The organism is Methanobrevibacter sp. V74 (assembly GCF_963082495.1).
Taxonomy (GTDB): domain Archaea; phylum Methanobacteriota; class Methanobacteria; order Methanobacteriales; family Methanobacteriaceae; genus Methanocatella.
Genome location: NZ_CAUJAN010000002.1, coordinates 288,357 through 346,027, shown reverse-complemented (window position 1 = coordinate 346,027; position 57,671 = coordinate 288,357). Strand labels below are relative to the sequence as shown.

53 protein-coding genes, 1 pseudogene and 1 riboswitch (2 of these 55 cut by a window edge) are annotated in these 57,671 nt (G+C 30.5%); of the genes and pseudogenes, 24 read left to right on the top strand and 30 right to left on the bottom strand.

Annotated features, from left to right (window positions below; genetic code table 11):
* The 9 genes from Q9969_RS04335 to ilvD form a co-directional block, all read right to left on the bottom strand.
* On the bottom strand, window positions 1-305 hold the 5' portion of the coding sequence (locus Q9969_RS04335) for a hypothetical protein (RefSeq protein WP_305554859.1). Its footprint begins 292 nt before the window's first position; the window shows 305 of its 597 coding nt (coding positions 1-305); its start codon is at window positions 303-305; its stop codon lies off the left edge, out of view.
* Between the two features lie 40 nt (window positions 306-345).
* Complete coding sequence (locus Q9969_RS04330) at window positions 346-3,762, bottom strand: hypothetical protein (RefSeq protein WP_305554856.1); 3,417 nt, start codon at window positions 3,760-3,762, stop codon at window positions 346-348.
* Window positions 3,704-3,898 carry a hypothetical protein gene (locus Q9969_RS04325; RefSeq protein ID WP_305554853.1) on the bottom strand — a complete coding sequence of 65 codons (195 nt, stop codon included), beginning with the start codon at window positions 3,896-3,898 and terminating at the stop codon, window positions 3,704-3,706. Before Q9969_RS04325 ends, Q9969_RS04330 begins: the two co-directional genes overlap by 59 nt.
* Before the next feature lie 1,085 nt (window positions 3,899-4,983).
* Window positions 4,984-6,291 (bottom strand): DUF11 domain-containing protein, encoded by a 1,308-nt coding sequence (locus tag Q9969_RS04320; protein ID WP_305554850.1) that lies wholly within the window; start codon window positions 6,289-6,291, stop codon window positions 4,984-4,986.
* Complete coding sequence (locus Q9969_RS04315; protein ID WP_305554847.1) at window positions 6,284-7,192, bottom strand: hypothetical protein; 909 nt, start codon at window positions 7,190-7,192, stop codon at window positions 6,284-6,286. The genes Q9969_RS04320 and Q9969_RS04315 overlap by 8 nt, the downstream gene beginning before the upstream one ends.
* 155 nt (window positions 7,193-7,347) lie before the next feature.
* Window positions 7,348-7,770 carry a hypothetical protein gene (locus Q9969_RS04310; RefSeq protein WP_305554844.1) on the bottom strand — a complete coding sequence of 141 codons (423 nt, stop codon included), beginning with the start codon at window positions 7,768-7,770 and terminating at the stop codon, window positions 7,348-7,350.
* Window positions 7,771-8,712: 942 nt separating this feature from the next.
* Window positions 8,713-8,844, bottom strand: a complete 132-nt coding sequence (locus Q9969_RS04305; RefSeq protein WP_305554841.1) for a hypothetical protein — start codon at window positions 8,842-8,844, stop codon at window positions 8,713-8,715.
* A 96-nt stretch (window positions 8,845-8,940) separates the two neighbouring features.
* Window positions 8,941-10,218: a histidinol dehydrogenase gene (gene hisD, locus Q9969_RS04300; protein ID WP_305554838.1), complete on the bottom strand. Its 1,278-nt coding sequence runs from the start codon at window positions 10,216-10,218 to the stop codon at window positions 8,941-8,943.
* Window positions 10,219-10,225: 7 nt separating this feature from the next.
* Window positions 10,226-11,875: a dihydroxy-acid dehydratase gene (gene ilvD, locus Q9969_RS04295; protein WP_305554835.1), complete on the bottom strand. Its 1,650-nt coding sequence runs from the start codon at window positions 11,873-11,875 to the stop codon at window positions 10,226-10,228.
* A gap of 122 nt (window positions 11,876-11,997) precedes the next feature.
* Here ilvD and Q9969_RS04290 point away from each other — a divergent pair, with 122 nt between their 5' ends.
* Window positions 11,998-13,110 (top strand): radical SAM protein, encoded by a 1,113-nt coding sequence (locus Q9969_RS04290; RefSeq protein ID WP_342766053.1) that lies wholly within the window; start codon window positions 11,998-12,000, stop codon window positions 13,108-13,110.
* Window positions 13,111-13,263: 153 nt separating this feature from the next.
* Here Q9969_RS04290 and Q9969_RS04285 read toward each other — a convergent pair whose 3' ends face one another.
* From Q9969_RS04285 to Q9969_RS04275, 3 genes and pseudogenes are all read right to left on the bottom strand, one after another.
* Complete coding sequence (locus Q9969_RS04285; protein ID WP_305554829.1) at window positions 13,264-13,881, bottom strand: AAA family ATPase; 618 nt, start codon at window positions 13,879-13,881, stop codon at window positions 13,264-13,266.
* 101 nt (window positions 13,882-13,982) lie between these two features.
* Window positions 13,983-14,747, bottom strand: a pseudogene (locus Q9969_RS04280) (ParA family protein); the annotation flags it as partial.
* Window positions 14,748-15,165: 418 nt separating this feature from the next.
* On the bottom strand, window positions 15,166-16,467 hold the full coding sequence (locus Q9969_RS04275; RefSeq protein WP_305554826.1) for a TrpB-like pyridoxal phosphate-dependent enzyme: 1,302 nt from the start codon (window positions 16,465-16,467) through the stop codon (window positions 15,166-15,168).
* A 93-nt stretch (window positions 16,468-16,560) separates the two neighbouring features.
* Here Q9969_RS04275 and Q9969_RS04270 point away from each other — a divergent pair, with 93 nt between their 5' ends.
* Entirely contained in the window at window positions 16,561-17,589 is a 1,029-nt protein-coding gene (locus tag Q9969_RS04270) for a DUF1786 domain-containing protein (protein WP_305554823.1), read from the top strand.
* Window positions 17,590-17,594: 5 nt separating this feature from the next.
* Entirely contained in the window at window positions 17,595-18,251 is a 657-nt protein-coding gene (locus tag Q9969_RS04265; protein ID WP_305554820.1) for a PHP domain-containing protein, read from the top strand.
* Window positions 18,252-18,389: 138 nt separating this feature from the next.
* On the opposite strand, the gene Q9969_RS04260 is transcribed toward Q9969_RS04265, so the two are convergent.
* On the bottom strand, window positions 18,390-19,919 hold the full coding sequence (locus tag Q9969_RS04260) for a 2-isopropylmalate synthase (RefSeq protein ID WP_305554816.1): 1,530 nt from the start codon (window positions 19,917-19,919) through the stop codon (window positions 18,390-18,392).
* A 97-nt stretch (window positions 19,920-20,016) separates the two neighbouring features.
* Between Q9969_RS04260 and Q9969_RS04255 the strand changes: the two genes are divergently transcribed.
* Window positions 20,017-20,697, top strand: a complete 681-nt coding sequence (locus tag Q9969_RS04255) for a sugar phosphate isomerase/epimerase family protein (RefSeq protein ID WP_305554813.1) — start codon at window positions 20,017-20,019, stop codon at window positions 20,695-20,697.
* Window positions 20,698-20,760: 63 nt separating this feature from the next.
* Here the strand turns inward: Q9969_RS04255 and Q9969_RS04250 are convergent, their stop codons facing one another.
* Window positions 20,761-21,555, bottom strand: coding sequence for an HAD family hydrolase (locus Q9969_RS04250; protein ID WP_305514319.1), 795 nt, complete (start codon window positions 21,553-21,555; stop codon window positions 20,761-20,763).
* A gap of 268 nt (window positions 21,556-21,823) precedes the next feature.
* Here Q9969_RS04250 and gatA point away from each other — a divergent pair, with 268 nt between their 5' ends.
* The 3 genes from gatA to Q9969_RS04235 all read left to right on the top strand — a co-directional run bounded on the left by gatA (window position 21,824) and on the right by Q9969_RS04235 (window position 25,513).
* Complete coding sequence (gene gatA / locus Q9969_RS04245) at window positions 21,824-23,194, top strand: Asp-tRNA(Asn)/Glu-tRNA(Gln) amidotransferase subunit GatA (protein ID WP_305554810.1); 1,371 nt, start codon at window positions 21,824-21,826, stop codon at window positions 23,192-23,194.
* Window positions 23,195-23,618: 424 nt separating this feature from the next.
* Complete coding sequence (locus Q9969_RS04240) at window positions 23,619-25,112, top strand: cobyrinic acid a,c-diamide synthase (RefSeq protein ID WP_305554807.1); 1,494 nt, start codon at window positions 23,619-23,621, stop codon at window positions 25,110-25,112.
* Window positions 25,112-25,513, top strand: coding sequence for a hypothetical protein (locus Q9969_RS04235; RefSeq protein WP_305514313.1), 402 nt, complete (start codon window positions 25,112-25,114; stop codon window positions 25,511-25,513). The genes Q9969_RS04240 and Q9969_RS04235 overlap by 1 nt, the downstream gene beginning before the upstream one ends.
* Here Q9969_RS04235 and ribB read toward each other — a convergent pair whose 3' ends face one another.
* Together ribB and Q9969_RS04225 are read right to left on the bottom strand one after the other, a co-directional pair.
* Window positions 25,514-26,197 carry a 3,4-dihydroxy-2-butanone-4-phosphate synthase gene (gene ribB, locus Q9969_RS04230; protein ID WP_305554804.1) on the bottom strand — a complete coding sequence of 228 codons (684 nt, stop codon included), beginning with the start codon at window positions 26,195-26,197 and terminating at the stop codon, window positions 25,514-25,516.
* A 44-nt stretch (window positions 26,198-26,241) separates the two neighbouring features.
* Window positions 26,242-26,371: riboswitch (FMN riboswitch) on the bottom strand.
* A gap of 39 nt (window positions 26,372-26,410) precedes the next feature.
* Entirely contained in the window at window positions 26,411-26,791 is a 381-nt protein-coding gene (locus Q9969_RS04225) for a DUF120 domain-containing protein (RefSeq protein WP_305514308.1), read from the bottom strand.
* Window positions 26,792-27,017: 226 nt separating this feature from the next.
* Here Q9969_RS04225 and tfrA point away from each other — a divergent pair, with 226 nt between their 5' ends.
* Window positions 27,018-28,661 (top strand): fumarate reductase (CoM/CoB) subunit TfrA, encoded by a 1,644-nt coding sequence (gene tfrA / locus Q9969_RS04220; protein WP_305554801.1) that lies wholly within the window; start codon window positions 27,018-27,020, stop codon window positions 28,659-28,661.
* On the opposite strand, the gene Q9969_RS04215 is transcribed toward tfrA, so the two are convergent.
* Together Q9969_RS04215 and Q9969_RS04210 are read right to left on the bottom strand one after the other, a co-directional pair.
* The gene (locus Q9969_RS04215; protein WP_305555017.1) at window positions 28,654-29,958 is read right to left on the bottom strand and encodes an amidohydrolase family protein; all 1,305 of its coding nucleotides are present in this window, start codon (window positions 29,956-29,958) and stop codon (window positions 28,654-28,656) included. The two genes, tfrA and Q9969_RS04215, sit on opposite strands and share 8 nt — an antisense overlap.
* A gap of 42 nt (window positions 29,959-30,000) precedes the next feature.
* Complete coding sequence (locus Q9969_RS04210) at window positions 30,001-30,207, bottom strand: histone family protein (protein ID WP_305514306.1); 207 nt, start codon at window positions 30,205-30,207, stop codon at window positions 30,001-30,003.
* Window positions 30,208-30,436: 229 nt separating this feature from the next.
* Between Q9969_RS04210 and hisG the strand changes: the two genes are divergently transcribed.
* Window positions 30,437-31,297 carry an ATP phosphoribosyltransferase gene (hisG, locus tag Q9969_RS04205; protein WP_305554798.1) on the top strand — a complete coding sequence of 287 codons (861 nt, stop codon included), beginning with the start codon at window positions 30,437-30,439 and terminating at the stop codon, window positions 31,295-31,297.
* Window positions 31,298-31,354: 57 nt separating this feature from the next.
* The gene (gene pyrB, locus Q9969_RS04200; RefSeq protein WP_305554794.1) at window positions 31,355-32,281 is read left to right on the top strand and encodes an aspartate carbamoyltransferase; all 927 of its coding nucleotides are present in this window, start codon (window positions 31,355-31,357) and stop codon (window positions 32,279-32,281) included.
* On the opposite strand, the gene Q9969_RS04195 is transcribed toward pyrB, so the two are convergent.
* Entirely contained in the window at window positions 32,274-33,443 is a 1,170-nt protein-coding gene (locus tag Q9969_RS04195; RefSeq protein WP_305554791.1) for an orc1/cdc6 family replication initiation protein, read from the bottom strand. The two genes, pyrB and Q9969_RS04195, sit on opposite strands and share 8 nt — an antisense overlap.
* A gap of 640 nt (window positions 33,444-34,083) precedes the next feature.
* Window positions 34,084-34,566 (bottom strand): DUF2299 domain-containing protein, encoded by a 483-nt coding sequence (locus tag Q9969_RS04190; RefSeq protein ID WP_305554788.1) that lies wholly within the window; start codon window positions 34,564-34,566, stop codon window positions 34,084-34,086.
* Window positions 34,567-34,630: 64 nt separating this feature from the next.
* On the opposite strand from Q9969_RS04190, the gene Q9969_RS04185 reads away from it, so the two are divergent.
* Entirely contained in the window at window positions 34,631-35,668 is a 1,038-nt protein-coding gene (locus Q9969_RS04185; RefSeq protein ID WP_305554785.1) for a cobalamin biosynthesis protein, read from the top strand.
* Window positions 35,665-36,675 (top strand): cobalt-precorrin 5A hydrolase, encoded by a 1,011-nt coding sequence (locus Q9969_RS04180; RefSeq protein ID WP_305554782.1) that lies wholly within the window; start codon window positions 35,665-35,667, stop codon window positions 36,673-36,675. The genes Q9969_RS04185 and Q9969_RS04180 overlap by 4 nt, the downstream gene beginning before the upstream one ends.
* 31 nt (window positions 36,676-36,706) lie before the next feature.
* Here the strand turns inward: Q9969_RS04180 and Q9969_RS04175 are convergent, their stop codons facing one another.
* Entirely contained in the window at window positions 36,707-36,955 is a 249-nt protein-coding gene (locus Q9969_RS04175) for a UPF0147 family protein (protein WP_305554779.1), read from the bottom strand.
* A 147-nt stretch (window positions 36,956-37,102) separates the two neighbouring features.
* Here Q9969_RS04175 and Q9969_RS04170 point away from each other — a divergent pair, with 147 nt between their 5' ends.
* The gene (locus Q9969_RS04170; protein ID WP_305554776.1) at window positions 37,103-37,270 is read left to right on the top strand and encodes a ribbon-helix-helix protein, CopG family; all 168 of its coding nucleotides are present in this window, start codon (window positions 37,103-37,105) and stop codon (window positions 37,268-37,270) included.
* Here Q9969_RS04170 and Q9969_RS04165 read toward each other — a convergent pair whose 3' ends face one another.
* Together Q9969_RS04165 and Q9969_RS04160 are read right to left on the bottom strand one after the other, a co-directional pair.
* A complete protein-coding gene (locus Q9969_RS04165) occupies window positions 37,271-37,843 on the bottom strand; it encodes a class II aldolase/adducin family protein (protein WP_305554772.1) in 573 nt (190 codons plus the stop codon).
* A gap of 10 nt (window positions 37,844-37,853) precedes the next feature.
* On the bottom strand, window positions 37,854-39,515 hold the full coding sequence (locus Q9969_RS04160; protein WP_305554768.1) for a DNA-directed DNA polymerase II small subunit: 1,662 nt from the start codon (window positions 39,513-39,515) through the stop codon (window positions 37,854-37,856).
* Between the two features lie 158 nt (window positions 39,516-39,673).
* On the opposite strand from Q9969_RS04160, the gene Q9969_RS04155 reads away from it, so the two are divergent.
* From Q9969_RS04155 to Q9969_RS04140, 4 genes are read left to right on the top strand one after another with little or no spacing between them, the layout of a single operon-like run.
* The gene (locus Q9969_RS04155; RefSeq protein WP_305554765.1) at window positions 39,674-40,171 is read left to right on the top strand and encodes a hypothetical protein; all 498 of its coding nucleotides are present in this window, start codon (window positions 39,674-39,676) and stop codon (window positions 40,169-40,171) included.
* 7 nt (window positions 40,172-40,178) lie between these two features.
* Window positions 40,179-41,252, top strand: a complete 1,074-nt coding sequence (gene cobJ, locus Q9969_RS04150) for a precorrin-3B C(17)-methyltransferase (RefSeq protein ID WP_305554762.1) — start codon at window positions 40,179-40,181, stop codon at window positions 41,250-41,252.
* Window positions 41,253-41,263: 11 nt separating this feature from the next.
* Window positions 41,264-41,863, top strand: a complete 600-nt coding sequence (locus tag Q9969_RS04145; protein WP_305514290.1) for a potassium channel family protein — start codon at window positions 41,264-41,266, stop codon at window positions 41,861-41,863.
* Between the two features lie 32 nt (window positions 41,864-41,895).
* Complete coding sequence (locus tag Q9969_RS04140; RefSeq protein ID WP_305554759.1) at window positions 41,896-43,164, top strand: magnesium transporter; 1,269 nt, start codon at window positions 41,896-41,898, stop codon at window positions 43,162-43,164.
* A 2-nt stretch (window positions 43,165-43,166) separates the two neighbouring features.
* Here Q9969_RS04140 and Q9969_RS04135 read toward each other — a convergent pair whose 3' ends face one another.
* Both Q9969_RS04135 and Q9969_RS04130 read right to left on the bottom strand, forming a co-directional pair.
* A complete protein-coding gene (locus tag Q9969_RS04135) occupies window positions 43,167-44,018 on the bottom strand; it encodes a hypothetical protein (RefSeq protein ID WP_305554757.1) in 852 nt (283 codons plus the stop codon).
* A complete protein-coding gene (locus Q9969_RS04130; RefSeq protein WP_305554754.1) occupies window positions 44,005-44,958 on the bottom strand; it encodes a hypothetical protein in 954 nt (317 codons plus the stop codon). Before Q9969_RS04130 ends, Q9969_RS04135 begins: the two co-directional genes overlap by 14 nt.
* A 171-nt stretch (window positions 44,959-45,129) precedes the next feature.
* Here Q9969_RS04130 and Q9969_RS04125 point away from each other — a divergent pair, with 171 nt between their 5' ends.
* The 6 genes from Q9969_RS04125 (at window position 45,130) to Q9969_RS04100 (ending at window position 49,697) form a co-directional block, all read left to right on the top strand.
* Complete coding sequence (locus Q9969_RS04125) at window positions 45,130-45,528, top strand: Zn-ribbon domain-containing OB-fold protein (RefSeq protein WP_305514283.1); 399 nt, start codon at window positions 45,130-45,132, stop codon at window positions 45,526-45,528.
* Complete coding sequence (gene cfbA / locus Q9969_RS04120; RefSeq protein ID WP_305554752.1) at window positions 45,476-46,411, top strand: sirohydrochlorin nickelochelatase; 936 nt, start codon at window positions 45,476-45,478, stop codon at window positions 46,409-46,411. The genes Q9969_RS04125 and cfbA (Q9969_RS04120) overlap by 53 nt, the downstream gene beginning before the upstream one ends.
* A gap of 96 nt (window positions 46,412-46,507) precedes the next feature.
* Window positions 46,508-46,996, top strand: coding sequence for a sirohydrochlorin nickelochelatase (gene cfbA / locus Q9969_RS04115; RefSeq protein WP_305514279.1), 489 nt, complete (start codon window positions 46,508-46,510; stop codon window positions 46,994-46,996).
* 53 nt (window positions 46,997-47,049) lie between these two features.
* Window positions 47,050-47,973 (top strand): thiamine-phosphate kinase, encoded by a 924-nt coding sequence (thiL, locus tag Q9969_RS04110; RefSeq protein ID WP_305554749.1) that lies wholly within the window; start codon window positions 47,050-47,052, stop codon window positions 47,971-47,973.
* The gene (amrS, locus tag Q9969_RS04105; protein ID WP_305514275.1) at window positions 47,960-48,832 is read left to right on the top strand and encodes an AmmeMemoRadiSam system radical SAM enzyme; all 873 of its coding nucleotides are present in this window, start codon (window positions 47,960-47,962) and stop codon (window positions 48,830-48,832) included. Before thiL ends, amrS begins: the two co-directional genes overlap by 14 nt.
* 250 nt (window positions 48,833-49,082) lie before the next feature.
* Window positions 49,083-49,697: a hypothetical protein gene (locus tag Q9969_RS04100; RefSeq protein ID WP_305554743.1), complete on the top strand. Its 615-nt coding sequence runs from the start codon at window positions 49,083-49,085 to the stop codon at window positions 49,695-49,697.
* A gap of 480 nt (window positions 49,698-50,177) precedes the next feature.
* Here Q9969_RS04100 and Q9969_RS04095 read toward each other — a convergent pair whose 3' ends face one another.
* Genes Q9969_RS04095 through Q9969_RS04085 form a run of 3 tightly spaced genes read right to left on the bottom strand, consistent with a single transcriptional unit; the run spans window position 50,178 to window position 54,672 of the window.
* Window positions 50,178-51,434: a UbiD family decarboxylase gene (locus Q9969_RS04095; protein WP_305554740.1), complete on the bottom strand. Its 1,257-nt coding sequence runs from the start codon at window positions 51,432-51,434 to the stop codon at window positions 50,178-50,180.
* Window positions 51,435-51,441: 7 nt separating this feature from the next.
* The gene (gene purE, locus Q9969_RS04090) at window positions 51,442-52,467 is read right to left on the bottom strand and encodes a 5-(carboxyamino)imidazole ribonucleotide mutase (RefSeq protein ID WP_305514269.1); all 1,026 of its coding nucleotides are present in this window, start codon (window positions 52,465-52,467) and stop codon (window positions 51,442-51,444) included.
* Between the two features lie 57 nt (window positions 52,468-52,524).
* Window positions 52,525-54,672: a Tex family protein gene (locus tag Q9969_RS04085; RefSeq protein ID WP_305514267.1), complete on the bottom strand. Its 2,148-nt coding sequence runs from the start codon at window positions 54,670-54,672 to the stop codon at window positions 52,525-52,527.
* A gap of 147 nt (window positions 54,673-54,819) precedes the next feature.
* Between Q9969_RS04085 and Q9969_RS04080 the strand changes: the two genes are divergently transcribed.
* Entirely contained in the window at window positions 54,820-56,514 is a 1,695-nt protein-coding gene (locus Q9969_RS04080) for a glycosyltransferase (protein WP_305554737.1), read from the top strand.
* Between the two features lie 36 nt (window positions 56,515-56,550).
* On the opposite strand, the gene mmp11 is transcribed toward Q9969_RS04080, so the two are convergent.
* Together mmp11 and ribH are read right to left on the bottom strand one after the other, a co-directional pair.
* Window positions 56,551-57,489: a methanogenesis marker protein 11 gene (gene mmp11 / locus Q9969_RS04075; protein WP_305554734.1), complete on the bottom strand. Its 939-nt coding sequence runs from the start codon at window positions 57,487-57,489 to the stop codon at window positions 56,551-56,553.
* Window positions 57,490-57,496: 7 nt separating this feature from the next.
* Window positions 57,497-57,671, bottom strand: partial view of a 6,7-dimethyl-8-ribityllumazine synthase gene (gene ribH, locus Q9969_RS04070; RefSeq protein ID WP_305514262.1) — the 3' portion only. The gene runs 242 nt beyond the window's last position; only the last 175 of its 417 coding nucleotides appear in the window; the start codon falls outside the window, past its right edge; it ends in the stop codon at window positions 57,497-57,499.

Sequence of the window (57,671 nt, the reverse complement as noted above, 5' to 3'; positions counted from 1 at the left end):
TTAACAGTAATGATCATAGAACTACCAGGAGCAATATCACTAACAACCCAAATCAACTTATTACCAGATTGCGCGAACTTAACAACCTTACCACCAACAACACTATAATCACCAGCATAAACAAGACCATCAGGCAATGAATCAACCAAAGTAACATTATCAGAAATAACAACACTACCAGTATTATTAACAGTCAAATTATACTCAATAACCTCACCCACAACAGGATTAGAATTATTCACAGTCTTAATTGGATTAACAGTAGTAACAGTAGCATTAACAGTAAAATTACCATTCAAAGTCAAATTATTAGTCCAACTACCATCCCTAACAACCTTAACCTTATCAGTGAATGATCATAGAACTACCAGGAGCAATATCACTAACAACCCAAATCAACTTATTACCAGATTGCGCGAACTTAACAACCTTACCACCAACAACACTATAATCACCAGCATAAACAAGACCATCAGGCAATGAATCAACCAAAGTAACATTATCAGAAATAACAACACTACCAGTATTATTAACAGTCAAATTATACTCAATAACCTCACCCACAACAGGATTAGAATTATTCACAGTCTTAATTGGATTAACAGTAGTAACAGTAGCATTAACAGTAAAATTACCATTCAAAGTCAAATTATTAGTCCAACTACCATCCCTAACAACCTTAACCTTAACAGTAATGATCATAGAACTACCAGGAGCAATATCACTAACAACCCAAATCAACTTATTACCAGATTGCGCGAACTTAACAACCTTACCACCAACAACACTATAATCACCAGCATAAACAAGACCATCAGGCAATGAATCAACCAAAGTAACATTATCAGAAATAACAACACTACCAGTATTATTAACAGTCAAATTATACTCAATAACCTCACCCACAACAGGATTAGAATTATTCACAGTTTTCTCGATATCTACAACAGTAATATTAGCAGTATAATTGCGACCACCTAAAAGCATAGTATTGGTCCAAGTACCATTTTTATTAACTACAGCATTTATGGTAATAACAGCAGTAGTATTACCATTAATATCAGTTATAGTGAAATAATAATGATTACCTCCCCAATTATAATTAACAAGACTAGCGTTAGTAAAAGTGAAACTTTTGAAAGTAACACCATCAGGCAAGAAATCCTCAATCTCTATATCGTGTTGATATAGTGTATTACCAGTATTTCTAATAGTCAAGTTATATTGGATAGTTTCACTTAAAGTTGGATATGGATTATTAACAGTTTTACCACCATAAATAACAACATTAATAGTTTTATTAGCTTGGTTATTAGTTAAATTAGTATCATTTTCATAACTAGATACAGTTACAATATTGTTTACAGTTCCGAGAGTAGTTGTTTTTGCAGTAATTGTTAAAGTTACACTTGCTCCAACATTCATTGTTCCAATATACCAAACACCAGTACTGCTATCATAACCAACATTATTTAAGGATATTAAAGTAAGTGTGCTTGGCAAAACATCACACAAAGTAACATTATGAGCAATGTTTGGACCATTATTTGTAACTACAATAGTGTAGATTACGTTTTCACCTAATACATAAAGGTTTTTGTCACTGTTTTTAGTAACACTAACATCAACGACAGGTATTATTCTGAATTTAGTTGTATTGTTAATTGCTTTATATAACGAATCTTCAGGGTGAGAAGCATAAACAGTATAATTTTCTGGTTGTAAACCTTTAGGAATAATCACAGTAACATTACCATAAATATCAGTTTTCAAATTAATATTGTTATAAACAATCTGTCCTGTTTCATCATTAATCACCCGTAATATGATTGTCTGATAATCCTCACGACTATCCTGATACAATAGTCTTCCACCATTACTGTTTTCAGCACCCCATACAGGGTGAACTTCACTAAGAGTAGTAGTTTTGGTACCATATCTAGATGTTGAATAAGTTACAGTGTAAAATGAGATTTGGCTAGGTAATACATTATTATAAATTGCATTTGCAATATTATCACCACCAACAAGCACCATAGTAATATTCTCATCAGCAGTATTGTAAATGCTACTTGGAGGTGCAGCGACAGTAGTCAACAAGTAACTCCATGCCTGATTTTGAAGCAAAACAGTATCCTTAATAATAGCATTTATACCATTAGTATAAATAGCAGACCCATTACGAGCAGTATTATAGTTGAAAATAGATTTTAATATTTGGTTATTATTACCATCAATAAATAATCCTCCACCAAGACCATCAATACCATTCGGCATCATATCAGAAGGATTAGCATGATTACAAGTGAAATTATTACTATATAAAACAGCATTACTTCCTTTTATAAATACTCCACCACCACGATTAGAAGCATTATTACCTGTGAAATTGGAATTCCGAACCTGAGCAGAAGCACCATCAATATAAACACCACCCCCATCAACAGCAAGATTATCATTAAAATTACATGTATTAACAAGAGCATTACTTCCTTTTATAAATACTCCACCAGCAACATTAAATGCATTATTATCTGTGAAGTTTGAATTCAAAATTTTAGCATTAATACCTTGAACATAAACACCAGCACCACTTGTTGCAATATTCTCATTAAAAATAGAATTAGTTATTTCTGCACGATCCCCTCTAACATAGATACCTGCACCAAAATTACTTGCATTATTCCCAGTAAAGTTACAAGAATCAACTTTAACACCATTACCATTAATATATATAGCAGCACCTTCAGGAGAAGTATTATTAATAAACCTACAATCAACAATCTCTAAATTAACATCTTCAGTGGAAAGACCTGATATTGCTCCACCATGTTCGAGTGCAGTATTATTAATAAAAGTACAGTTGTAGGCTCCACCACCATAATGGAAAAGAATGCCTCCTCCCCCACAATGATTTAAATCTCCAAGACCAACAAAATTATTAGTAAAAACAGAATTATTAACATGAACTTTACTACTAGTTCCTACAAAACAAATTGATGCACCATGTCCTCTTTCATTGTAATTATTATCAAACTTACAATTATCAACATATACCTGTCCAAAATGAGATGCGGGTAAATTTATTTGGAATCCTGTACCTGCACCAGCCACTTGGTGATTATCTTTGAATGTGCAGTTTAACACATTACCATTACCCCTCGCATAAAATCCTCCACCAACATTATATACACTACAATTTTTAAACTCACAATTCTGAATTAAAAAATTATCAGATACAATATATGCCCCACCACCAGAATAATATTTATTAATCGGAATTGAGGAAGGCATAGACTTACAGTTTTGTATGATGCAATTTATTAACTTAAAATTATTTAAAGATGACAATTGTGAATTACCCCATACTCGCAACCCACCACCATTATAATAATTTTGATAACTATTTTTTAAAGAAAGACCATTTGTAATTGTTAAATATTTAAGACAAACATTGTTAGCAGTTACACGAATTACATGATCCCTAGATAAAGAATCTAACACTGCCATTGTTGGGTCTGACACACTACTACCACCATAAATATTCAAAATTTTATTAACAACAATAGGATGCCCAGAACCAATAGAATAAACCTTCCCATCTAGAAAAATATTATCTCCAGAACTAGCAGAATTAATTGCAGCTTGTATATCTGCAAAAGTAGTTCCTGTTACATGAATATTTGCCGCTCTTAGATTTTCATTATTTGAGGGAGCTTTTAAAATGCTCGCGCCCCCCCCCCCTCGAGGTATTTTGACCATTATTCGTTGTCAAACCATTGGAAGAGGGATCATCATTTTGAACACTTACAACACTATCAGTATTACTTGTTGTAAGATCCTCATTATTATTCGTCATGTTTGTATCTTGTGCTGCTACAGCTGATACTAAAAACAAAAGTAATAGCAAACACGACAAATACATGACACTCTTATTATTTATTAACATTATACTTAAAACCTCATTATTTAATAATTATAATGATTATTAATTAAACAAACATTATTCTAAACTAAAAATGATTAGTCAAATAAAATATTGTTATATAATAATTAGTTACAATAAGAAAACATGAAAAATCATATAACTCAAATAAAAAAAAAGAAACAATGAACATATAATAGTTTATATAAAAAACACTCTAAAAAATAAGAACAATATGATTATTTACAATTTCTATATTTATTAAATCATGATATAAAAAATCTCATCTTTATTTTTATATAATAGACAATTACTTAATAATATTTTTATTGTCACCTTTTCTTAGCAATCATTAAAACATATATTAAATGAGACAATTAGTAATCATATTATTTTTACTAGCCTAACCAGAATAATATCCTATATTAAAATAATAAAGATAATATAAAATTTTTTTGAAATTCAATCATCCGAATCTGAATACACATTAATAATATCGCTATAAAATATTGATTTATATTTATCTGTCCAATTCATATAAAAAAGCTCGACCAATTATAATTAATTCATATAATATACAAATCATAAAAAAGCAAAATGTTTAATTTTCAAAAGCATCCCTACAATTATATAATTCATATTAACTTTTTTTATATAAGTATACAAAATCCATAAAGATATTATAACTATTATAAACATCTATACTTTCATATATATAAATAAATCGATGCCTATTTCAAAACTTTGTTGATTTTTAAAATCATGTTTACGATTGTCATTCCAAATTAAATCTTTGAGGCCAATTCATTTTAAAACACCTCATGCTGTCTTAAATATTCCTTTTCTGGATTTTAGCGTGGTTTTTTAAAAGGCATTTCAATGTTTGCTTGTGTTCTTCAATTTTATCTTTTAAATTGTAAATAAAGCTTTTATATCTGAGAGTGATTGATTTTCTAATAATTTTATAACTTACAGGTGAAAGGAGAGTGTAAAATTGGCGAATATTGAAAGAATAAAAAATTAAGAGTTTTAAAAAAGATACTCTTAAAATTTATGTTTTATTTTTTAAATTTTCTAACAGAAGTCATACTAATCATTAATAGAACCAGGAATAATGCGAATAATGGATTACCTGTTGCTCTTGAAGTATGCACTTTAATATCATGGCCATTATCTGTTTTAGTATGATTCTCTTTAATTATTATAGTTTTATTATTTGGGTTATGAGGATTTTCTTTAATTACTTCGGTTTTATTTTCAGCGGTTTTATTAGCAGTAATGTTTGAACCAGCAGTAACAATGTTTGTGAAATTTCCAGGCGTTAAAGTAGTAAATGATACGATAAATGATGCTGACTCACCAGGGTTTAAAATCCCCTGATAATAGAAATTATCTCCTTTTTGTTTCCAGTTATTACCAAAGAAACTATGGAATTTTAAACCTTTATAGCTATCCTCATGTACAAAAACATTTCCAAGTTTACAATCCCCAGTATTAGTTACGATAATTTTAAATGAAGTAATTTCGCCAACATTCACTACTGGATTTAAAGTGATTTTTTCCACATTTAGGCCAGGTTTATAAACTTCAGTAGTATTATTAGCGGTTTTGTTACCTGTTCCATTTGAACCTGCAACAACAACATTGGTCCAATTACCTGGACTAACCGTGTCAAAGACTATATTAAAGCTAACAGACTTGCCAACTTTTAAAATTCCACCATATATAAATCGACTATTATTATAAGACCAATTAATACCTTTAAATGAATTGTAAACTAAACCTTTAGGAATTTTTTCAACAACAAAGACATTGCCCAAATCACAATCACCAGTATTGCGAACAATAATTGTAAACACAGTCTGATTACTAATATAAACAGTTTTATTCAAAGATAATTTCTCAACAGCAATATCAGGTTTGATTACTTGAACGGTATCATTATCCTCATTGTTTGTATAGTTAGTTTCTAGTGTGCTTGTAGTTACTTTCGCAATATTCGTCCAATTTCCTACTTTAATAGCTATGGTTTCTATAGTGAAAGATATACTATTACCTGCAAGTAAAGTTCCAATATTCCAAATAAGATTACTAGAACTATTTTTTAATATAAATCCTTCTGGCAATGTATCATTTACAATTACATCAAATGCATCAATACTGCCGTTGTTCCAGACAGTAATGTTCCAAGACACTAAAGAACCATTAAGAACACATGATTCATTAGCAACCTTGCTGATTATAAGATCAGTTGGATTAACATAACTACAATTATATGTTAAAATAGACTGTCCTAGCGGAGTTAATGCAATGGAAAAATTAAAGATTTTTAAGGTTCCATTATCTAAGATTTTAGTATTATTCACATCCCCAACTCTTATAAACTTTAGCATCATCAAATAAATTATTAATAGAATTTAATTGAGTTAATGCAATAATGTCTTTAGATAAATATCCTTGATTATTGGTAAAATTAGAATCAGAAATAATAGCGTTTATTGAAAGAACCGCACCAGCAAAATTTCCAATATTGTCTGTAAAAGTAGAATTAAAAATTGATATATTATCGGCAGTTACTCCTGCACTTTTTCCCGCAATATTATTTTTAAATTTTGAATTTGAAATTTGTCCTTTCTCAGTGTACAAAATACCATATCTGCCATGATTGTTTGAGATGCATGAATTTGTAACTGTACTATTAGTTGCTTTAATTATTGCACGATACTCTGCAATGTTTCCTTCAATAAAAGAATCTGACATGATTAATACAGTAGACTGTATAATTGATGAAGGACCACTATTATTTACAAAGGTTGAATTATTTAAACTTAAATAACTAGTCCAAATAACTCCTGAATAACTTGTGTTTGTTTTAGATTGGGCAGAGTTATTGGTAAATTCGGTGTTGGTAATATTAACATATTTCCCTCCAAAAATACACCCCCCATAACAATCTCGGTTACTTATTACAGAGTTATTGGTAAATTTAGAATTTGTAATATCTATTGATTGATTATAATATCCTTCTGCATAAATACAGCCCCCATAACTTATATTTTCTCCCCTTGAAAAATTATTATCAAACTCGGAGTTTGAAATATTAATAAATCCACTACTACTATAAACAACTCCTCCTCTTTCTGCGAAGTTGTTAATAAAAATAGAACTATTAATATTAATTGATCCTCCAAAGAAAATGTTTCCATAAGATTTTGCGGAATTATTGATAAATCTACTATTGTTAATTGTCAAATTACGTCCAGTCATAGTATAAATAACTCCTCCATCACGGTTTGCAAAATTATTAATAAAATAGCAATTACTAATTTTTAAATTATTATTTGCAATAATGACTCCTCCATATCCTCCATTAATGGGGAGAGGATTAACAGAATTATTATTGAAATATGAATTGATAAGGGTTACATCTGTACATGCTGGTGCATAAATAGCTCCAGCACAAATTTAGCGAAATTATTTGTAAAATTTACATTATTAAAAGTGATATTATTTTTTACACTAATAAAATTACATGCTCCTCCCCATACATTAGAATTAGCATTAATTAAAGACAAGTTATTAATAATTAAATAATTAATAGATCTTGAATTTTTAAATATAGTACTTTCATGATTACCGTCAATGACAAAGTTATTTCCATTTATAACCAAATTCTTATTAATTTCAATTCCATTACTCAAACTACTGTCAACATGACTATTAAATTTATAATTCCTATATAAATCTAAAGTACCATTAGTATTTTGATTAATTAATTCTTTTAAATCAGTAAAAGAACCTTCATTTCTAGATAAAAGGGGACTATGCTCATTTTTTTCATCCATAATTGGTGCATTCATAGTTGATATATCATCATTAGTTAAATTGTTAATATCTGTTGCAGATGCTGTAGATATGATACAAAAAACAAAAGAAAATATTACGATTAATATAATTAATTTTTTTAATCTAATTTTAAAATCCTCATATTTTGTTAATTTAATTAAACAATCTCAGTTTAATATATATAACAGGGAATGCACCGTTACAGTACAATCCTTTCTATTATAAATATTAAAAGTAAGGTTTTATAAAATATTATTTGATTATTGCAAAAAGTTTTTTAAAAATTCTATTTTTGTGAATGACTAACAATTTTTATTATTTTTTGATATTAATTTTTTTATTTTTACTCAATTTAATGAAAAGTATTTTTAAATTCAAGTGCCAATATTGTATTTGAAATTTCACATCGTATTAAAAAAACATGTGTTATATAATTTAAATGAAGAATAAATATTAATATGAATAATAAAAATACTTATTTTTCGATTATCCATATGTTTTCAAAGTAATTAAATCTTTCGGATTATAAAGCACTTTCAAAAATTTTGTGGATTTTTAAAATTAATTATTCGATTTTCATTCCAAATTAAATTTTTGGGATAAATTCGTTTTAAAATACCCTGTGTTATCTTGAAAATTTGTTTTCTTGATTTTGACATTGTTTTTTTAAAAAGGATTGTCAATTTTGTTAGTTTTTTGGTATACCAAAAATTATCATGATGTATTTTCATTTTTTGATTGATTTTTGGGTTTTTTATGGGGGGAATTTCTTTCAATACATCTGTTTCGTAGATTTATCCACCACATTATCCATTTATGGTTCTTAAATTCGTTTTATATTTTGGTAGTGTTATTTTGAAGTATTAAATATAGAATATAAATATTTAAATAAACAGTGCCATCATAGCAATAGACAGTGACAGTATATTTCCAACGGGTTTTCATTGGCTCTGCATTTTATGGAATGTGAATTTATAAAAGGCTGCACCAGCAGCATGTACCATAACAAAGGAATTTCCGCCAAGGTCAAATAACTCTTCAATGATTTCAATGCATTTATCTGATCTTGGCAAATGTGTAATTAAAATTGGAAATTAGTTCTGTTTCATATCGCTCCTAATTAAATCATCCTCACCCATATCTTCAATATCAATATGTTCAAAACCCAATTAATCGTCTCTTAATCTTGTTTTAAATGAATTTGCATGAGCAAAGAAACCCTCATACTCAGCAATAGGAACAGATGTTTTAGACAATTCTTTTAAACCATCTTTAGTTAATCTTTGAACAGTTGGTTTTTTAATAAAAGCTTCAGTTGAAAGACCTGAATACATTTTAGCTCCCCCTCCGGTTGGAAGAACATGGTTTGTACCGGACCCATAATCTCCAGCGGCAACAGGAGAATAAGCTCCTAAAAAGATAGAACCTGCATTGTTAATGCATGATAGGATTTCATCATCATTTTTAGTAGTTATGATTAAATGTTCGGGAGCATATTCATTTGTAACCTGAATAGCTTCATCAAAAGTATCTGTAATAATAATTTTTCCGCTTTTAGACAGTGATTCCTCTATAATTTCACGTCTAGGTGCAATTTCCGTTAGTTTTTTAACATGTTCATCAACTTCAAAAGCCAAATTTTCACTATCAGTTACTAAAAAGCAGGAAGCATTAGGGTCATGTTCTGCTTGAGCTAATATATCTGTGGCTAAAAATTCAGGATTTGCAGACTCATCAGCTAAAATTAAGACTTCTGATGGACCTGCTGGAAACTCGATATCTACTTGTCCATAAACTAATTTTTTAGCGGCAGTAACGAATATATTTCCTGGCCCTACAATTTTTTCTACTTGACAAACAGATTCGGTTCCATAAGCCAGTGCAGCAATAGCCTGTGCTCCACCAACCTTATAAATTTCATCAGCACCTGCAATATCAGCAGCCACTAAAATAGCATCTAATATTTTGCCATCTTTTTGAGGTGGAGTTACACATACCACCTTTTCAACTCCTGCGATTTTAGCAGGTATTACAGTCATCAATATTGAAGAAGGATAAGCAGCTCTACCGCCGGGTATGTAACAGCCGGCTGAGTTAATAGGCCTTACAATTTGCCCTGCAACAATTCCTGGATTTACTTTCATTTCCCATTCAGTTGGAATTTGCTTTTTGTGAAATTTTTCAATGTTTGATGCTGCATTTTTTAAGGCAGTCAATAATTCATCATCTAAAGTATCATAAGCCTCTTTAATTTCATCTTTTGATACTTTTAAATTTTCTATTAGTACGCCATCAAATTTTTCTGTATATTTGCGAATAGCTTGATCCTTATCTACACGAACATTTTCTAAAATTTCAGATACGGTGCCTAAAACATTGTTGACGTCTTGTTCCGACCTTTTAACAGTCTCTTGTAAATTGATTTCAGAGTATTTTAATATTTCCATTTTGACACTACCTTAAAATAGCTCCAGTGTCTGCTGAGTGAACTAATTTTTGATATAACGCTAACCAACCTGAAACATCACTTTCAGGGTGTTTTACATCTTTTAATCTTGCTTCAATTTCTTCATCAGATAATTCTACATTGATAGATCTGTTTTCAATATCAATTTCAATTATATCTCCATTTTGAATTGCTGCAATTGGTCCATTTTCTCTTGTTTCAGGAGATACATGGCCAATACATGGCCCACGAGTTCCTCCAGAAAATCTTCCATCAGTTATTAATCCTACATCTTTAATATTCATTCCTGCAAGGGCAGATGTTGGATTTAACATTTCACGCATGCCCGGACCTCCTTTTGGACCCTCATATCTAATAACTACAATGTCACCTTCACCGATTTCATGACCAAATATAGCTTTTGTAACCTCTTCTTCAGAGTCATAAACTTTAGCAGGTCCTTTAAGATGCATTAAATGGTCTGCAACAGCACCTTTTTTAACAACACTACCATTAGGTGCTAAATTACCTTTAAGAATTGCAATACCTCCATCAGCATGAACCGGATTATCTAATGTATGGATTACATCAGTGTTTTTATTTTCAACAGTTTTTAAGTTTTCTTTAATGGTTTTACCTGTTACGGTTAATTGATCTGTGTTAATTTTATCTCCAAGAGTTTTAAGAACAGCCTGAATACCACCAGCTAAGTGCAAATCCATCATTGAATCTTCACCAGCAGGGGAAATAAGAGTGATATGAGGTACGTTTCTTGAAATTTCATCAAATAAATCCAAATCAACACTTAAACCTTCAACTTCACTAGCAATAGCTGGAATATGTAAAGCAGTATTAGATGATCCGCCTAAGGCCATATCAACTGCAATAGCATTGTTGAAAGATTCTTGGGTTAAAATATCTGACGGTTTAATATCTTGTTTAACCAATTCAATTATTTGGCGACCGGAGTTGTAAGCAATTTGATTGTTTTCTTCAGTTCTTGCATGTGTTGTAGCGCAATTTGGAAGAGATAGGCCAAATGTTTCAGTTATGCAAGCCATCGTATTAGCTGTAAACAGTCCAGAACAACTTCCAGCTCCAGGACAAGCACATCTTTCAAGTTCAAGTACTTCTTCTTCAGACATTTTACCTGCAGCATGTGCACCAACAGCTTCAAATACAGTAATTAAATCTGCTGGTTTGCCATCATATTCTCCAGATTCCATAGGTCCTCCAGTTACAACAATTGACGGAACATTCACTCTTGCTGCACCCATAATCATTCCAGGAACAACCTTATCACAACTTGGAATTAAAACCAAACCATCAAAAGCATGGCCTTTAGTCATAGACTCTACCGTAGCTGCAATAATTTCACGTGAAGGAAGGGAATATTTCATTCCTTCATGGTTCATACTAATTCCATCACAAACTGCCATTGTGTCGAATTCAAATGGAATTCCTCCAGCAGCTTCAATTCCATCTTTTACAAATTCAACCAGTTCTCTTAAGTGAATATGTCCCGGTACAATATCAGTGAAACTATTAGCAATACCAATAAATGGTTTTTCAAAATCATCATCTTTTAAACCACACGCTCTTAATAAAGACCTATGTGGGGCTCTTTGAATTCCATTTTTTACACTATCACTTTTCATTTAATCACACAATTTAATCAATTCAGTATTATATATGGAATTAATATGTTTTAAAATATTTGCAAAAAAAACATGGCTCTTTCAAAAACATTAATTAAATATAAGAACACATATTATTACTTATGACCACACTAGAAAAAATGAAAATTCTAACAGATTCGGCACAATATGATTTATGTGACTATGTAAGTCATCATAAAAGCTCACAAGTAAATCTTCCAGGAATATATGAAGCTATTGGTCATAATGGATGTAAGATTCCTCTTTTCAAAACACTGCAAACTAATAAATGTAAAAATGATTGTAAATACTGCATTAACCAATCAAAAAGAAATTTTACCAGATTAGAACTTTCACCTGAAGAGCTTGCAAAAGCATTTCTTGGATATTATAACAGAGGATTAGTTAATGGATTGTTTTTAAGTTCGGGAATTTCAAGTGATGTAGAATCTACTATGGAAAACCAAATAGAAACTGTCCATCTTTTAAGGAAAAAATATGGATATGATGATTATATTCATTTAAAAATAGTACCTGGAGCAAGTAAAGACTCAATTAAAAGAGCAATGGCTCTAGCAAACAGAGTTAGTATAAATATTGAAGCTGCAACACCTTCAGGACTTGCAGAACTATCATCTACAAAGGATTATAATAAAGATATATTGAAAAGATTATCCTGGATAAATAATCTACAACATAAAAGCACCACATATCCAAATTCTACTCACACTACACAATTAATTATTGGAGCAAACAATGAAAGTGATAGGGAAATACTTAGTAGAATGGAAAAAATATACAAAAAATCAGAATTAAAAAGAACATATTTCTCAGCATTTACTCCTGTTCAAGAAACTGAATTTTCAAATAAAGAATCATGTTCAACTGATAGAACATCAAAACTTTATAATGCTGATAGTTTACTGAATGACTATCACTACGATGTTAAAGAGTTAGTTTTTGATGATAATGATAATTTATTATTAACCCAAGATCCGAAAATTCTAGCTGCAGAAAATATGAATATTTTCCCTGTAGAAATCAACAGAGCTCCACTTATAGAATTGATAAGAGTTCCAGGAATTGGTATGAAATCAGCTCGTGAAATCATATCTATTCGTAAAAAAATACCATTCTCCAATAAAGAACAGTTGAGAAAATTAGGTGTTGTAGTTGATAGAGCTGAACCTTATATAAAAATAAGTGGCGAATATCAAACAACTTTTGGTTTTTAGACTGTGGGTATTATTAAATGAGTTTTAGAGAAAAATGTTTTTAAAATAATTTATCATTAAATTAATGAAATAATAGAAAAAAAATTAGAAACAATAGATTATATTAAATCTATTGATAATGATTTCAAGTGTAAAACATATTATACGATACATTTAATTTTCATCGAATAATGCCCAAATTTCAGGATATTTTTTAGAAACAACTTCTTCAATTAAAACAGAAGCTTCTTTAGAAATGCTAAATTCCGGCTCAGTTTTTCTTAAATATCTAAATACCGCAGAAGATTTTGAAGACCATAAGGTAATCCTTGGATTTTTATCAACAATCTTTTTAACTTCTTCTACATGTTTTTGTTGGATTTCAAGTTCATGTGATGTTTGTAGAGAACCTTCACTGCTTTTATCACCAGATAAATTTTCAGATGATTCACTGCCCTCTTGAGTTTCTTCATCTGTTTTTTCCTCTGGACTCTCTTCTTTGACTCCTCCACTTCCTTCTGAAGTTGAATTATCTTTTTTATCATCACTATCGGCTACAATTTCTTCTTTATCCTCTTGTTTAGATTCTGTATTCTCGATATCGTCTTGTGTAGATTTTATATCCTTAACTTCTTCAACAGCATCTTGTTTATTTTCTATATCATCAACAGCATCATCATCATTTTCTTTAAGCATGTCTTCAAGAGATTGAGGTGAATTACTATCAAAATCTTCATTATAAAAATCTGGAATTAATGAATCTAAACCTTTTCCAAGTCCTTTTCTAACCATTATGCACCACTCTCACTCTTTTCTGAATTTTTTACAATTTTAGATTGAGACTTGTCATTAATATCTATTTTTGATTTAGCTTCATTCAAACTAAGGTTTTCATCTCTTTGAATAATTTCTTTAGCTAATCTAAGATACGCTTTTGTTCCAGTACTTTCTGGATCGTAAACTAAACAAGGTTTACCGAAACTAGGTGCTTCAGCTAATCTAATATTTCTTGGAATGATAGTTTTAAACAGCAGATCAGTTCCGCCAAAATAATTTTTAAGTTCTTTGTAAACGTCTTTACTAAGTCGAGTTCTTTTATCAAATAGAGTGAGGAGAATTCCTTTAATTGGAGTGGGACTTCTAAGTCTTTTTTCAACTAATTTTATTGTATTAATTAAATCTGCTACCCCTTCAAGTGCATAATACTCAGCTTGAATAGGGATTAATACACTATCGGAAGCTACTAATGCATTAACGGTTATTACACCTAATGAAGGAGGTAAATCGATGAATATATAGTCAAATAATGGTACAACCTCTTCAAGAGTTTCTTTTAAAATTATATGATAATTTTCACGTTGAGAAAGCTCCATTCCGGCACCACTAAGGGATATGTTACTTGGGATAATAAACAAATTTTTAATAAACGTAGGAATTGTTGCTTTTTTTACATTTATATCCCCAATGATAGCATCATATATTGTATTTTCTATTTTAGTTTTATCAATGCCAAAACTTGTAGTAGCATTAGCTTGAGGATCCATGTCCACAACTAAAACAGATTCACCCATTACCGCTAGGGATGTTGCAGTATTTACAACAGTTGTTGTCTTACCGCATCCTCCTTTTTGATTCATCACTGCAATTACTTCACTCATTAAAGAATTCTCCTAAATTTGATAAGTTTTAAGTTAATAGTTATGAGTTATAACTTAAAAATTCAAAATGCTAAAGAATAACATTTAAGTTATCCAGTATAAGTTAAAAGAAATAAGTCATATCTTTCAATTTAAAACTTAAATGAAATAACTTATCAGTTCTAACTTCTAAGGGATAGGAATTAAGTTTTAAGTTAAAACTTCTAAATTATAAAAAATAAGTTTTAAGAAATAACTTATCATAACTAACTTTTAACAAATAAGTTATATTTTATAACTTCTTCCTTATAAATTATTTGTTTTCACAAATAAGTTATTAGTTATTCGTTAACACTTATAAGTTATAACTAATGAATTAAAAGTAATAAGTTAAAAGTTATAAGTTATAACTAAAAAAATATAAAAAAATAAAAAAGGATTATTTAGCATCAGGCATATTACCTTCAAAATAGCTAGCATATCCTTTTAAATCTAACATTCCATGACCGGAGAAGTTTACAACAATAGTTTTTTCCTCACCAGTTTTTTTACATTTCAATGCCTCATCAATGGCTATTTTAATAGCATGAGTAGTTTCAGGAGCAGGTAGAACACCTTCATTGCGAGCAAAAGTAATTCCTGCTTCAAATACCTCTCTTTGATGGGCAGATCTAGGTTCAATATACCCTTCTTTAGTTAAAAGGGAAACCTGTGGAGACATTCCATGGTATCTTAATCCACCAGCATGAACTGCTGGAGCTACAAAGTCGTGGCCTAACGTGAACATCTTAAGCATTGGAGTAAATCCACTTACATCACCAAAATCATATTCATAACTACCTTTGGTTAATGTAGGGCAAGCACTTGGTTCAACAGCAATGAACTGGGTATCTGATTTGCCATCGATTTTATCTTTTATAAACGGGAATAAAAACCCAGAAAGATTACTTCCACCACCAGCACAAGCAATCATGACATCTGGAGTTTCATCTGCAATTTCCAATTGTTTTTTAAGTTCTTGACCAATGATTGATTGATGTAGCATTACATGGTTAAGAACACTGCCTAATGTGTATTTGACTTCTTCATTTTCCAGTGCTTCTTCCATAGCTTCTGAAATTGCAACACCAAGTGAACCTGGGTGATCAGGATTTTTGGCTAAAATTTCACGTCCAATCTTAGTATTTTCACTAGGGGATGCATAAACGTTACCGTTATAGATATTCATGATATTTTTTCTATCAGGCTTTTGATTAAAGGAAACTTTAACCATGTAAACTGTACAATCTAAATCTAAAAGGTTACATGCAAGAGATAAAGCGGTTCCCCATTGTCCTGCACCGGTTTCAGTAGTCAATCTTTCAACACCCTCTTTTTTGGCAAAGTATGCTTGAGGTATTGCTGAATTTAGCTTATGCGAACCCGTTGGAGAAGTATCTTCCCGTTTATAATAAATTTTAGCAGGAGTATTGAGGTACTCTTCCAATTTAGTAGCTCTAAATAAAGGAGAAGGCCTTCCCATTTGCATGTAAAGTTTTCTAACCTCTTTAGGTATTTTGATATATCTTTCTTGTGAAAACTCTTGTTCTAAACCTGCTCTGGTAAATGCTTTTTGAAGTGAAGCAATTTGATCTCTTCCTTCACTATTTTTAGGCATTGGAAGTTCAACAGGTAAGTCAGCATTAATATTGTACCATTCCTTAGGCACTTCATTTGAGTTTAAAGTTATTTTGTAATTCATACTAATAATTACATTAATGTACTATATAAAGGTTTGTTGTACAAATGTGTACACTTTAATTATTAATAATATAAACAACAATAATGTTTAACCATGAGAATTTTAGCTATTGATGTTGGAACTGGAACTCAAGATATGATGATTTATGATAGTGAAAAAGAATTAGAAAACGCTATTAAACTTGTTCTTCCATCCCCTCACCTATATATCTCTCAACAAATAAGAGAAATTGAAAATGACATTTACTTTGAAGGAGAAATAATGGGTGGAGGAAAAATTAAACGTTCTATTTTAGAGCACATGGATAAAGGTTATAATGTAGTAATGGAACCTGTGTGTGCTAAGACAATTCGTGACAACCTAGAACAGGTTAAATCATTTGGAATAGAACTATCAGATGATTCAAAAGATTATTCGACCTATTCAAAAATCTCCATGGGAGATATAAACATTACAAAATTATCCAAATTTTTACTTGGATATGATTTGGAATTTGATTTTGATGAAATTGCAATTGCAGTACAGGATCATGGTTATAATGAAAATATGGGAGACAGAGATTTTAGATTCGAAAAAATAAGAGAAAAAATCTCAGAACCTATTTCCCCATTGGAATTTGGATTTAGAGACAATTTACCTGAATATTTGACAAGAATGCAGGCTGTGCGAAGAATCTTGAAAAATGAAGGCATCACTAAAACACCATTATTAATGGATACAAAATTTGCTTCAATAGCTGGAATGTGTTTTGACGAAGTAGCTAAAAAATTAAATAGTTTTATTGTAATAGATATTGGAAATGGCCATACAACAGCAGCATCAATCGAAGATGGTAAAATTCAAGGAGTATTTGAACATCATACCTCCAGTTTAACAGACGAATCCCTTGAAAGATACATAAAACGTTTAGCTTCTGGTGAAATTACTAATGAAGAAGTTTATAATGACCATGGACATGGCGCACATGTATTAAATCCAATATCAAAAATTGAGAGAGTTATTGTTAGCGGACCTAAAAGAGAGCTAATAGAAAAAACAAATCTAGATTGGCATCATGCTGCTCCCGGTGGAGATGTTATGATGACCGGAACAATTGGCTTGATTAAAACAATTCAAGGATAGATAAAATGCTTAAGATGGACTCCCATATTCACAGTGAATACTCTCCCGATTCCAACTCAAAAATTGATGATATTTTAAAAACCGCACAAAAGGAAAATATTGACATAATAGCTATAAGTGATCACAATACCGTTGATGGAACTAGCGAAGTTTTGGCAAAAACTAGGAACACCGATATACTAGCAATTCCGTCAATAGAAATCTCTTCCACACTCGGCCATATTCTTGGTTTCGGGTGTGAGGAAAACATACCTAGAGACTTATCACCTGAAGAAACAATAGATAAAATTCATGATTTGGGAGGTCTTGCAATAATACCTCATCCATATTGTTTTTATAGACACGGCCTTTTATGTAAAATTGATTACAAGAACTTGAAAATTGATGCGATAGAAACTAAAAATGCAAGATTTATTATTGGATATTGCAACAATAAAGCAAAAAAATTAGCAAAAAAGGAAAACATTCCAACATTAGGTGCTAGTGATGCACACTACTGGAAATTTGTCGGTGATTGTTTTAGTTTAATTGATTGTGAAAAAGATATAGACAGTGTCTTAAAAGCTATATTAAAAAGTAATGTAGAGGCTCATGGAAAAGGAACTTCAAACATATTGCTTTCAAAATACCTCTTTGAAAGAAATGTATTAAAGAGATTTTGATAAAACTCTTTGTTTATCTTATAACCCTCATCAACACCATATAATACATTATTGCTTCATTCTATTTTTAAAATCAGAATTAAAATAACATTTAAACATATCCTGTTTGTTCTAAGTGCATGCATGAAAATATCTAAATTACGCTCTTTTAATTAACAATAATTTATTCATGGAATCAAGAACTGCTAAAATACTGGCCATAACAATGTCCTGATTAGTGGATCTGCCGGTTGATTTGTTGTCATCTGAATCTGAACTGATAACGAATACCTCAGCTAATGCATCAGTACCTCCGGTGATAGCTTCTAGATTATATTCTTCAAGTTTAATATCAACGGTGTCCTTAACCAATAAACGAATTGCATTTAAAGCGGCATCAACCGGACCTACACCAGTGCTTGAAGCCTCTTTTTCATTCCCATCAATTTCCAATTTAACTGTTGCAGTGGGAGAAACATTGCCTCCCATTGAAATGCTTAAACCTTTCATAATGATTGGAGTTTCACGAGCAGATCCAAGTTCAGTAATGGCAATAGCAACCAAATCATCATCAGTAACACATTTGCCACTATCCCCTAAAGATTTAATTTCACTGAAAACCTTTTCAAATTGCTTATCATTTAAATCAATGTGATATTTTTTTAATTTTGATTTTAAAGCATTGGCTCCAGTATGTTTTCCTAAAACGATTCTTCTAGAATGACCTACCATTTCAGGTGACATTGGTTCATAAGTAGAAGCATTATTTAAAATACCATGAACATGAATGCCAGATTCATGGGCAAAAGCATTGGCTCCAACAATAGGTTTGTTAACAGGCATTTTTACTCCGGTTAAACGTCCAACCAAATTAGATAAACTATATAATCTTGTTGTATCAAGTCCCAAATCAATATCATATGAAGCTTTAAGAGTCATGACTAACTCCTCTAAAGAGCAATTACCTGTTCTCTCACCTAAACCATTGACAGTGACATGTGCCTGATTAACACCGCATTCAATAGCTGTCAAAGTATTTGCAGTTGCTAAACCAAAATCATTGTGGAAATGGACACTTAAAGGGATTTTGAAACTATCCTTTAAATCTGTGATTAATTCATGAGTTAAAATTGGAGTTAAAATACCGACTGTGTCAGGAACATCTAAAAAGTCAGCTCCTGAACTTACAACCTCTCTGTAAACTTCAACTAAAAAATCCCTTTCTGTTCTTGTTGCATCTTCAGCTGAAAACTCAACAGTCAAACCATGGTCTTTTCCATATTCAACAGCCTCGCAAGCTTTTGCTATAATTTCTGATTTAGACATTTTCAATTTATAATCACGATGCAATGGGGAAGTACCTATAAAAGTATGAATATATTCTAAATCAGCATCAAGAACTGCATCAACATCACTTTTAAGAGACCTTGAAAGACCAACCAAAGTAGAATCCAAATCTAGAGATTTGATTTTTCTTGCAGATTCAATTTCGCCTTTTGAAGAAGCTGGAAACCCCACTTCTATTTTATCAACCCCTAAGTTATTGAGTTTTTGAGCGATTTGGATTTTCTCATCAACAGTTAGTGCAACACCGGGTGTCTGCTCACCGTCTCTTAAGGTTGTATCAAAAATATAAATTTTTTCAGACAAATTCATATTTTCTTTTTTTAATGTTTCTATATTTTTCATAAATACTCCACCTTTAAGAATATTATATAATAATTTAATATAAATACATTACAAATACATTAATATGAAACTTGGTTTTACAACACTAGCTGTGTTCATGGAAGATAACAATAAAATCATAGACCTGGCAAAAAAACACGGATTTGAAATAATTGAGATTTTAGGTGAAGATCCCTTTTATGAAAATGACAATGGTGAGTTTAAAGACTGCGGTCTTGATGTGAGAATTCATGCTGCAACAGTTGACATAAACATAGCAAGTCTAAACAAAGGGATAAGACTGGAAAGTGTTAAACAAATGATTGAATGTGGACACTATGCTGAAAGCATTAATGCGAATACAATAACTGTGCATCCTGGAATCATTGGAAGAAATGAGCCTCATCTTAGGAAATGGGCACTTGAATATGCTGTTGAAAGTATTGGGGAGATAATTGACAATACCAATGTTGAAATTTCGGTTGAAAACATGCCGGTCAATGGAAAATTTTTAGGCAATAAAGTTGAAGAAATTGAGATGATTCAAAAAGAAACTGGGTGCTGTTTGACAATTGACACCGGTCATGGAAACACATGCGGAAACCTTGAAGAAATGTTATCTTTAAAAAATATCAGCTATTGTCACTTAAATGATAATGATGGTAAAAAAGATCAACATATTACCTTAGGCAAAGGTACACTTGATTTGAATTTGCTTAAAAAAATAGATACAGCAATTATCGAATTAAACAACTTTGATAATGTCTTAAAAAGTAAAAAAGTCATTGAAAACTTATAATTAATTATTTTTTTATAAGTTATTAGATATAAGTTATAAGTTAAAATAGCTAAAAAAATAAAGTTAAAAATCAATATTGGTGACTTCAAAAATATCATTTATAACATAATCCGTCTTATCCAACATCTTTGGAGATACTTCTTCCTGTTGCTCGATTGTTAAAACACTAATATCCGCTTTTTTAAAGGCTAAAATATCATTAAGACCATCTCCAACCATCATGACTTTATAACCTCCTTCTTTTAGAATAGAAACAACTTCACATTTGCCTCTTGTAGAAACAGTTCCATATGCATTTTCTTCGGGAACATCTAACATGTTAGCCAATTTATTAATTGCTCCCTTTCTATCTCCTGATGCAATATATATTTCAATGCCGCGGGACTTTAATATTTCAATCGTTTCTAAAACTTTTGGGAAAAATTTGCCTGCTGAAGTAATGGTATATGCAACCTGGCCCAAATCCATGTCAACAATTAAAGCTGACCCGTTGCACAATTCCATAGTAGGAATCTTTTCACGTAAAATATCGAATCCGTCGGTGATATCATAGATTGCAGCTGTTTTTTCATTGTCAAGAATTTCTTTAACTTCCGCCTTAGAAACCTGCTTGGTAGAGAAACTAATGTCAAAATCAATATTGAATTGTTTAATAACATCTGAAATTAAAGTATTTTGATCAAGTTCCAAGAGTTTGTTAGTATTGAATTGAAGAACAACTAAAGCAAGAGCGTCTGCCGCTTCTATAATTTCCAAAGAATTAATATCCGTAAATACATTACCATTTAACACATCTTTAATAACCCTATACCTTTCAATCAATGTTCCTGAGTTATCAAACACCACTGCCTTTTTCATGATTATAATACTATTTAAAAAAATATTTAAAATTTGTGAAAAAGTTTTCATTTAAAAACTAGGTGATTTCTTTAAACAAGTTTTTCATGACGTTTTGGTTGATTTTTATAATTTAAAGCCAATACATCCACTATCTTGAAATGATTTAAGTGGGTAAATTAATCAAAAAATAATCTGTCACAAGACTAAATGAGTGTAAAAAAGCAACTTTATAAACCTTGAAAAATAGAGTAATAGTATTATAATTTACGATTATTAAGGTGTTTTAATGAACGTTATTGAAAAATTAAACTCCATTAAACATGGAGAAATGACAGCTAAAGAAAATGTTGAAGGTTTCATTAAAGTTATCGATGAAAATAACGAAGAAATTAATGCATTTATTGAATTAAACAAAGAAAATGCATTGAAACAAGCGGAAGCTATTGATGAAAAAATAGCAAAAGGCGATGAAGTTGGTACTTTGGCTGGATTAGTATTTGGTATAAAAGCAAACATTAATGTTGAAGATTTAATTATTTCTGCAGCTTCCAAAACCTTAGAAGATTATATTGGAAGTTATAACGCAACTGCTGTTGAAGAAATCCTTTCTGAAGATGGTATAATCATTGGTATATTGAATATGGATGAATTTGCAGCAGGAAGTTCAACCGAAACTTCTTACTATGGACCTACTCAAAACCCGGCGGCCATGGGCAGGATTCCTGGAGGTTCCTCTGGTGGTTGTGCGGCAGCTATTGCAGCTCAAATGTGTGATATATCCATTGGTTCGGATACTGGAGGATCCATTAGAAATCCTGCATCTCACTGTGGTGTTATTGGATTCAAACCAACATATGGTGCTGTTTCAAGACAAGGTTTACTTGACTTATCAATGAGTCTGGATCAAATTGGACCTTTGGCAAATGATGTGAGTGGAATTGCACTAGCATTAAATACTATTGCAAAATATGACCAAACTGAATGTACAACTCTCAACTGGGATAAACCGGACTTTACTGAAGTATTAAAAGACACTTCCTTAGAAGGTATGAAAATAGCTGTATGTAAAGAATTTATTGAGGTTACAGATGATGAAATTAACGCAACTGTAAATAAAGCCATTAATAAATTAGTTGAAGCTGGTGCTGAACTTGTTGAAATGAGTTTTGATTATATTGATTTGTGTTTACCTACTTACTACTTAATTAACTATGTAGAATTCTTCTCTGCTACTAGAAAATATGATGGAAGGGATTATGGTTCTAGAATCGAAGATGTATGTGGAAATGAAGTATTAAGAAGAATTAAAATTGGTTCACATATTGCAGAAGCTGAATTTAGTGGAAAATATTATAAACAGGCATTAAAAGCAAGGTCTGTAATCAGAGGAGAAATTACCTCAATGCTTGAAAATGTTGATTTAATTGTTGGTCCTACTGTTCCTAAACTTCCTCATGAAATTGGTGAAAAGTTAGAGCCTATGGAAATGTATGCCTACGATATTTTAACAGTGATAGCCAATCTAGCAGGTATTCCGGCAGCAAGCATCCCTGCAGGTGAAGTGGATTCTATTCCTGTTGGTTTGCAAATTCAAGCAAAACCATTAGATGATTTAAAAATTATTAAGGCCATGAGTGTTTTTGAAAACACAAAATAAACCATTTCAAAGTTTTGTCTTCAAAAGCAATATTACTCTGATGGGACTTTCCCATCTGCATATTTTTTTAATTAATTGATTTATAGATAATCCATTATTCCTTTTATTTTATCAAAAGAACTGCTGTCGTACTAATGAATAACAATGACTCTTCAACCACTGCTTTTTTCTACTGAATTACCTAAAATACATGTAGTTTTAATCCATTTCATCAATTATTTATGCAATTCATGAATTCACATTTCTCTATAGGATCTTAAGCATTTCTGTTTAAATAATAAAAGCTGAAAGTTAAAGAGCTTTTTTAGGTATAATTGAACTTGAACTTTTTTGAAAATTATATAAATTTCATGATTTTTTACACTTGAAATATACCTTTAAATATTATACTAATAAAAAACAATAGAGTAGTAGAGGTTATTTTATGACAAAGATTGGACTTGCCTATATTAATGGAGCTGTTCCAGGATTTGAAGATTTTGGAAACTTGCCAACCGATGTTGTAGGTGAAAACGGATTAGTTAATGGTAATAAAGCTTCAAAAGAACTTGATGCATTAATAATACCTGGTGGAACATTAATTGAATCAAATGAGATTGATATTCCATTAAACAGAGAAATTAAACATATGGCACGTGATGGAAAACCTATTATTGGCATATGTGCAGGATTTCAATTATTATCAAATCAAATAGATATCGGCCGTAAATCTCCGGTGCCGATTCTTAAAGAAGGTCTTGGAATAATTGATGTTGATTTCTCACCATTGATTACAAGTGACCGTGTAGTTGCAAAAGTATATAATAACTCATTTTTAGTAAAAAACCAAAAAGAAGATGTGACTGGTTTTCATACTCACACTTATGGTAAAGTAGAAGGTGATGCTAAAATTCTGTTTTATTCAAAAGTTCAAAGAATGAATTATGGCGACACTAACAAAAAAGGTGATTATAACCTCTTTTCAGGTGCATGTAACGATGATGGCAATGTTATAGGAACAATGATTCATGGAATTTTAGATGAAAATCCGATTATTGTAAACAATCTATTAGAACAAATAGATGCTACAAATACTGATGAAATTTACAATAGAAACAAGGAGGTTAAAAAATATTTAAAAGGTGAGATCGGAATCAATACAGGTATTAAAATACCGTCGATTAAAGGAAATAAAATGCCAAAATACTTAATGATCGGAAGTAATGGGTCTGACTCTGGCAAGACTTTCATTTTAACCGGTCTTGCAGGTGCATTAACAAAAAGAGGTTATAAAGTAGCCCTTCTAAAAGTAGGTCCAGATGTACGTGACATTATACCTGGATTATATTTGACCAAAGGAAAAATGGAGGACTTCGCATCTGTCAAAATTGGACATTTAGGTTGGGCAGATATTGAATCTACAATAGACAGGTTGAATAATTCGGACTATGATATTGTACTTATTGAAGGAGTAATGAGCGTGTTTACTGGTATTTTAAATGAAAAAGTTCCTTTTTCAGCTGCTGAAATTGCAATGTCATCAAATATACCTATGATTCTTGCATCAGGCGTGAATAAAGGTGGAATTGAATCTGCAGCAATCGATTTAGTTTCCCATGCGAATATGCTGGAAAAACTTGGAGTTTCAGTAGAAGCAATTTTACTTAACAAGGTCTACAATGATAAGATATTTGATAATGTAGTTCCTTATATTAAAAACAACACACATGTTGAAAATGTTTTAAAACTTCCAAAATTAAAATCTGGAGATATGCGTGGATTTATTCCAGAAGTTGAAATAAGATATGATTTATTTACTTCACATGCAATGGATTTAATAGAAAATAACTTAGATATCGATTCAGTAATTAATATGGCCCATGAAGTTGAATTTAATAAAATTTACTCATTTGATGAAATTAAAAGTAAGGTGATATAATGGCACTTAATTTAAGTCCTGAAAAAGGAGTCAAACTAACTAAAAAAGACAAAACTCATATTTTAAAAAAAATGAAGCATGGTTGGAAAGCAACTTGTTTAATACCGGAATATACTTTTGACGGTGAAGGCAATATTCAAATAGCTTCCGATAAAAATCGTCGTGCTGTAAAAATTGTAAAAATTTTAGATGATGGAATTCACATTGAAAAAGCACTTAAAAATAAAACATTGAGAATATCATATGATAAAGTAGTTGAAATAAACAATTCAAAAGAAGTTCGTGACGGTTTAGAAATTAAAATGAGAGACGGAAAATACGTCTCATTCAGCATTTATAATTCCTATAAAATTAAACAAAATACAAAATTTATTTCAGATTATATAGCTAGTAAAAGCTAGCTATTCTTTTAAATATTCATTGATGATGTCTTCGCCTTTAAGCAATATAAGATTGTTTTTTTCTGCATATTTACAAGCATCGGATATTGAAGTGGCTTTTCCGGTTTCACCATCCATCATCTCACAAACCACACAAACAGGAGTAACTCCAGCCATTTCACATAATGCAAGGCCGATTTCAGTATGTCCCTGCCTATTTTTAACAAGTCCATCTGCTCCTCTTAAAAGACACACATGACCTGGGGATCTAAATGTTGCACCGAATTCATCAAATCTTTTTTCCTTCATCATTAAAGCCATGTCACTTATGGTTCTTGCTCTGTCATAATCTGTTACGCCAGTGAAAGATTTTCTGTGATTAACCCAAATGGAAAATGATGACCTATCATCATATGGAATATCATTTGGTGCAAGTTCACTAAGTTCTGGATATTTTTCACTAGCTGCTTGCATAATGTCAACCATAAACGGCAAATGAATTTCATCACAAAAATCAGAATGCAGGCAATTGCAGATTAAACCACCAGCATCATTTCTCATGGTTGCAATTGATTTAGGATTTACAAATTCAGAAGCGATAATCATATCAACTTCCCCTTCCCTATCATCATCATCGAAAACCAGTACAAATTCTCCATTTCTAATTGCTTCGAAAGCTTTCTCTAATTTTGTTTCATGATTCATAGTAATATCTCCTTATTTACTAGAACCAGGGCTAAAAATAACTATTATCTTCTCTTTCATCCGGACTATCACCGTCGGTTTTGGAATCTCACCAAATCAACACCGTTGTGCTCGTGGACTTATTTTTTTAAAATCACCACCGGTGGAGACTTTCACTCCGCCCTGAGAACGTATTATCAAATATATTATTAATAGATAAAATACTTTATGGTATTACAAAAAAAACTCTATTGATAAAATGTCACCATCCTTAATAGATTTTATATCCCTTAGCTTATCCTTGCATATAAATTCCAAATAATTTTCTTCATGAGTTGTTTTAGCTGGAAACACAATAGCTCCTTTAATTTCATCATTTAAAATGGCTTTAATATATTTTACAGCACCAAAACCTTCATCAGGTTTTATTAAGTTTTTACAATTGTTTTTCAGTTCATTTATATTGTCTAAATACTTTTCATTAATAATTAAATTTAATGTTCCAGGAAATGGTATAAATCCCAAATTTTTTTCAAACTCTTTAGTGTAAAATTCCTGTGATAAAAAATATGCCGCTTTTCCAAAACCCGTTGTAACTTCACCCTCAATTTTCATCAAATACCTTCCAATTAAATTACATAAATAGACAAGACTATAAAAAATTTTTACCATATCTTCAATTAAACAATATTAAAATATTAAACACTTAAATATTATCTGAGAAATATAGATTCAATACTAATAATTAATTATTTTTGATTAATAAATATTTTTGAAGAAATTTATTTAACAATAAAAAAACATAACAAGTTATTAATAAAAATTTTACAGGGTAATGGAAATGGAAATAAAAACTATCTCAACAGATGTATTAATTATCGGATCTGGCGGAGCAGGTTCAAGGGCAGCTATTGAAGTTGATGATTCAGGTTTAAAAGCAATAATTGTGTCAAAAGGTCTGTCATTTAGGTCTGGCTGTACCGGAATGGCAGAAGGAGGATACAATGCAGTATTCAAAACTGTTGATAAAGACGACTCAACTGATGCACATATATTTGACACATTAAAAGGTGGAAGCTATTTAAATGATGAAAAATTAGTCGAAATTCTTGTAAATGAATCTCCGAAAAGGCTAATTGACCTTGAAAACTACGGCGCATTATTTGACCGTCAAGAATCAGGAAAAATAGACCAAAGACCTTTTGGAGGTCAAACCTATAGAAGAACTTGTTATCAGGGAGATAGAACTGGTGCAGAATTATTAAATGCACTTAAAGAAGAAATTATTAAAAGAGACATTGAATGTATCGAAGAGGTTATGATATCCTCTTTAGTTAGTGATAAAAACCAAGTTATCGGTGCAATAGGCCTTAGATTAAAAGATTCCACCATAATATACTTTAAAGCTAAAGCCGTTATCCTTGCAAGTGGAGGAGCTGGACAATTATACCCTGTAACATCCAATACCTTTCAAAAAAACGGAGATGGTTATGCAATAGCTTATCATGCTGGAGCTGATCTATTAGATATGGAACAAGTGCAATTTCACCCAACGGGTATGGTAGCACCGGAATCCAAAAAAGGAGTGCTTGTTACAGAAGCTGTAAGGGCAGAAGGGGGAAAACTCATAAACCGTGATGGTGAAAGATTCATGAGTAAATATGCTCCTGAAAAAATGGAATTGGCAACACGTGATGTTGTTGCAAGATCTATCTATCAGGAAATCGTAGAAGGTAGGGGAACTGAAAATGGTGGAGTATACCTTGATATTTCACATTTAGATGATGAGTATATTGAAGAAAAATTAGAAACAATGGTTTTACAATTTGAAAATGTTGGTGTAGATATTAAGCATGGCCCAATTGAAGTTGCTCCAACAGCACATCACTTTATGGGTGGTTTGAAAATCAATCCTGATGCATCAACTTCATTAAAAAATCTTTTTGGAGCGGGTGAAGTCTGTGGAGGAGTTCATGGAGCTAACCGTTTAGGTGGAAATGCTTTAGCTGATACCCAAGTATTCGGTAAAATCGCAGGTGAAAGTGCAAGTGAAATAGCTAAAACAACTGAACTGAAAAGCAACTATGAAATGGTTAAAGCAGAAGCATCAAGAATAGAATCTTTAATCAAAAAAGGTTCGATTAAACCAAAAGAATTTAAAAATAATATTAAAAAATTGATGTGGGAAAAAGTAGCTATTGTACGTGACGAAAAAACCTTAAATGAAGCATTAGCCCAACTTCAGGAAATGAAAAAAGAAATTGTTAATTTAGATGTTAAAAATACAAAGCAATATAATGATGATCTATTAACCGTGTTGGAAATAATTAATATGGTCGATATCTGTATTTTAACTGTGAAATCAGCAATATTGAGAAAAGAAAGTCGTGGGGCACATTATAGAAGCGATTTTCCTGAAACCAAAGATGAATGGAAAAAGAGCATAGTAATAAATAAAAATGAAATAAAATTCGAAGCTAGATAGCTTCTTTTAATTCTTTTATAGCTTGTCTGGCTTTGGCATAAATTTCATCTTCATCTAAAGTAGTTAATTTTTTATTTTCCATTAAAATTTTACCATTGCAAATAGTGGTGTCAACATTAGAACCGTTTGCTGAATAAACAATATTAGATGACAAAGCCGAACTATCTGGTGTCATATTAGCTGAAGCCGTGTCAATTAAAATAAGGTCTGCTTTTTTGCCGACTTCAATAGAACCAACCTCCTCACTTAAACCTAAAGCTTCAGCACCTTTAATGGTTGCCATCTCAATTGCTTCATCTGAATTTAGAACTTTAGGATCAAATGTAGATACTTTTTGAAGCAAGCTTGCTGTTTTTAACTCTTCTATCAAATCCAAATTATTATTTGAAGAAGCGCCGTCTGTTCCAATAGCCACACAAATATCATTTTCAATTAATTTTGAAATAGGTGCAATTCCTGAAGCTAATTTCATGTTACTGCAGGGATTATGTGAAACTTTAACATTGTGTTTTTTAATTATTTCAATTTCTTCGTCACTGAGCCATACACAATGTGCTGCTATAACATCCGGACCTAAAAATCCTATTTTTTCTAAATATTCGAATGGCCTTAGACCTTTTTCTTCTAAAATATCCTTTATTTCTTTTTGAGTTTCAGAAACATGAATATGAATTCCCATATTATATTCATCCGCTAATTGACGAACTTTAATTAATAATTCTTCAGAAGCAGTATATGGAGAATGTGGGCCAAAGAAAACTTTAATCCTTCCATCTGCCATGGCATTGCAGGCATTGTATAAAGCTAAATTTTCTTTAATCTCAGATTCTCTTTTATCAGCATCCCCGAAGTCTATCATTCCATATGACAAAACTGCCCTTAAACCAGAGACATCAATTGCATGTGCAACATCCTCCATATAAAAATACATGTCACTAATGGTTGTTGTTCCTGATTTAATTAATTCAACTGCTGCTAAAAGAGCACCAATATAACAATAATCACCATTAAGATTTGCTTCTATTGACCAAATATGATCATTTAACCAACTATCAAGACTTAAATCATCTGCTAAACCTCTAAATAAAGTCATGGATAAATGAGTATGAGTATTAATAAATCCTGGAAGTAATATTTTACCTTCTGCATCGATTACTTTATCAATATTACTTTCATCAATTTCATCGGAAATTTCTGCTATTAAATCATTTTTAATCAATAGTGATTGTTTCTTATTTTCAAAATTATTTGGGTTTAAAATTAATGCATTTTTGATTAATATAGTATTATACATAATAACACCTTAAAAAAAAATAAAAAAAAGTTAGTTAAAAACTATTTATAAGTTTTTGATAGCTAATTTAATATCTTCTGCTTTAACAGTTTTACGTTTTGCGATTTTAGCAACGCTGTTTGCTTCTTTAGCAACATTACGTGCAACTTCTTCTAAGTATGCAGCTAATTCATCCTTTGCATCTTCGCTGACTCTTTCAGCACCAGATTCTTTAATGATTCTTGCGATAGGAGCTTTTGGTATTTCAGACATAGTTTTCACCTCACAAAATTCAATTATAACTTATTATTAGTACCATTAATAATAAGTTAAATAACAATATAATACATCTTAATATTTAAATATTTTGTTTAATTTCAGTTATAATTTAAAAATGAGTTATAAAAATTAGAGATAAAATAAAAATAAATCTAAAAGTTAATAAAATATTAATAAAATGATTAATATATTATTATCAATAAAAAAAATCTGAGAAGATATGATGAAAATTAAAATTGCCGTTCCTTCAAAAGGAAGAATTAGTGAACCTTCTATAAACATATTAGAAAAAGCAGGTTTAGGATTAATCGATAAAAATAATCGTAAATTAATTTCTAAAACATTTAATGAAAATATAGAAGTCATGTTTGCAAGAGCGTCTGATATACCTGAATTCGTCAATGATGGTATTGCAGATATGGGAATAACTGGTGTTGACTTAATTAAAGAAAGCGAATCAGATGTTAGTGAATTACTTGATTTAAGATTTGGACAAACAAAATTAGTCTTTGCTGCTCCTGAAGAATCTGATATAAATTCAATTAAAGACATTAAAGAAGACATGAAAGTGGCTACTGAATTTCCAGTTTTGACTAGAAAATACTTAAATGAAAAAGGATTGGATTTGAAAATTGTTAAATTAAGTGGATCTACTGAAGCAGCTCCATTTATTGGCATTGCAGATTTAATTACTGACTTAACAAGCACTGGAACAACTCTTAAAATGAATCATTTAAAAATTATCGATTCGATTTTGGACAGTACCATTAAACTCATTGCAAATCATGATAGCTTATCTGAGAAAAAAGAGTTAATTGAAGCTGTCAGCACAAGTATCAGAGGTGTGCTTGATGCTGATAGGAAAAAATTAATTATGATGAATGTTGATGAAATTGATTTAGATAAAGTCAAAGAAGTTATGCCATCAATGGGTGGTTTAACAATGTCTAAAGTATTATCTGGTGAAAATACTGTTGCTGTACAAGCTGTAATTGATGAAAAACAAGTATTTGAACTTGTAAACGATTTAAGAAATGCTGGTGCTCGTGATATTTTAGTTGTGCCAATTGAAAGAATAATATAAACATTATTACTAGGAACATCAAAGTTTAAAATAGTTATATAAAAAGGATTTGATTAAATGTTTAGATTAAAAAATATAATTTCAATAAAAGACTTTGAAAGAGAAGATATTGAATATATTCTCGAAGAAGCATCTAAACTAGAAAATATTGCTAAATCAAAAGAAGTTTCAGAGGAATTAAAAGGAAAAATATTAGGTTTAATGTTTTTTGAACCATCTACAAGAACAAGAATGTCATTTGAAACAGCTATGAAACGTTTAGGTGGAGAGGGCATTGGTTTTGAAAATAGTAGATCCAGTTCCGTGTCAAAAGGTGAAAGTATTGCTGATACTGCTAAAATGTTTGAAGGATACTGTGACGCTTTAGTTATTAGACATGAACTTGAAGGGGTTTCAAAATTCATATCAGATATTGTGGATGTTCCGGTTATCAATGCAGGTGATGGTGCAGGACAACACCCAACTCAAACATTGCTTGATTTATACACAATTAAAAGAGAAATAGGTCAAATTGATAATTTGAAAATAGCTTTAATTGGAGATTTGAAATTTGGTCGTACAGTGCACTCCCTATCAAATGCTTTAGGATTATTTGAAAATATTAAAATTTATTTAGTATCTCCACCTGAACTTAGAATGCCTCAAGAAATTCTTCATGATTTAAATAAAACCAATGTCAGATATGAAGAATCAGATAACATTGAAGATGTTATTGATGATATTGATATTTTATATATAACCAGAATTCAAAAGGAACGTTTTGGTGACATTGAAGAGTATTTGAAAATTAAAGGTGCTTATGTTATTAACAAAAAAATGTTGGAAGGCAAAGATTTGATAGTTATGCATCCTTTACCTAGAATTGATGAAATTGACAGTGATGTGGATAATACTAAATACAATAAATATTTCACACAAGCTGCAAATGCAGTACCTGTGAGAATGGCAATTTTAAAAACATTAATTAAAAACAATCCTAAATAGTATAAAAAGCTGTTTCCAGTAAGTTTTCATCACATTGAAGTTTGATAATATTGGTTCTTCCTTTTCCACGTCCACGTGAAACCGTGTTGGTTGATATTAAACCTAATAATTCAAGGTCATTAATAAAATCAAATATTCTTCTATAAGTTACAGCGTCTTTTTTAGAAATATCTGTGTATGTCTCATATAGTTTACCTGAGGTAATTTCTTCATTTTTCTTTGTTAAATTCAAAATAGCTTCTAAAAGTCTTTGTTGTTGAAGTGGTAATGTAGATAAAATTTCACTGACTTTATTGTGTTCTATTCTATCTTTAGCTTTTCTTACATGATTGCTTGTCACTTTTTTTGAAGATTCGTCAAATGCTAATTCACCAGCATTTTTAAGTAAATCTAGAGCATATCTTGCATCACCTTCTTCTTTAGCGGCCATTGCTGAGCATAATGGAATCACATCAGATTCTAAAACATTATCCTTAAATGATAGCTCAGCTCTTTCAGATAAAATATCTGATAACTGATCTGCTCCATATGGTGGAAATACTATTTCTTTATCATTTAAACTACTTGTTACTCTTGATTTAATTAAATTTTTAAAGTCCAAATAATTACTAATTGATAAAACCGATACATTATCTGTTCTTGTCAGGGTATATAAAATCCCATCCCCATCTTTATCAAGCAATATATCAATTTCATCTAAAATAACAATTAAAAGTAATTTACCTCTACGGATACTTGGTCTTTTAAAAATATTTCTAAATGTATTTACAACTTCAGCTTTTGTCCAGCCACGATTTGGTACATCACGTCCAAGTCTATTACATAACTCAGCAATGACTTGATATTCTGTTGTATAATCAGTACATCTAATATGTTCAATTTTAACAAATACATTTTCATTATTTGCAAATTCCAGCAGTTGTTCTCTTGCAAATTTAGAGGTAGCTGTTTTTCCAGTACCTGTTTTACCATATAAAGTAACATTTGATGGAGTAACACCATCTAATACATCAACCCAACATTTTGCAATTTGCCTTATTTGTTCATCTCTATGTAGTAATTTATCTGGTAAGAATCTATGATCAAGAGGTGTTTTATTTTTAAAAATATTGTTTTTCTTAGACCTCCCAATAAAGTTTTCATCTTCAAAAATATTTCCCATGTTTTCACCTAAAAAAATAAAATTATAAAAAAATATGATAAGTATAATTTCCAGTGTTAATATATTAAAAAAATATTTAATAAAGTTTTTTATTACAAACTTGTAAAAATGTATGAAAAAAACATTATTTATGAAAAATTATTTTAATTAAATTGATTAGTTTAATGAAATACTAATTAAAATCAATTATAACCATGAAATTAGTATTAATATTAATTTATTCTTATTTTAAATAAATATAAGAAAATTAAATTTTAAATATGAAATAGTACAATTTCAAATATAAGATAACAATTTCAAGTGTAATTTTTTGAGAAAAATAGTATCTATTAACTTTTAGATTAGCCTAAAAATATTAATTTCAAAAATATTATCATCATTTAACATTAACAGAGAGAGGTGTATTTCAAGTGTAATGCTTTTCATGTGAAAAGCTAAAATGAAGACATACATTTCAAGTGTAAAAAAATCAAAATCGCGTGAAAATACTTTAAATCAATAGATAATAAATAAAAATTCTTTAAATTAAAAAATAAGAAAAAATAATAAAGATAAATTTCAAGTGTTTACACTTGAAATACACCTCTTCAATCTTAATATATCCTCAAAAAGGTTACACTTGAAATGCACCCCCCTGTCTCTAAATGAACATGTCATTTTCATTAGAGGAAGTTCCAGTAATGTTAGGTCTGGTGAATTTTTGGTCAATTAACCAAACACATTGTAATTTAGCTTTAAATACTCTTTTAATGGTTTTAATTAATTCATGTTTGGTCAAACCATCTTCAAATATCTGATCTGTAACAACAAATTGTTGTAATATATCTTGCACAACTCTAAGTTCAAAATCAACTAAATAACTGTTTAAACTAAAATTTAATGCCATGATGAAATCCTTTTTAGTTAAAGCGTCAGCATTATTCATTAAATTTAAATGTTCTTGAGCAACTTTAGTAGCACAGGCAATAAGAATAAAATCTTTACCTTTTGGTTTAATAACTTCCATTATATTATCTTTTGGAAACTCAATAATAAAATGAAAATCTGCATTTTCATCATATCTGACTTCACGTATGAAATCTTCTTCAGATAACCATTGTTTTACATTTTCTTCAATGCTCATAATATCATCTTATTTAAAAAAATATATAATAAATTATTTATTTTTTTATTATATATATTAAACTATGATTGAATATATTAATTTATTTAATGATATATTATTAATAAAAATAAACAATATCACCTCTCTAAACATATTTATATTTATTGTTTCAGCTTTAATATTTTCATTAGCTATTGATATTGTATTTGGTGAATTGCCAACAAAAATTCATCCTGTTGTTATAATAGGATTAATAGCCAATTTTTTCAAAAAAATATTTATAAAAATTGAAAACAGATTATCCGGATTGTTGGTTATTGCTTGTGTGTGCTGTGTCTCAAGTGTAATATTATACATTATATATTTAATTTCATCAATAAACATCATATTTTTATTTATCATATTCACAATACTGTTGTCATCCACATTTTCTGTTAACATGCTTTTACAAACTGCTGCTGACATTAAAACCGCATTATACGATAATATTGATAAAGCAAGACAGTTAGTATCATATCTTGTAAGTCGTGATACTGATGAATTAACAGAATCATTTATTGTTTCAGCTGCAATTGAAAGTCTAACTGAAAATATAACAGATTCATATGTTGCTCCAATTTTCTATTATTTTATTTTCGGCATAGTAATATTGCATTGTACTATAAATAATCAGTTGTTTTATTTGTTGTTAATTCCAATGTTGTATAGAATTTCAAATACACTTGATGCGATGATTGGTTATAAAACAGACGAACTGATCAACATTGGTTTTTTTCCAGCTAAAATCGATGATGTTTTAAATTATCTTCCATCAAGAATTGCAGGAATATTCATCGTGTTTTCAGCTTATCTGCTTAAGTTAGATGGAAAAAATGCATTTAAAGTAATGATTAGAGATGCAAGAAAATGTCCTTCACCTAATTCCGGTTATACAATGGCCACTACTGCAGGAGCATTGAATATCCAATTGATTAAAAAGGGAACATATATTTTAGGTGACAATAACAAATGTATAACTAAGGAAGATATTTCAAAAGCAGTTAAATTGTCAAAATTAAGTATTTCATTATATACTCTGACAATTGTTTTATTATTTATATTAATATTTGTGATATTATGAAAATAGCAATAATTTCTGTATCGGATAAAGGTCAAAAATTAGCAATTGATTTAAAAAAAAGGTTAGAGTTAGATTCAACTATAATTAAAACTGATTTATATCATAAAAATGTTAAAAATTATTTTCCAATATTATTCCATGAATATGATGCAATTGTAGCTATTATGGCATCTGGAATATTGATTAGATCTATTGCACCATTAATAGAATCTAAAGTAACTGACCCTGCTGTATTGAATATTGATGATAATGGTAATTTTGTAATATCCACACTTTCAGGTCATCTTGGTGGTGCAAACGAGTTAACACATAAAATTTCCAACTTAATTGACGCAACACCTGTCATTACAACGTCAACAGATGTGAATAAAAAATTAGGCATTGATATTTTTGCACGTGACTTGTATTTATCAATTGACAATACAAAAGAGATTTTATACTTTAATAAAGCTATTTTAGACGGCAGGGAAATTTCTTTAACAATTAATCCCAATTGCAATTTTGACTACTTACATGAATATTTAAATAATAATACACTTGAAATCAATGTCTCAATTTATTATTCATCAAAAATAAATACACATGAAATACATGTTTGCTTAGATGAACATAAAATAATATTAAAAGAGAGAAAAATAGTTGTTGGAATTGGATGTAAAAGAAACAAGGAATGTAAATTTATTTATGATGCCTTAAAAAAATCATTAATTGAATTGAATATTTCAACTGAAAGAGTAAACATGCTGGCATCAGCTGAAATTAAGAAGGACGAAAAAGGCATATTGGAATTATCTGATAAATTAAATGTACCGGTTAATTTTGTTGAAATGGATAAATTAAAGCTATTTAGTTCAAATGATGTTAGTAAATCTGAATTTGTAAAATCAAAATTTGGAATTTATGGTGTTTGTGAACCTTCAGCTTTAATAACCGCCGGTTTTGATTCAAAACTGATTTATAAAAAAACTTCTTACAATGGTGTTACAATAGCTATTGCTGTTTGTTAGTTAAAATAATAAAAAAATAGTAAAAAGTAAATTAGATAGCTTCTAATTTAGATAAAACTTCCCAAATTAAAGTTCTGGCATGTACTGGAATGTTAGGATCATTACTAATCTCATCTAATTTTCCTAAAACAGCACTAATTTTTACGGACTGATCTTGCTCTTTATTGTTTAATAAATCACAAGATTGATTCGCGGCCTCTCTAATATTGCGAGGAACAGTGTTATTACCTGCAATATATTTAAGAATTTCACATACTTCGTCAACTGATTCATTACTCATTATACTCCCTCCAAAATATAATATTTAAAATAAGTAAAATAACTAGTAGATAAATATTTGTTCGTAATATATTTAAATACTTTGTGGTGTTGTATTTATTTTACATTTTTAGAAAAATATATATTAAAATAAATTGAACTATTATACATGTCAGATATAAGTAAAACTACAATAAATTTACCTAAAGATTTAAAAAAAGAATTGAAAAAATTAGCAATTGATGAAGATACTTCATTATCAGGATTAATCATTAAAATGATTAAAGAAGGATTAGAAAGTAGAAATAAATCAGATGTAATTTCAGAAGAGAATTAATTAAATCTCTTCAGCTGAATTCAACATCAATGTAATAAATTGAGTTTTTGCGGTCTCTTCAACAAAAACTGCAAGTAACATAGCTTCTTTTAATTGATCGCTTACACAAATCACACCATGATTTTTTAGAAGCAATACATCTCCATTGCCAAGTCCTTCACAGGCATTTATTGCAAGTTCCTTACTTCCAGGTTTTTCATATTCAATTGATGGTAAATATGGTTTTTTTATTTCTCCAAAACCTTCTAATCTTTTGAGCTTTTTATCTGAAAAAGCAAAGCCAGTTGCATATGGAGAATGTGTATGTACAATAGCATTAACGTCAGGTCTTTTTTTATAGATTTTTAAGTGCATATCAACTTCAGAAGAAGGGCATCCTTTTGTTAATGCTTCACCATCCATATTAACTAATACAATATCCTCTTCTTTTAATTCAGATAACGATTTTAAAGTAGGGGTTATTCCAATTACATTTCCAAACCTTGCACTAATGTTTCCAGATTTACCGGAAACTAGTCCTTTATCATAAACATTTTTTGAAACACTAATAATCTCAGCAACATTTTTTTCCATTAAATAACCTCTATACAAATTTGAAATGTCTATATTTTCCTTTATGAAGGATTGGAACTTGAGCAGGAGTAGGTTCAATATTATAAATTTTTTGGAATTCAGTTTGAGTCTGAAACGTACCTGAATTGATTAAATGAACACCTTTGAATTTTTTATAACTGTTAACGTGAACGTGACCTGTATGGAACACATCTGGCACTTCATCTATTACGAGATAATCTTCAAGTTCTGAAGCAAGGGGAGTACGTTCACCATATAACGGTGCTAGATGTCTTTTCAATAGTAATTCTTTCATTATCTCATCATTTTTCTCATATGTGAAATCTTTAACAGCCATCACCATGTCATCAAAACTACGTCCATGGTAAATTAATACATTAATTCCATCTAGGGACACGACACCGGGATTAGAAATAAATTCCACATTATCAAGTTCATATAATGCTTTTGCATATTCTTCAGGAACAGCAGGCTGTGGTTCAGCTACTCTTGATGCATCGTGGTTTCCAGGAGCAATAATTATTTTAATATCATTTCTAACATTACCTAAAAACCTTGCAGCTTCATTATATTGTTCCGTAATATCTTTAATTGCAAGTTCTTTATCTTGATTTGGATATACACCAATACCATCTACAATATCCCCACCAATTACAAGATATTTAACACTTTCAGCAACTCTTCTCTGTTCTTCATCTCCAAAATCACAGTTAATCCAATCAATAAATCTTTGAAACGCATCTTCAAGGAATGTTAGGCTTCCAATGTGAACGTCAGATAAAAACACGATGCTGAAATCCATTTTTTTGTCTGGAACTTTTAAAACACCGGGATTAATGATTTCTTGACCAAAAGCAAAGTGCGGATCATCACTTTTATTTGCAATAACTCCAACAACTTCATCTTTGACAAGCTTTTCAGCTTCTCTGAACAGTTCATCGTTTTTATTTGAAAACAAAACGGAAATTTCACCAGTATCATCTTCAAATTCGACGATTTTATGACCATTTTTACTGGATCTAATTTCTCTGACCATCAATATCAAACTTAAGCTCTGTTGTGAATCGTCAATATCATTAATTTTAGTATAATTCCTGAGTTCTGGTCTTTTTGATAAGATATTGGCCAGTTTTTCATATCTACTTTTAAAGTAAGAAATTAAGTTTTCAAGTTCACCACTAGTATATGATTTTTTACTTGTATCTTGGATGATTTTAAAATCATATTTAACATCGGTTTTTTGTTCATTTCTTTTAAATTTAATTTTAGTATCCTTAATAGTTTCAGAAGCTTCTAGAATCTCTTTATTAACATGTTTTTCCGGTTTATCATTTTCTTTTTTAAGATTTTCAATTGAAATGGGCTTTTTAACTTCTGTTTTGCCGGATTTAATCTTTGTTATTTGTGGTGTCTCATCAACTGTTTTTTTAACATTAATTAAAGTTTCCTGATTATCTTTTTTAGAAGTAGTTTTATTTTCTGTTAGTTCATCGACAGTTTCAGCACTAACGGAAACCAAGTCTTTTGATGTGAATCTATCACTTTTTAATTTAACTATTAAATTAGATGCAAAATCTATAGGGTTTTCTGCATTAATGACCTTATCATATGCTTCAGGTGATAGGTTTATTCCTTTTTTTGCAAACTTTAATAGAATTTTATTAGTTGACATATTGATAAAAATTTTATTTTTCTATGTTAATAAACTTTGAGAATTTAGGATTACAATTTTAATTTGACCTTATGATTTGGGTTATATTTATTATCTATTAAAAATATAATTTAGCATATTATAATATTTTATATTTAGAAATTCAGTTTGTGATAAAAATGGCGAATAAAATACTTAAAATTATTTTAATTGTAGTGTTATTTGTTGTATTTTTTGAATTAGGTCTTTTTAGTTCCTATACTATTGTTACAGCTGAAGCTCCAAACATTCATGGGTTAATTGATATGCAGGTCACTAAAATCCAAGAGATTTTTAACCCTGAAAAAGTTAATGATGCTTTAATTAAAGATCCAACACCTGTAAACATTACAAATAAAAAGGATGTTGCACAGAAAATGGAAGAGCTATCGAAAGTAGACGGAGTTAATGTTGATTCAATGAATATTACAACCTATGATGATACGGATAATAGTAATTTAACCGTGAATATTGAAGCTTTAGGTTATGCTTCACCAAATTCAACTTCAGGACAAATTGTGATTAGCCAGGATCCATCATATAAAGTAATAGCAACAGCCAACGCTGCATATAAAGATACAGGTTTAAAAGTTGAAGAAGATACTTTAACAATTACCTCTGTTTTAAAATTGTACTAGTGATATTATGATTAATGTAATAGGGATTGGTCAAAATAGAGAAAACATGACATTAGGTGCCCTAAAAGCTATTGAAGAATCTGATGTTATCGTTGGTTATAAGAAATATATTAACCAAATAGAAGATTTAATTGAAGGTAAAGAAATAGTTAAAAAAGGAATGGGTGACGAAATAGCAAGAGCTGAGTTTGCAATTAAAAAAAGTAAAGAAGGCCAAACCGTTTCATTAATTAGCTCTGGAGATCCGGGGGTCTTTGGAATGGCTAATGTATTATATCAAATAGTAAGTAAATATGATGATGTTGATATTAAGGTTTATGCAGGAGTATCTGCACTAAATTATGCATCAAGCCATTTAGGCGCTCCATTAAATGATTTTGCAGCAATAAGTTTGAGTAATATTTTAACTCCATTATCTGAAATAGAAAAGAAGTTAAGATATGCACTTGAAGCAAATTTAATTGTTGCAATTTATAATCCAATAAGTAAAACACGTAAAGAACCATTTAGAAGGTTTAAACAATGTGTTTTAGATGTTAAAGGGGAGAATTCATTAATTGGTATTATAGATAGTACTTTTGAACCTCCTAAAACAACTATTGTTAAAATTAAAGATTTAACTGAAGACATTGTTAATATGTCTTGTACTTTAATTGTTGGAAATGATCTTACGTATGTTCAGGATGATAAGTTAGTAACACCTAGAGGATATGTAATTAGGTCTAAAATACATCCGCTATCACAGAATCATTATGAAAAATTTTTAAATGGTGAAATAGTACATGGACCAAACAGAGAATGTGAATTTTATCCATGTCATTTTGAGGGTCAATATTGTGATTTCTGTTATTGTCCGTTTTATCCATGTGGAGATTCTTCAACCGGTGGGGAATGGATTAAAGGCAAAGGGGTATGGAACTGCAAAGATTGCCTTTGGTTACATACTCAAAAAGCAGTTGAATGTTTAAGAGAACCTTTAGAAAGCATTCTTGAAAATGTTGAAGATTTAAAAACAAAGAAAAAAATTTTATTAAAGATTAGACGAGCATGTTTATTAAACAATAATCCAAAGGATTTTTAAGGGGTATTTAATTGTCAATTAAAAATTTATTAATAGAAATGAAAAATATGTCGGAGTTAATGGTTGACTTAGCTTACTCAGCAGTTTTATTTAATAGCAAAGCAGCCGCTGAAGAGGTATTAGCTTTAGAAAATGAAGTTAACTCCATGAATTATGAAATTAAAAAAGAGTCGTTAGTAGCGGCAAGGTCTTATGAAGATGCAGAAAAGTTAACTGCACTTCTTGAGATTGCAGAAGCCGCTGAAAGTATTGCAAATGCGGCTAAAGATTTAGCTGATTTAGTAATCACTGGGTTTAAACCACATCCTGTATTTAAAAGAGTCATGGAGGAATCTGATAAAAGTATTGTTAGAGTAACAATAAATGATGATTCTGATTTAGCCAATAATACATTAGGTGATTTATTATTGGTTAATCGTACTGGTATGCGAGTAATTGCAATTAGAAGAGGCACATCATGGATTTATGGACCTGATAAACATACCACATTACTTGCAAGTGATACATTAATTTTAAAGGGAACAGATGAAGGTGCAGATTTACTTGAAAAATTAGCTGCAGGAACATGTTCTCTTGAAGATATTTCAGAAGAATTAGATGATGAAATTTAAAAGAGTTGATAATATGATAGGTAGTGATAATTGTGAAAAAAAGACAGCAGAAGAAGATTCGCAGCTCACTATCTGTACTTTCAACATTTCCTGATTTTCTCAAAGAACACGAATCAATTATAAAAGAAAGTCTCATAGCTCTGTTAATTTGTGCTATAGGAGATTTAATCGCCGGTATTATACTTGGTAAAATGACTTTTTTCCTTGAAACATTTCCAGGACTTTTAGTAATAATTCCTGGAGCCATAGGCATGAGAGGAAATATTTTTGGTTCATTTGCTTCAAGATTATCAAGCAATCTTCACATCGGTATAATATCACCAAAATTTGAGTTTTCACAAGATTTAAATTATAATATATTCTCATCCTTTGTTTTAACATTAGTGCTGTCTTTATTTTTAGGTATTATAGCAAAAATATTGTGTGTTTTATTACATCAACCTTCAATGGATTTAATTGATTTTATATTGATTAGTATTGTTGCAGGCATAATTTCAAACTTGATTATGCTTCCAATTACTATGTTTGTTTCATTTAAAAGTTTTGAACATGGCTGGGATCCAGACAATATAACAAGTCCAATTATTGCAGCATTCGGCGATTTATTTACCCTTCCAGCTATAATTTTATCTGTATTTATTTTAAATTTTATTAGTTTTAATTTCATTGTTAAAGATGTTGTTCTTATTATGCTATTAATAACAATTGTTGTTAGTTTTATTCATTGCTATAAACTATCTTATGAAACTAATGCAATTTTAAAACAATCCACTCCTGTTTTGCTTTTGTGTTCATTTTTAGGAGGGGCAGCAGGAGGGATTTTAAACTCAGCGGTCGAAACATTATTAACTAATCCTAGCTTATTAACATTAGTTCCATTGTTTTCAGGGGAAAGTGGAAGTTTAATAAGTATTTTAGGAGCTAGATTATCTTCTGGTCTTCATTCAGGTTTAATTGAACCGTTAAGAAAACCGGAAGGGGAGTCTATTCATAATTTCATAATCAGTTTGATTTTAGCAGTTATTATCTTTCCGGTAATTGGTCTTTTAGCTGAAGCCTCTTCTTATGCTTTAGGTGTTGTAGGTGTTGGATTTGATAAACTGGTTGAAATATCAACATCATCTGGAGTTATTTTAGTAAGTATCATCATTCTCATTGTTTATTATGTGTCAGTTACATCTTACAATAATAATTTAGATCCTGATAATATTGTAATTCCAATTTCAACCAGCATAACCGATTCAATTTCTAGTTTAATATTGATTAGCATGTCTTTACTTTTTTTAGGGGTTTTAGTTTAATTTTAATACCATGCCCTTAAAACAAATTGACAGTCATTTGTTCTAAAGTAGTCATATTCTAAAAAGTCTTTATTGAAGTCTTTTGGAACAGAAACAAGCAATGCTCTAGGTTTTGCTTTATCTAGATGAATGAACACAACAGCACTTGTATCATCATAAAATTCTATTTTGTCATTTAAGTATATTGTGTCGATTATTGCTTTACTCCAATATTGTTCTTTAACAACCCTTGTTGAGCCAATAATATATGATAAATCATATTTTTCAGTGTTATCAATTAATAAGTAGTAATCTGAATTTTTAAGATTGCCTTTAAATACTTTAAAGTAATTACAGCTGTGTTTATCCTGATTGTGATGTTTGTTGCATTTTCCTTCATTTTGAAAATCTTTTAAAACATAACTTTTGTAAAAGTCGCATTTCACTAGTCTTGAAAGTAAAAAAACATCATCACTTTCGTCTAACTCCCCAATTTTTACACTTGAAACAGTACTCTCTTTTGGAATCAGTTCCATTGACGTGTGGATTTTGGAATTAAATAACTTGTCATATACTAACTTGTTATAATCATTTCCAAGAGCTATTAATTTTTGATAGCTAACACTATTTGGCACTATTTGGCCGTCAGTATTAACTATTGCAAGACCTGGGGTTCCTTTTCCATAATCATTCCAATTATCGGGCACTCCAGGATTATTAATTAAACTGTCAATAACTTCTGAAGTTAATTTCTCCATATTGTTTATTTCTTGAGCTTTAATAACCTTATCAAGAGAATTTTCAGCAGATGTTAAAATCACGCCAAAGATTAACAAAACCATTATTAAAATTATACTTATTTCAATAACTTTCATTTCCTCTCAACCCATACTTTTTTCTATGTGAGCTGTCTAAAATCAGACTGTCCCAATCATCAGGATCAATCTTTTTTCCATTATAGTGATCTGCAAAGACCACATGATCTGAACAGGATAATGATTCATTATTTAAAGGAGTATGTGTCTGAATAAATACTTCCATGCCATAATGGGGGCATTTGCCTTTACCTTCCAATCTGCATAAATAGCAGCTTCCATCAGCACTTTCATGAAAATATCCACTATCTAGGCAATCTTTCAATACACCGGGATCACCATGATGAACATAAGGATCATAAGGGCATTTTTTTATTATTAATGGTGCCGTTGCTTCAATATAGGATTCTGGAGAGTCAAAGTTATGCAGTAACATATAAGCAGATAGGGCAGTTTTATAATGTATTTTATTGTCATAAGCCATAATACCAGAAGCTATTGTAAGCTTTGCAACAGGCAACGGGTCTCTCAAACCTTCAATTGATGCATTTCTTTCAATAACATGTGAAAATGATTCACAGCTTTTTTTACCATTCAATTTTACTTTAAATAGCACATGCCATGGCGAATCTGTTGGTTCAACTGAAATTGTTTCAGATGATAAGTCAATATCATATTTATCTTTATATTCTTTGTTTTTTTCATCTAAATGTCTGTTTAAGTTCTTTTTAATTTGGTCTTCACTGTTCCATACAGGCAGTCCTTTGTATACTTTTTCGGTTGCTTCAGATATTGATTGACCTGCGAGCACTTCTAAATTCCTTGAATAGTCTTCAATAATATATTTAAAATTATCGTTGGCTTCAGAATTAATGTTTGAGTTTTGAATATAGTTTAATGAGCCAACAACAAAAACACAAATCAATATTAAAGATACAATCAGGATTGCCGTAGTGCCTGCAATAATATTGCCTTTTGAGTCGGGTTTCTTTCTTTTCATTTTTAAAAGTTTAGCTAGTAATTTATAAATTAATTTTTGAAGTGTGACTCTATGATTTTACACAATTATGTAATACTTATTTTAAAAATCCCAAAAAAATGTAATAAAAAAAATAGTTTTTTATATTATTGTGAATATACTATACATATTGAAAATTATAGGAGGATTTACATGTCCGATACTGTAAGAACATGGAGACATATACAACAAAGATACAATCTTATAGGTTCCAAATGTAACACCTGTGGTGAATTATTCTTCCCATCTCGTGTAGTTTGTCCTAATTGTAGAAGAAAAGGAGATCTTGAACCTTTCCAATTTTCAGGAAAAGGTAAAATATATACTTATTCTGTTATCAGATCAGCACCAGATGATTTTAAAAAGGCCGCACCATATGCTGTAGCTGTAATCGAACTTGAAGAAGGTGCAAAATTAACTTCACAACTTGTGGATTGTGACGTTGAAAGCTTAGAAATTGGTGACGATGTGGAAATGGTATTCAGAAGAATTAGAGAGGATGGAAAAGACGGAGTTATCTCTTATGGATACAAATTCAAGGTTATCAAATAATACTGCAGTTATTCTTGTAAGTCATGGAAGTACTTTGCCTTATGCCGAAAAGGTATTTGGAGAAATAAAAGAAAAGTTTATCAAAAAATCAGGTCTTGCAACTGAAATTGGATATATGAAAGTATCTGAACCTGCTATTGCAGGGGCTGTAGAAATTCTAAAAGATGAAGTAGATGATTTAAATAAAATCCTTGCGCTACCTGTATTTTTAGCTCCAGGAATTCACACTAATATTGACATTCCACAATTATTAGGTTTAGATCCTTTAGAAGAAGACCCAAGATGTCCTGATGGTAATTATCCGGATGAACATTATTTATCTATTGCAGACGATGTTGATTTTGACGGAGATATTGAGTTATTAGGTTCTATTGGGCCATGCGATGAACTTTTAGATATTATAGATAAAAGAATCAAAGAAGCATTAGCTGAATCTAAGCTAGATGACAGTGCAAAAACTGGTATTTTGCTTGTAACTCATGGGTCTAGATTAAATTATAATAAAGAATTTGCAACGGAATTATATAATAAATTTGAAAAAAATTGTGATGTTCCATCAAGTTTTGGATTTATGGAATTATGTGGTCCTAGCATTCCAGAATCTATCGATAAATTAGTCGATGAAAATGATTTGGAAAGATTAGTCGTTGTTCCAGTATTCATTGCTCCTGGAATGCACACCACTCATGATATTCCACATATCTTAGGCTTTTTAGATGACCATGAGCATGAGCATCATCATCACGACCATGGACACGGTCATGACCACACTCATGATTTAACTCCAGTGGACTTTGATGGTGAAATACTCTATCCGGAACCAATTAAGGCTGATGATATCTTAATTGACATTTTAATTGACATGGTAAATGAAAAATTATAAATTTTCCATATATTTTTTTGAAAAATTTTTTATTCAAGGTAACTTAAGTGAATTTAACTTTAAAATTAATTATTATTGACTAATAGGTGTTAAAATATGTCTGATAAGAAAACAGGAATATTACTTTTAAGTCATGGCTCAAGATTGGACGATGGCGAAGAAGTAATTAAATCGTATAAAGAAATGTATACAGAAGAATTTCCAGATATGCCAGTAGAATATGGATTTATGGAAATCAGAAAACCAGGTATTCCAGAAACTATTAAAAAATTAAGTGAAGAAAACGATTTAGATAAAATCGTTGTTGTACCGGTTTTTGTTGCACATGGACTACATACAAAAAGGGATATTCCGGGGTTGCTGGGTATTGAAAGTGATTTTGATGAAAGTGAAGTCTCTGGTGGTCATCATCATCACCATCATCACCACGATGACCATAATCATAATCACGGACATCATCATCACCACCATGACCATGATGATGAACCGGTTGAATTTGATGGTGAAATTGTATTAACCGATCCTCTTGGAATTGATTCAAGAATGTATGAAATTATAAAAGAGAGAGTTTCAGAACACTTATAGTTCTGAAATTTTTTTAATTATATTTATTTATTTTAAAATTTATACTAATATTCATGACTCTCAAAGTCTCTGATATTGGTGAAAAGGAATTGGTAAGATATATTATTGCCAATTCAAAATATATTACTCCCGATGACACAGCCATTACTGAATTTAGTTCTACAAATATAATTTCAACTTGTGACATGCTGATTCAGTCAAGACACTTCCCAAAAAACATGTCTTATTTTGACATGGGATTTAAGGCCGTCACAGTTAATGTAAGTGATCTTGCAGCCATGGGAGCAGAACCATTAGGTTTTTTACTTGCAATAGCTCTTCCAAAGGATTTAACAATTGACTCTTTTAAAGAAATAATTGACGGTGTCTTGAAAGCTTGTGAATATTATCATATTCCATTAATCGGCGGGGATACTAATGAAGCATCTGAAATTATCATAACTGGAACTGCCTTAGGCCTAACCGATAAGCCATTAATGAAGGATACTTACAATAAAGGTGATTTAATAGCCATCACAGGCAGCATAGGTCTTGCAGCTCTTGGTTTTGAATTAGATTCTTTAGATAATATTTACTCTAAAAAAGCTCTAAAGCCTAAAGCCAGAATTAATGAAGGTTTAGTTTTAAAGGATTTTGCCACATCTGCAACTGATATAACTGATGGGCTTGCAAGTGAATTATATGAGATAAAAAAAGATAATTTCGGATTCATGATTCATGAAGACATGTTGAATATCACCGAGGAGTTCAAATCACTGTCTTGCAATTTAAATTTAGATTACTTGGACTTAATTTTACACGTTGGTGAAGACTTTGAGCTATTGTTCACCATTTCAAAAGATAATTTAGAAAAATTACCAATTAATTGTTTGGTCATTGGTGAGGTAACTGATTCTGATGTTGTAGAACTTACTTTAGAAAACGGTTTTGTTGAAAGGATTAAAAATAAAGGCTATGAACATTATGTTAGTGAGTAGGGAATTGTACAAAAAGAGTTCTAAAACTCAAAAGATTCGATGTGAAATTTGTGCAAATTACTGTAAAATTGCTGAAGGTAATGTGGGAATATGCCGTCAATACAAAAATATTAATGGCGAGTTATTTGATGAGTCTTATGGTATTGTTTCATCACTTTCATCGGATCCTGTTGAAAAAAAGCCTTTAAACAAATTTTTACCTGGAACATTTACATATTCGATAGGTGGATTTGGTTGCAATATGGCCTGTCTGCACTGTCAGAACTATCTTATTTCACAAGAATATGATAAATTGTCCATGGGCATTGAAATAACACCAGAAGCGATTGTGGAAAATGCAATTAATTATAATTGCAAGTCAATTTCTTGGACCTATAATGAACCTACTATACACTTACCTTTTTCTAAAAAAACCTCTATTTTAGCAAAACATAAAGGTTTAAAAGTTATCTATGTAAGTAATGGATATTATTCAGCAAAATCCCTTGATGAGGTTTTGGGATTTGTTGATGCATTCAATATAGATCTGAAATCCATGTCTAAAAAGTTTTATAAAAAAATATGCAGTGCAGATTTAGATGTTGTCTTAGAGAATATAGAAAGAATATATCAAGATGGAAAACATTTGGAAATTACAAATCTTATTATTGATGGTTATAATGATTCCACCCAAGAGATTGAAAAATTATGTGATTTCATTGTAAATAATCTGGGTTCAGATGTTCCACTACATTTTTCAAGAGCTTTTCCTTATTATAAAATGTTAAATATTACTCCTACTAATCCTGACACATTGTTTAAAGCTCGTGAAATTGCATTTGATAAAGGAATCATGAATGTTTATTTAGGAAATATTTAATATTATTAATAAGGCACTTTCAAAAACTTGTTTGATTTAAATATTTGCAAGTTTTTTATTAAAAACTTTTTCTTAATATTTGGAGTTATTTTTATAATTTAAAGCTAATTAATCAGTTATTTTGAAAAATTTAAATGAATAGATTAATCGAAAAAATTAGTTATCACACAAGTTTTTGAAAGAGTCATTAATAATCATATAATTAAATACTTATATAAGCTATTATAAAAAATATATAAAGGTGTTAATAATGATAAAGAAAATAATAATATTTCTTGTAATATTCAGTTTAGCTGTCGGCATTGTTTCAGCTACAAATGATATAAATGATACCGTATCTAGCGCTGATGAAGATGTTGTCGCTGGTGTTGATGATGAACCTTTAAGTGCTAGTGTTGATGAGAATTATTCATTGTCCAATGCTGAGGATGAACCTTTAAGCACTAATGCTGAAAATAATAGTTCACCAGATACTTCAAATAAATTAGCAGTAAACATGGAAAATAATGCTCCTGTTTTATTAACAAATAAAAACACATTATCTTCTACAGGTGTGGATACTTCAAATACAGTTCAGAAAACAACATCTTGGACTAAAGTTACCATATTGAAATTTAAAATTAAAACTAAATGGTTTAAAAACAAATATAAGAAAAAGCTAAATAAAATATCAAAAAAAATGAAGAAAAAAATGAAGAAAAACCTGATAAAAATACTAAAAAAATATGCTAAAAAGGGATGGCATTATAATAATGTATTTTATAAGTACCGTATAGGAAGTTATAAGACCTCTTATAAATTTTATGTTTCACTTTACAGGATTCAGGTTTATAACTGGGTCACTGGTGAAAGTTATTATGAATAAATAACTTATAATCTCTTAGGATTTTTTTTAAATCCTAATCTTTTTTTTAATCTGCGAATGTGTTAAATTTACTTGTTTTAAATTTTAGTCATAATTTTTCAATTTTTGAGTTAATTTTCTTGCTTTAATTTCATACAATCTATATTATTCATAATTTTAAAAAATAGGGATTAAATTCTCTATTATACACGTTTAATGCTTGTTTTTTTAATTCAATATAAAATTTCAAATATAAAATAGAATATTTATATTTAAGGGCAATACTGTAAAATTAAAGTAAAAATAAGAAAAAATCACTAAATATTTCCATAAATTCTATTTTCTGATTATCATTATACTTTATTTAAATAATAGATTCCTGCTTTTATTTTGATTATATTTTAATAATCTTAATAATTATACTAGCTATTTTTAATTAAATTAATCCATAATCATAAGTCGAGTTAAATATTTATGTAGATTACAATAAAAAAAGTTAGTTTATTCTCCAAAACTAACTCTTTCAAATTTTTCCAATGTTTTAAGTGATTTGGTAGCATCTACTCCAATTTTAGTAGTTGTACCATCACTTTCAGCTACAGGATCAAGGGATGAACCACGTACATTAGGGACAACAATGATATCATGGTCACCTTTTACACGTGTAGCTATTGCATATTCAACATCTTCAGCATCAAATACATCAACATCAGCATCTACAACAGTGCAATGTTTAAGTGAAGGGTGAGCAGATAACGCTGCCATAATGGCATTTTTACCATCACCTTCAGTTTGTTTATTAATGGATACAACTGCATGTAACCAACAACATCCACCTTCAGTTAAAACAACATTTTCAACTGTTGGAACTGCATTTTTAACGGCTTTATATATTCTTGGCTCTTGCGGGAGACCTTGCAATAATTTATGTTCAAATCCGGCTGGAACAATAGCATGATAGCATGGATTTTCTTTTTTAATATGCATTTTGCTTAAATTAATTATTGGTTGGTCACGGATACTGTCATAAGTATCGGTTAAATCAACAAATGGTCCTTCAGCAATAGTTTCACTTACAGATATTTTACCTTCAAGGATAATGTCTGCTTGAGGAAGTTTTAAATCCCCACATTTGATTAATTCAAGCTCCCCATTTTTAAATGCATTTGCAACATCCATTTCATCATAATCAATAGGAATGGAAGTAGTACTTGCCAGTAAACTTGCAGGATCCATTCCAATAGCTATTGCAATATCTAAATCTTTTCCTACTTTTTGAGCATTTTGGAAGTAAGTATAAAGATTTCTTGGTACAATCCTAATGACTAATCTTTTATTGTCAAGCACCATCATGCGGTGGATTGAAGCATTTTGAATACCAGTTACAGGGTCACGTGCAAATACAACGCCGGCAGTAATGTACTCTCCGCCGTCACGTTTATAATGAGTTAAAATAGGTATTTTATCTAAATTAATATCTAAAGTATCATATTCGGAAAAATCAGTGAATTTATCCACTTTTATAGGTTTTTCCATTGCATCAATAATTTTTTCAGTAATTTCAGATACTTCACAATTAATAGATTCAGCTATTTTGTCACGAGTATTGCAGATTCCTGAAATAACCGGCATGTCAAATCCTTTAACATTTTTAATAATAACTGTGTCTTTAGGATATTCTCTTAGGACTTTAGAAATTTCATATTCGCTTGAAAGCTCTTCTGTAATTTCAATAATATTTTCATCTTCAATGTTCATATTATCACTAAAATGTAATTTTTTTATCTTTTAATTTATCTAATAAATCTACAATTTCCGGATTATCAATAGATAATATTTCACCAGCTAACACTCCAGCATTCTTACCGTTATTAATACCTACAGTTGCAACAGGAACTCCTGGCGGCATGTTAACGGTTGTTAGCATATAATTGTCTCCGTCTTCATTAGTACATGGAACACCAATTACCGGTCTTGCAGTAAGCCCTACGATTCCTCCGGTAACCTGTGATGAGTTAGAACTAATTCCAATGAAAATTTTAGCTTTTTTCATTGATTTAACATAATTGATGAATTTTCGAGTAGATCTGATTGGACAGACTACTTTGGTATCATGAGTAATTTTAAGTCTGTCTAATATTTTTGTAACGTTTTTAGCAGTTCCCAAATCAGTTTGCCTTCCAACAATGATTGCTACTTCTGCATCTTTGTTTTTACAGCAGCCGCCCTCATTTTCGTCGACTTCAGCTTTATTTATTTCAATATTTTTAATTCTTAGGAAGTCATTGTTGATATAAGGTCTGTCAATTGATTGAATAATCCTTTCATTGCTATCTATTACTTTTTTAGCATATTCCTTTCTTAAACTAATAACTTTTTGATGGACTTCTTCATCATGAAGACCAATAAATTGGGCTGCAAGTATTGCTGCATTGTCTCCTCTATCAATTCCAACAGTGGCAATTGGGGATGGATAAGGCATTTGAACAATTGATTCTAATGCATCTATACCATTTGTTTTAACATCTACTGGCACACCAATAACCGGTCTTGGTGTATAGGCAGCAATTGAACCTGGTAAGTGGGCGGCCAGTCCTGCAATTCCAATAAATACTTCAATTCCCGCATCAGTACCTTTCATTACAATTGACTGAACTAAATTGGGAGTCCTATGTGCTGATGCAATCTTTAAGCTGTATGATATTTCCAACTTGTCTAAAATATCCATGGCCTTTTCTGCAATAGCAATATCCGATCCACTTCCAAGAATAATCATTATTTTTGGTGTCATATAAAAATCCTCTCTTAAAAAAATTTGTTCAGTTTAAGGTATTGATTTTAATATATATTAAACTATCATTGAAAGATTAATTCTATTTCTCTGGGTATCTATTTCGATAACTTTCACATCAACAATATCTCCAACGCTGACGATATCAAGAGGATGTTTAACAAACTTATCAGCCACCAATTGTGAAATATGAACTAATCCATCTTGATGAACGCCAATATCAACAAATGCTCCAAAATCAACAATGTTTCTAACTGTTCCCTGCATTATCATTTCTTCTTCTAAATCATCAATCGACATTACATTTTTTCTCAAAATAGGTTTCGGCATTTCCTCACGGGGGTCACGGCCAGGTTTTTTAAGTTCGTGAATAATGTTTTTTAGGCTTTCAGCTCCAAGGCCCAGCTCTTTAGATAATTTATCAATGTCAATATTATCTAATTTTAGAGAATTGGTGCCAATGTCTGTTATTGAGTAATTCACCTTGTCTAATAATTTAAATGTGGCGTCATATGATTCGGGATGTATTGTGGTATTGTCGAGAGGATAGTTTGGATTGTCAATTTTAACAAAACCTGCACATTGTTCAAAAGTTTTCTTTCCAAGTTTTTCCACATTTAAAAGTTCTTTTCTGTTTTCAAAACTACCATGTTCTTCACGATATCTAATAATGTTTTTAGCTGTAGTGGCACCTATTCCTGATACATAATTTAATAAGCTTACAGAAGCAGTGTTAAGGTCAACTCCAACTTCATTCACCACCTTTTCGACAACACCAGTTAAAGATTCAGATAACACTTTTTGATTCATATCATGCTGATATTGGCCCACGCCAATTGATTTGGGGTCGATTTTAACAAGTTCAGCTAATGGGTCTTGAAGTCTTCTTGCAATTGAAACTGCACTTCTCTCACCTTCTGTAAAATCTGGAAATTCTTCATCTGCAAGTTTTGAAGCCGAATACACTGATGCACCAGCTTCATTAACAATAATGTATTCGACAGTTGTGTTTCTGATAATTTGAGCTACTATTTCTTCAGACTCTCTTGAAGCAGTTCCATTTCCAATAGCTATAACATTAATTTCATACTTTTCAATTAAGCTTCGAACAGTTTTAATTGATTCTTTAACTTTATTTTGTGGTGCGGTTGGATAAATTAAGCTAGTATCAAGCACCTTGCCTGTTTCATCAACAATTGCAAGTTTACAGCCTGTTTTAAAAGCAGGATCCCAACCAAGAATTGTTTTACCGACTAACGGACTTTCCATTAATAATTGATTAAGGTTTTTTGCAAATACCCTAATTGATTTTTCTTCAGCTTTCTCGGTTAAAAACTTTCTAATTTCTCTCTCGATAGTGGGTGAAATTAAACGTTTATAAGCATCACGAACTGATTCTTTAATAATTGGAGTAGTGTAGTTATTGTATTCGACTTTTTCAGGTATTTTTGAGATATTTTTCAACATATGTCTGTTTAAATATTTTATAATTTCATCGCTGCTGCAGGTAATTTTTGCCCTGATAATTCCTTCATTTTCCCCTCGGTTAATAGCCAGTATTCTATGTGGGGGTATTTTTTTAACAGCTTCCGAATAATCGTAATAAATATCATACTCTGTTGAAACTTCACAGTTCTTTGCCTTTGTTTCAATCTGGCCTGTGTAGAATGTATTTTGACGGATTTTTTTTCTGAATGTGGAATTGTCTGAAACGATTTCTGCAATAATGTCTTGTGCACCTTCAATAGCTTCTTCAGGAGTTTTCACTTCATTTGTGACATATTTTTTAGCTATTTTTTCAATACTTTCTTTGGCGTTTTGTTTTAGAATAATTTGTGCAAGGGGTTCTAAGCCTTTATCACGTGCTTTGGTTGCTTTTGTTTGTTTTTTACTTTTAAAAGGCCTGTAAATATCTTCAAGCTCAACTTGTGTTTCGGCTTTCATGATTTGAGTTTTCAAATCCTCATTTAGCTTACCTATTTCATCAATTCTTTTAATGATTTTTTCTTTTCTATTTTCTAGATTACGTAAATATTTAAGCCTTTCATCAAATTTTCTTAAAGTTTCATCGTTAAGTGAACCGGTAACATCTTTTCTATACCTTGCAATGAAGGGTATTGTGTTTCCTTCATCAATTAATTTGATTACTTTTTTAACCTGCCAATTATCTAAGTTTAATTCTTTTTGGAGTGTTTTAACAATCATTAAATTCAACCTAAAATTATCTTTTTTCTTTTTAATTCAATATTATTGATTATCAATTAATAATTTTTTGTTTAGTTTAATAATAACATTTATAACTATTTAAACTAAAAAAATATTAATGTAAAAATTAAAAATGGTGAATTTATATTGTCTTGGTTTTTAGTAATTATTGTATTTTTACTGGCTGGTTTAAAAACTGAAAAAGCTAATGAATATCAAAAAGTTTCAGTAATCATTCCCGCTTTTAATGAAGAGGATACTGTGGCTCAGGTTGTTGGGGTTGTTAAGAAAGTATCATTTGTTGATGAAATCATCGTTGTTAATGATGGATCTTCGGATAATACCGAAGCTGAAGCTATTAAAGCAGGTGCTCGTGTAATCTCTCATGAATTTAATAAAGGTAAAGGGGAGGCATTACACACAGGTTATAAAGAAGTTGAATGTGATATTATTGCATTTATTGATGCAGATATTTATAATTTAACTTCCAGTAAAGTAGAAGCAATGATTAAACCAATTTTAAGCGGTAAAACAGATATTACAAAAACCAAATTTTCACGTGCTAGTGGACGTGTAACTGAGCTTACAGCAAAACCGCTTTTAAACTTTTTCTTCCCGGAAATTTCATTTGAACAGCCGTTAAGCGGTCAGTTTGCAGCACGTAAAGAGATATTAAAAAAGATTAATTTCGAAAAAGATTATGGTGTGGATGTAGGTATTGTTATTGATGCTGATGTATTAGGTATTTCCATAACTGAAGTAGATATTGGTGCAATTGAGCATGACATGTCTTCACTTTCTGATTTGAATTTAATGGCTAATGAAGTTGTAAGAACAATTATAAACCGTGCTAATAAGTATGGTAGGGTTGTGATGATTGATGATATTGGATATTATATTAGAATGTCTATTGTCGGATTGTCATTGGTCATCCTAGGTTTATTCACCATATTTTTCGTAAAATTAGTTCCATTAACTGTGGGAATAATGATTTCGCTAATCGGTCTTATAATGGCAATTTATTATATTATTAAGGTTGTTATAAAATCAATTGTAATGTTTAAAAAGATTCCGCGAGGGAATTTATTGAGATCTTTTATTAAAATTCATTTTCCAATGATTATATCCATCATTGTTTTGCTTTTAATGATTTCGACATTTCTTGGTGCAGCACACTTTGAAAATGGAGTATTATCAATTGAGCCCAACTCAAGAAATTTAATAATCTATGCTGATGATACGCCAAATGACAATTCTATTTCTGTAAGGGGTCCCTATAAAATCGATGCAGCTATTGAAGGCGAATCTGACCAAATCAGAATGCCTGCTGATGCAATGATGACGCTTGGTATTAATATAAATGACACGATCTTCATATCTGGCGAACCATATATGATAAATGAAACAAGATATGGTGAATCAGATGTATTGAGATTGCCAAAAGAAGTTCAAAAAGATTTAGAACTTGAACCTAAGGATGTTATTCAAAACAGTCGTTTAAAAGAGATTTTTGAGGAGGCTACTGTTAGTCATAGTTATAGGCATAATGATTCTACCGCATTTAAGGAAAAATTCACTATATCTTCAAGAAATAAAAATGCGTCTGTTTATGAAGTATTCTTGGATAATGTGTCTGTTGCTAATTCAACAGGAATTTTTAAAAACGAATCTAGTTATGATATTTCTGTAAATGGCGAATTTTATACTTCCTTTGACTTTAAAGAGAATTCTAATAAAACATTTTCATATGAAGGGCATGACGTTTCAATATTCTTTAAGGATACAAATTCAACTTCTATAAAGCATTTTGTCAGCCAAAATTTCATTGACTTTAATTTATAAAAAATAAAATAAGCGTATCTGCAAACTATGCAGATATTATTTTTTGTCATAGGCTTTTACAGCCTCTTCAACATCATCATAAAGACCAAGAGCTGCAAGAGCGCCAACTTTTCCTTGTTCGCCTGTAACTGCAATTAATGGAATATTTAATTCTTCTGCAACATTTTCTGCAGTTTCAATATCCATCATTCCGGATTTTGTAGCGATAGAATATTTTCTTAATTTTTCAGGAATATCTAAACCTTCTAAGATGGCTATTGCGGTTTTATCAGATAAAGTATCTCTTTTAAGGATTTCAATAATTCTATCAATTAATTCTTGTTTTTTTAATGATTCGACAGCAAAACTAAGAGCAATTGATACGCAATTTTGAGTTTTATGGGGGTTATGAGGATATAATTGAACGATAATATGATCTAAGTATTCAAATCCTTCATTTGCAAGTTCAACCCCTAAATTATGAGCCATTGTCCAAGTAGCACCTGCATCTTTGGTATCGGTATCATCGATACCAATAACTACCTTTTCAAGTTTAGGTGTTACAACAGTCGCTCTTCCAACTTTTGAGCCTCCACCAACTTCAAGAAGCTCAATATATTTAACACCTTCACCCATTCCCCTACACATTCCAGCTCCAACACCTGCTCCTGCAAGACCGGCATGTGTAATTTTGACTTCATCTCCATCAATAACAATCTCATCAATTCCAGCAGCATTAAAGCTAGCTTTCAAATCAAGCGGAGCACAGCCGGCATGGCATTTGTAAACATGCTTGTTTCCATCACGATAGGTTGAGTCAATTAACTTGGAATTATTTTTATATTGATGTAATAACCAATGTGACCCTGAAATACATGGATGGTACTCTATGAGTTCTACTTTATCTCCATCTACCATAGTCAATACTTTTTTGTATGGTGCAATCCATGGGTCATTGAATTTCTCTTTTAATTCCTTAGGTTTTAATATTTCCATTTAATCACTAGATTTCTTTTAATCTGTCGCACATTTTAATAGCTGCTTCAACAGCGCTTTTCGCGTTTTTAACACGTCTGTGAGCATCCATTCTAGTCATACCGGGACCGGTAATACCAAGTGCTACTGGAGTATCATATTCTAAAGCCAAATCCGCTATTTTACGGGAAGCATGCTGTGCT

Bases quoted from the DNA above. Each gene is read 5' to 3' on its own strand.
- Q9969_RS04250 (WP_305514319.1), bottom strand. From the start codon at position 21,555: ATGAAAAAGGCAGTGGTGTTTGATAACTCAGGAACATTGATTGAAAGG.
- Q9969_RS04100 (WP_305554743.1), top strand. From the start codon at position 49,083: ATGATAAAGAAAATAATAATATTTCTTGTAATATTCAGTTTAGCTGTC.
- Q9969_RS04260 (WP_305554816.1), bottom strand. From the start codon at position 19,919: ATGAAAAATATAGAAACATTAAAAAAAGAAAATATGAATTTGTCTGAA.
- Q9969_RS04195 (WP_305554791.1), bottom strand. From the start codon at position 33,443: ATGGGAAATATTTTTGAAGATGAAAACTTTATTGGGAGGTCTAAGAAA.
- Q9969_RS04180 (WP_305554782.1), top strand. From the start codon at position 35,665: ATGAAAATAGCAATAATTTCTGTATCGGATAAAGGTCAAAAATTAGCA.
- Q9969_RS04125 (WP_305514283.1), top strand. From the start codon at position 45,130: ATGTCCGATACTGTAAGAACATGGAGACATATACAACAAAGATACAAT.
- ilvD (WP_305554835.1), bottom strand. From the start codon at position 11,875: ATGAAAAGTGATAGTGTAAAAAATGGAATTCAAAGAGCCCCACATAGG.
- mmp11 (WP_305554734.1), bottom strand. From the start codon at position 57,489: ATGGAAATATTAAAACCTAAGGAATTAAAAGAGAAATTCAATGACCCA.
- purE (WP_305514269.1), bottom strand. From the start codon at position 52,467: ATGACACCAAAAATAATGATTATTCTTGGAAGTGGATCGGATATTGCT.
- Q9969_RS04285 (WP_305554829.1), bottom strand. From the start codon at position 13,881: ATGGTTAGAAAAGGACTTGGAAAAGGTTTAGATTCATTAATTCCAGAT.
- Q9969_RS04210 (WP_305514306.1), bottom strand. From the start codon at position 30,207: ATGTCTGAAATACCAAAAGCTCCTATCGCAAGAATCATTAAAGAATCT.
- Q9969_RS04275 (WP_305554826.1), bottom strand. From the start codon at position 16,467: ATGAATTACAAAATAACTTTAAACTCAAATGAAGTGCCTAAGGAATGG.
- Q9969_RS04155 (WP_305554765.1), top strand. From the start codon at position 39,674: ATGGCGAATAAAATACTTAAAATTATTTTAATTGTAGTGTTATTTGTT.
- hisD (WP_305554838.1), bottom strand. From the start codon at position 10,218: ATGGAAATATTAAAATACTCTGAAATCAATTTACAAGAGACTGTTAAA.
- Q9969_RS04270 (WP_305554823.1), top strand. From the start codon at position 16,561: ATGAGAATTTTAGCTATTGATGTTGGAACTGGAACTCAAGATATGATG.
- cfbA (WP_305514279.1), top strand. From the start codon at position 46,508: ATGTCTGATAAGAAAACAGGAATATTACTTTTAAGTCATGGCTCAAGA.
- thiL (WP_305554749.1), top strand. From the start codon at position 47,050: ATGACTCTCAAAGTCTCTGATATTGGTGAAAAGGAATTGGTAAGATAT.
- Q9969_RS04255 (WP_305554813.1), top strand. From the start codon at position 20,017: ATGGAAGATAACAATAAAATCATAGACCTGGCAAAAAAACACGGATTT.
- Q9969_RS04085 (WP_305514267.1), bottom strand. From the start codon at position 54,672: ATGATTGTTAAAACACTCCAAAAAGAATTAAACTTAGATAATTGGCAG.
- Q9969_RS04315 (WP_305554847.1), bottom strand. From the start codon at position 7,192: ATGACTGGACGTAATTTGACAATTAACAATAGTAGATTTATCAATAAT.
- amrS (WP_305514275.1), top strand. From the start codon at position 47,960: ATGTTAGTGAGTAGGGAATTGTACAAAAAGAGTTCTAAAACTCAAAAG.
- tfrA (WP_305554801.1), top strand. From the start codon at position 27,018: ATGGAAATAAAAACTATCTCAACAGATGTATTAATTATCGGATCTGGC.
- Q9969_RS04135 (WP_305554757.1), bottom strand. From the start codon at position 44,018: ATGAAAGTTATTGAAATAAGTATAATTTTAATAATGGTTTTGTTAATC.
- pyrB (WP_305554794.1), top strand. From the start codon at position 31,355: ATGTTTAGATTAAAAAATATAATTTCAATAAAAGACTTTGAAAGAGAA.
- Q9969_RS04330 (WP_305554856.1), bottom strand. From the start codon at position 3,762: ATGGTCAAAATACCTCGAGGGGGGGGGGGCGCGAGCATTTTAAAAGCT.
- Q9969_RS04165 (WP_305554772.1), bottom strand. From the start codon at position 37,843: ATGGAAAAAAATGTTGCTGAGATTATTAGTGTTTCAAAAAATGTTTAT.
- Q9969_RS04235 (WP_305514313.1), top strand. From the start codon at position 25,112: ATGGCACTTAATTTAAGTCCTGAAAAAGGAGTCAAACTAACTAAAAAA.
- Q9969_RS04170 (WP_305554776.1), top strand. From the start codon at position 37,103: ATGTCAGATATAAGTAAAACTACAATAAATTTACCTAAAGATTTAAAA.
- Q9969_RS04175 (WP_305554779.1), bottom strand. From the start codon at position 36,955: ATGAGTAATGAATCAGTTGACGAAGTATGTGAAATTCTTAAATATATT.
- Q9969_RS04130 (WP_305554754.1), bottom strand. From the start codon at position 44,958: ATGAAAAGAAAGAAACCCGACTCAAAAGGCAATATTATTGCAGGCACT.
- cobJ (WP_305554762.1), top strand. From the start codon at position 40,179: ATGATTAATGTAATAGGGATTGGTCAAAATAGAGAAAACATGACATTA.
- Q9969_RS04190 (WP_305554788.1), bottom strand. From the start codon at position 34,566: ATGAGCATTGAAGAAAATGTAAAACAATGGTTATCTGAAGAAGATTTC.
- Q9969_RS04265 (WP_305554820.1), top strand. From the start codon at position 17,595: ATGCTTAAGATGGACTCCCATATTCACAGTGAATACTCTCCCGATTCC.
- gatA (WP_305554810.1), top strand. From the start codon at position 21,824: ATGAACGTTATTGAAAAATTAAACTCCATTAAACATGGAGAAATGACA.
- Q9969_RS04185 (WP_305554785.1), top strand. From the start codon at position 34,631: ATGATTGAATATATTAATTTATTTAATGATATATTATTAATAAAAATA.
- Q9969_RS04240 (WP_305554807.1), top strand. From the start codon at position 23,619: ATGACAAAGATTGGACTTGCCTATATTAATGGAGCTGTTCCAGGATTT.
- Q9969_RS04225 (WP_305514308.1), bottom strand. From the start codon at position 26,791: ATGAAAATTGAGGGTGAAGTTACAACGGGTTTTGGAAAAGCGGCATAT.
- Q9969_RS04095 (WP_305554740.1), bottom strand. From the start codon at position 51,434: ATGAACATTGAAGATGAAAATATTATTGAAATTACAGAAGAGCTTTCA.
- hisG (WP_305554798.1), top strand. From the start codon at position 30,437: ATGAAAATTAAAATTGCCGTTCCTTCAAAAGGAAGAATTAGTGAACCT.
- cfbA (WP_305554752.1), top strand. From the start codon at position 45,476: ATGGAAAAGACGGAGTTATCTCTTATGGATACAAATTCAAGGTTATCA.
- Q9969_RS04160 (WP_305554768.1), bottom strand. From the start codon at position 39,515: ATGTCAACTAATAAAATTCTATTAAAGTTTGCAAAAAAAGGAATAAAC.
- ribB (WP_305554804.1), bottom strand. From the start codon at position 26,197: ATGAATCATGAAACAAAATTAGAGAAAGCTTTCGAAGCAATTAGAAAT.
- Q9969_RS04290 (WP_342766053.1), top strand. From the start codon at position 11,998: ATGACCACACTAGAAAAAATGAAAATTCTAACAGATTCGGCACAATAT.
- Q9969_RS04310 (WP_305554844.1), bottom strand. From the start codon at position 7,770: ATGGATGAAAAAAATGAGCATAGTCCCCTTTTATCTAGAAATGAAGGT.